The sequence below is a fragment of the Streptomyces sp. NPDC096079 genome, from assembly GCF_040303145.1.
Lineage (GTDB): Bacteria > Actinomycetota > Actinomycetes > Streptomycetales > Streptomycetaceae > Streptomyces.
In genome coordinates, this window is the sequence record NZ_JBEOST010000006.1 from 338588 (window position 1) to 394840 (window position 56253).

Sequence of the window (56253 nt, forward strand, 5' to 3'; positions counted from 1 at the left end):
CCGTGCCGATCCGCGCCGACCTGTCAGCCCGACGCGCCCCACTGCGCGCCAGGAGGAACCCTTCATGCAGACCCTCATCGACCACGCCCGCCGATTCGGACGGCGCCCCGAGGAGTTCGCCGCGCTCGCCGCCGGCCAGTCCCCGGACGTCCTGTTCATCACCTGCTCCGACTCCCGGGTCGTACCCGCCCTCATCACCGGCTCCCGGCCCGGTCAGCTCTTCGAACTGCGCACGGCGGGCGGCATCGTGCCGCCGTACGCCACGGGCAACCCCAGCGGGGAGGCCGCCACCGTCGAGTACGCCGTCGAGGTCCTCGGGGTCGAGGACGTCGTCGTCTGCGGCCACTCCCACTGCGGCGCGGTGGGCTCCCTCGTCCGCGGCGACGACCTGAGCGCCGTCCCCGCCGTCCGGGACTGGCTCGCCCACGCCGCGCCCGACGGCGCACCGGGCCGCGCCGACGACCCGGCCGTCGCCGAGGCCGTCCACGGCCACGTCCTCGCCCAACTGCTCCGCCTGCGCTCCTACCCGTGCGTGGACCGCCGACTGGCGGACGACCGGATCCGGCTGCACGGCTGGTACTACGAGGTGCACACCGGTGCCGTGCGGGCGTACCGCTCCGAGGCCGACTCCTTCGAGGCACTGTGATGAGGAACGTCCGGATGCCTCGCTCCCTTCCCTCGTTGCGGCAGGACTTCACCGCCTCGCTCGTCGTCTTCCTCGTCGCCCTGCCGCTCTGCATCGGCGTCGCCGTCGCCTCGGGCGTCCCCGCCGAGCTGGGTCTCATCACCGGCATCGTCGGTGGCCTCGTCACCGGCCTGATGCGGGGCAGCAGCCTCCAGGTGTCCGGTCCGGCCGCCGGCCTCACCGTCCTCGTCCTCGAAGCGGTACGCGCCTTCGGCCTCGCCGCGCTCGGCGTCATCGTGCTGATGGCCGGCCTGCTGCAGATCGCCATGGGCCTGCTCCGGTGGGGCCGCTGGTTCCGCGCCATCTCCCTCTCCGTCGTCGAGGGCATGCTCGCGGGCATCGGCCTGGTGATCATCGCCGGGCAGCTCTACGCCGCGGCGGGCACGCCCGCCCCCGACTCCGGTCTCGACAAGCTCACCGGCCTGCCGGGCGCCCTGGTGGAGGCAGCGGGCAGTCGCACCGCCCTCGTGTCGCTCGCCGTCGCCGCCGGCACGGTCCTCCTCATCGTCGGCTGGCGACGGGTCCCGGGCCGGGCCCGGGCGGTGCCCGGCGCCCTGGTGGCGGTCCTGCTGGCCGCCCTCGCGACCGCCGTCCTCGACCTTCCGGTGGCGACCGTGCGGGTCAGCGGCGTACTGGAGGCCGTCCAGCCGCCGGGTCCCGAGGCCCTCTCCTCCCTCGGCGACCCGGCCCTCCTCGGCACCGTCCTCGCCTTCGCCCTGATCGCCTCCGCCGAATCGCTCTTCAGCGCGGCGGCGGTCGACCGGCTCCACTCGGGACCGCGCACGGACTACGACAAGGAGCTCGTCGCACAGGGCGCGGGCAACACGCTGTGCGGTCTGCTCGGTGCCCTGCCGCTCACCGCCGTCATCGTGCGGAGCTCGGCCAACGTGGAGGCCGGCGCCCGGACGAAGGCGTCCCGCGTCCTGCACGGCGTCTGGCTGCTGCTCTTCGTCGCCCTGCTGCCCGCCGTCCTCGCGTACATCCCGCTGGCCGCGCTCGCCGGGATCCTCGTGCACGCCGGCTGGAAGCTCATCCCGTTCAAGGGCGTCCTGACGCTGTGGCGACGCCACCGGGGCGAAGCCCTCGTCCTCGTGGCGACGGCGGCGGCGATCGTCGCGGTCGGCATGTTCGAAGGCGTCCTGATCGGTCTGGTCCTGTCCGTCGGGAAGGCCGCGTGGGAGGCCTCGCAGCTGCGGATCGAGCAGAGCGACGACGGCCGCGGCGTGGTCCGCGTACGGCTCCACGGCACGGTCACCTTCCTCCGGCTGCCCCAGATACTCGACAGTCTGGAAGCCCTGCCGGGCGACCGCCGGGTGGTCCTGGACCTCACCGGCGTCCACCACCTCGACCACGCCTGCCGTGCCGCGCTGGAAGCGTGGGCCGAACGGCACGGCGGCGCCGACGCCGAGGCGGTCCGGGCCGCCACGGCCGCCGACCGCCGCGAGCGCGCGACCGCGGGCCCGGCGAGCGGTCCGGGCTGACGCCGGACGACCGACGGGGGCGCCGCCCGCGGCGTCGCCCCCGTCGGCGTACACCCGTCACCGCGGCCGGTCCTCGACGACGTCGGGGACGGCACGCCCGTCCCCGCCATGCCCTGGATGGCGCACCCGGCTCTCCCGGCCGGGTGACCTGAGTGGCGCGCGTCCCGCGACCACGCATGTCTGGACGGAGGGGGTGCCGGCGGGAAGCGGGAGAGCATGAAGAGGAAACACAAGCGCCTCGCGACGCCCTGGGCCGCGGGAGTGGCCGGAGTGGTGTTCGCGGTGCTGACGGCCACGGCGATCGTCCTGGTGCGCGTCGCCCTGCCCGGCGGCGTCGACGGGGACGACTCCGCCCTGGAACCAGGGCAGCGGAGTGCCGTACGGACGGCGCTGGAACTGATCCCGTTCGCCGGGATCGCGTTCCTCTGGTTCATGGGCGCCCTGCGCGAACAGGGAGGCGAGCGCGAGGAGAGGTTCGTCTCCACCGTGTTCCTGGGCAGCGGTCTGGTCTTCGTCGCCACGCTGTTCGCCGCCGCCGCGGCGGCCTGGAGCGTGCTCGACGAGGGCGGGCAGGGCTCTCCCTTCGGCCGCGACGTCGCGTACGCCCTGCTGACCACCTACGCCATGCGCATGGCCGCGGTGTTCGTCATCACGACCTCGACCATCGGCCACCGGCTCGGCGTCCTCCCCCGCCCGCTCGCCGTCGTCGGCTACCTCGCGGGCCTGACGCTGCTCGTGGTGGGAGCGAGCGTGCCCTGGTCGGAGCTGGTCTTCCCGGCCTGGGTGCTGGTGCTCAGTACGAACATCCTGTGGGGCCGGAACACCTCCGCGTCCAGACCCACAGCACCGGCCTGACCGGGGCGCCCCGCTCACCCCGTGGCCCCGCCGCCCCGTACTGACCGGGCCGTCCCGCTCACCCCGCCGGAACCGCCCCGCTCACCCGATCGGTCCGCTCCCCGTCGCTGTGGCCCTCCCGGACCACGAGAGTGGGCGCGGGGGGCCCGAACCGGCCCGTGGAGAGGACCGATCCCGTGGTGTCCATCGCCGTCGACCTGAACCGCTGCCAGGGGTACGCCCAGTGCGCCTTCCTCGCTCCCGAGATCTTCACCATGCACGGCGACGAGGCGCTGCTGTACGACCCCGACGCCGACGAGGCACTGCGCGAGAAGCTGGCCCAGGCCGCCGCGGCCTGCCCCGTGCAGGCCATCCTCGTCGACGCCGTGGACGAGCCGGCCGAGGCGGTGCCCGGTGCTCGGTGACGGAGCCTTGGAGCAGCTCAAACGCGAAGGCCGGATCGTCGTCGTCGGCGCCTCGCTGGCCGGCCTGCGGGCCGCCGAGACCCTGCGCGCCAAGGGCTTCGCCGGGACGCTGACCATGATCGGCGACGAGCCCTGCGCACCGTACGACCGGCCCCCGCTGTCCAAGGGGGTGCTGCTGGGCAGGGCGAGCGCCGACCGCACCGCCCTGCCCCGGCTCCGATCCGTCGACGCGACCTGGCGGCTCGGCGTCCCCGCCACCGGCCTGGACATGGCCACGAGGACGGTGCGGCTGGCCGACGGCGACGAAGTGCCGTACGACCGGCTGCTGATCGCCACCGGTGTCAGGGCGCGCCCCTGGCCGCACGAGGAGCAGGCGGAACTCGACGGCGTCTTCGTGCTGCGGACCCGCGCCGACGGCGCCGCGCTCGCCCGGCGACTCGACGAGGGACCCCGCCGCGTCCTCGTCATCGGGGGAGGGTTCGCCGGCTCGGAGGTCGCCTCCGCCTGCCGCGAACGCGGCCTCCCCGTCACCGTCGCCGAACGCGGCGCCGCACCCCTCGTCGGCGCTCTCGGCGGGGTGGTCGCCGCGGTGGCAGCCGGCCTCCACCGCGAGCACGGGGTGGACCTGCGGTGCGGCGTCATGGTGACCGCCCTGGAGGGCGACGCCTCGGGCCGCGTGCGCGCCGCGCACCTCTCGGACGGCTCCACCGTGGAGACCGACGTGGTGGTCGTCTCGCTCGGCGCCCTCCGCAACACCGAATGGCTGTACGGCTCCGGGCTCGGCGCCGGGCCCCGCGGCATCGCCTGCGACGCCGGCTGCCGGGCCTTCGACATCCGCGGGATCGTCACCGACGACATCTACGCGGCGGGCGACGTCGCCCGCTGCCCCCATCCCCTTTTCGGGTACCAGTTCCTGTCACTGGAGCACTGGGGCAACGCCGTCGCCCAGGCGGGGATCGCGGCGCACAACATGCTCAGCGAGAGCATCGACCGACTGCCGCACATGGACGTGCCGGCCTTCTGGTCCTCCCAGTTCGGCGTCAACATCAAGTCGGTCGGGGTGCCCTCGCTGGGGACGGAGATCGTGATCGCGCAGGGCTCGCTGGACAGCCGCCGGTTCGTCGGCGTCTACGGATACCAGGGGCGCGTCATCGGAGCCGTGTCCTTCGACCACGGCCGGTGGCTGCCGTTCTACCAGGAACTCATCGAGCGCACCGCGCCGTTCCCGCCGTCGTTCCCCACGGTCGACCGGCACGCGGACGGACAGCGTCCGCTGGACGCGGACTTCCCCGACCCCTCCGTCCCGAGCCACGGCCCCACCGTGACCCTCAGCGGATACTCGCCGGCCGACCGCCGGATGACGTTCACCCCCGCGCACTGACCCGCACGGCCACGAGGACCTGCCATGACGCACACCCTGCTGCACCAGATCCTGGACTACGCCAACCGGGCCGACCCGTACCCGATCTACGAGGAGCTGCGGAAGTCACCCGTCCACCACGACACCGACGGGCCGTACGTGATCAGCACGTACTACGAGATCCGCAGCCTCCTGCACGATCCCCGGATCAGCTCCGACCCCCGCAACCAGACGGCCGGGGGTGCCGATCCGCTGGCGGAGTCCTCCTCCGAGGAGAGCGCCCTGCCGCCGAGCTTCCTCCGGCTCGACCCGCCGGAACACGACCGGCTGCGCCGCATGACGAACCGGCACTTCGGCCCGCCGCACTCGCCGCGCCGGGTCGACGCCATGCGCCCGGAACTCCGGGACATCGTCACCGGCCTGATCGACGGCATCGCCGACCCGGGCGGCATCGACCTGGTGGAGGAGGTCTCCTACCCGTTCCCCGTGACGGTGATCTGCCGGCTGCTCGGTGTGCCGCGTGAGGACGAGGCACGCTTCCACACCTGGGCCGACACGCTCGCCGCCAGCCTGGACCCGGATCCGGACGCCGATCCCGCCGAGCGCGGCAAGGGCGCGCACGAGGCGCGGATGGAGCTGGGCATGTACCTGGCCGGCCTGATCGAGGAGCGCCGGAAGAACCCCGGCGACGACATGCTCTCCCAGCTGGCGACGGCCAAGGGCGAGGACGGTCCCATGACCACCATGGAACTGCTCAGCACGGCGGCCCTGCTCCTGATCGCGGGACACGAGACGACCGTCAACCTCATCACCAACGGCATGCTGACCCTGCTGCGCAATCCCGACGTCCTCCAGCGCCTGCGGGCCGAACCCCGCCTGGCCGTGCCCATCGTCGAGGAACTGCTCCGCTTCGAGCCGCCGGTGCAGCTGCTGCCCGGGCGCACCACGCTCGCCGACGTCGAGGTCCGCGGCGTCACCATCCCCAAGGGCTCCACCCTCTGGCTGATCCTGGCGTCGGGCAACCGCGACCCCCAGCGCTTCGAGAACCCGGACCGCTTCGACCCGGACCGCCCCGACATCCAGCACCTCGGCCTGGGCAGCGGCGTCCACAGCTGCTTCGGCGCACCGCTCGCCCGCCTGGAGGCCCAACTGGCCCTGTCCGAGCTGGCCCGGAGACTGGAGAACCCCCGCCTGCTGGACGACCCGCCCCCGTACCGCCAGAACGCCGTACTGCGAGGCCCGCGCCACCTGCGGATCGCCTGCGACGGGATCCGTCCCTAGTACGGAACGGGTGCGGGGACACCGACAGCCGGTGGCCGGTCGGTGTCCCCGGGGCCGCGCGGGGCTCCGTCCTCACGTCAGACCGGCGGCGATCGCCCGGCGGACTGCTTCGGCACGGTCCCGGATGTGGGCCTTGGCGAACAGGTTGTTGATGTGGGTCTTGACCGTGGCCTCGCTGACGAAGAGCCGTTCGGCGATCGCCCGGTTCGGGAGTCCCTGCCCGATCAGAGCCAGCACCTCGCGCTCACGCGGCGTCAGGTCCTCGGGCAGGGGCCGCGCCGGCGCGGCGCGTGGCGCACCGGTCACGGCGGCCAGGAGACGGTCGCGCACCTCCTGATCGAGTACCGACTGCCCGGCCGCGGCGGCGCGGATCGCGCGGGCGATGTCCTCTCGGCCGGCGTTCTTCGTCAGGTATCCGCGGGCGCCCGCGGCCATGGCGGCCATGATCGAGTCTTCGTCGGCGAACGTCGTGAGGACCACCACGGCCACGTCCGGGTGGTCCTCGCCCAGCCGACGCGTCGCCTCCGTCCCGTCCATCTCGGGCATTCTCAGGTCCATCAGCACGACGTCGACCGGCCGGTCGGCGACCGCCTCCAGGACTTCGCGGCCGTTGGCAGCGGTCGCGACGACGCTGATGTCCGCGGCGAGCGCCAGGACCATCGCCAGGGGCTCGCGGACGGCTGCCTGGTCGTCGGCGACGACCACGTTGATGGTGACCGGGGGAGTGTCCGCGGCTGACTCGGTCATGCCGGAACCACCACTTCGACCTTCCAGTTCCCTCGCTCGGGGCCGGACGGCACGAGACCCGTCGTCACCGTTCCGCCCATGAGGGCGACGCGCTCGCGGATCCCGATCAGCCCCATCCCGCTCCCCGTGTCCGCAGCGGACGCCGGCATCGTTCCCGGCCCGTTGAGGATGCTCAAGGTGGTCGTCCTCTCGTCGTACGACATGGTCACCCGCACCCTGCCCCCGGGCGCGTGGCGCGTGGCGTTGGTCAGGGCCTCCTGGGCGATCCGCAGAAGGTCGTGCGCGGTACGGGTCGGCAGCTCACGAACCGTTCCCGTGACCGTGAGCGCCGCGTGATGCCCGGAGGACTCGAGCATGGCGGTGAGGCTCTCCAGGAGGGGCAGCGCCTCCTCGCGCAGCGCGCGGACCGTCCACTGCGCCTGCTTCAGGCTTTCCTTCACCAGGCTCTGCGCCCGCGCGGTCGCTTCCCGCGCCTTCTCGGGTTCACCGACCTCGATCAGCGCGTCCGCCAGTTCGAGCTGCATGTTGATGCCCGCCAGGGAGTGCGCGAGCACGTCGTGCACGTCCCGCGCCACCCGGCTCCGCTCCGTGAGGACCAGCGTCCGGGCCTCGGCGCGCGCGGCCCGCTCGGCTGACTCGGCGGCGGCGATCGCGGCCTCGACGGCCTGGGTGCGGCTCCGCCCCGACATCCCCGCCAGGACGAGCGCGCCGGTCGACAGCCCGGCCATGAGCAGCACCCCCTCCTGCCCCGGCTCGGCGCGGAACACCAGAGCGGCACCGCACAGCAGACTCAACGCCACCGCGAGTACCGTGGCCGGCCGGGCGCTCAGCCGGTAGCCGATGAAGGCGGCGAGGAAGAAGGCGAAGAGCGACGCCGTCCCCGTGTCCGCGACCGCCGGCAGAGCCGCCGCCGCCCCGACGCCGACCACCATCACCGGCAGGAGCCGGCGCTCGGGAAGGAGGCTCCTGGGGACGAGCCGTAGCGCGAAGATCCCGAAGTTGACCACGAAGAGCAAGGTGACGGCGAGACCACGGCCACTGAGGCCCAGGGGCCGCAGCGTGAGCACCTCGGCGACGAAGAAGACCACGGCCCACGCCCACTGAGCGAGCCGTACACGCTCCGTGGCCCCAGGACCGGTTCCGTCGGCCAGCTCGGGAATCCCCCGGTTCCTCAGTGGCATGCTGTGACGATACGGCATGATCACCTCACGCGAACGGCGAGAGGCTCACTCGGAGCCCCGAGCCGCGTCGCCCGCGCCACCCTCTGACCGCGCACGTAGATCGTGGCCAGACGGGCGACGACCTCGGCGACGGCCATCAGCAGGAGAGCCGTGACCCACGCCTGCTCGCCGGTGATCCGATGGTCGACGCTGAACCGGCCGACGGTGGCGGCGCCGCCGTGGTCGACCCACAGCTGGAAGGCCAGCCGGGAGCCCATGCCGAGCACCCACAGGACCGCCGAGACCGCCCCGGCCTTGATCATCAGATCGCCGTTCAGCACGCGGATCCGTGTGAACACGCCACCGGCCACTCCGAGCGCCGCGCCCACGCCCGCCGTCACGCCGACGAGCCAGAGATCGTTGCCCTCCGTAGGTATGCCGTCGAGGTACTGGGAGGCGAAGAACGCCACGATCCCCAGCGGGATCAGATAGGACTTGGGCCCCAGTCGCCCTTCCCGCAGCTGCCGGAAGACGATGAGGACGAGTGCGATGTCGACGAGCCAGTCAGTGAAGGTCATGGCTCAAGCATCTGGAAACGTCCCTCCCGACACCTGCACCCACGGGTGGAGGTCCGGGTGGAGAAACCCTCCGCGACCGACAGCCTGGCGCCGTCAGCGCGGACGGGGGCGAGAGGCAGCGCCCGTGGCGGGCGAAGTCACCACTCCAAGCCCCTCTCACCTGCTGCTTTCGCCCGCTGCTCCGGCTGCTGAGTGGCTCGTTGAGTGTGCGGTGCCTGCTTACCGGGCGCCGCCCCCTCGTCGTCCTCGGCCAGAACCCAGTCATGCAATCCTTCCCCGCCCTCAGGGGTCGCGCCGGCGGTGGGTCCACCGGGACCCGGGCCACCACCACCGCCGCCTCCACCACCTCCGCCACCGCCTTGGTTGAGCAGCTGGGCGGTGTTGGACACCGCCTTGATGCCGAGGTACGCGGTGGTCATGGTGCTCACGGCACCGAAGGCAGCGGTGACGAGCGCGATGGCTTCGGGTGCCTTGAGTCCACCGAGTGTGTCCACACCCCAGATCGTGACCAGGACGATCGCGGAGTCGCTGACCAGGACGGCCAGGAGGCCCGCCAGCGTCCGGATCCGCTCCCGCGAGGCGAACGGTGCTCGGGAGGCGTTGCGGGGAAACACCAGCAGCGCGTAGACGACTCCTGATACCAGCACCAGGACGGCGAGACACAGGATGATCTGAACTACGAGAGGCATGGGAAGCCTCCTCTGGGGGCGGACACGTCACGCCCCAGTCGTGAAGTCCCCTACCTGTAAGTCTGATCCATCAGCCGCACTCGTGCACCTGCTGCCTCTCGACAACCACTTACGCGTCGGGATGCCGCGGCAGGGCGAGCCAGTCCGACCAGGAGATCTCACGGCCGAGGAAGCGCGGCTGCTCGAACGGCCAGTCGGCGGCGATCCACTGCGGCACCAGCTCGTCCAGGGCCTGCTCGACCTTGCTGCCCACCAGGTCGTCCACGACCCACCAGGCGATCTCGCCGTCCGCGCCGGCCCTCTCCGGCGGGTCGATGTAGACACAGCCGAGCAGAACGGTCTCCGCCGCGTCGAACAGCGCGTAGTTGAAGGACTGGTGCGCGGCGATCTCCTTCTCGTGCCGCAACAGGTCGGCCCGGTCGGCCTCGTAGGTCATGGTCTCCGCGGGCCAGCCCCAGGCCGGGCCGAAAAGGGTCCACAGCCGCTCGCGCGAACCCATCACAGCCGGATAGTCGAGCGGGGCGTCCGCCTCCCGGATCGGCCGCAGGTGATGACCACCGCCCGGCAGCGGCACCAGGACGGGATGGACGAAGTCGTCGGGAAGCCAGCTCATGGAGCCCGACCCTAGCAGCGCGCGGCCGTCCGCTCACCTGCACTTTTCCCGCAGACCGCAGGCTCTGCTCTCCCGCCGGGCAAGCCCCGCGGTGACACATGGATGGTGGCGTGCGAGGCGGCCGCTCAGTCCGCCGTCGGTCCTGTCGCTCCACCGGCGGGGGCAGGGGCCACGTAGACGGAGACCTGGGTCGGCCTGCCGCTGGTGTATCGGACTTCGGCGAGGGACTCGGCCACGCCGCGAAGGTTATCCAGCGCGATCCGGAAATCCCCCTCGGCGCCCGCGACGGGCCCGGCATCGGGCCAGACGATGACCACGCGGGGGGACTTCAGTTCGTGGAGCCCGCCCCAGACCGAATCAGACAGCGCGTCCCACACCATGCGGAAGGTCCCGAGCGGCGGGTCGAGGGGAAGCGTCTCCCGCACCGCTCCGAAGAACATTGATGGAAATGCTGACGCACTTCTGGCCCGCATCGCCTCCTCCGAGGCACGCCTCCGACGCGTGGCCCAATGGCCGGAATTCCCGGAAACGTGTACTAGGCTCCGCCGCTAGCGTCACTCGATCGAATTGCTCACCCCATCGACAGGAGGCCTGATGATCGGCGTGCTCGTGACCTTCGCGAAGTCCGAAAAGTTTGATCGTTCAACGCTTGAGAGGATTGCCGGCGAACTCCGTACACCGTTCGAAGGCATGGCCGGACTGCGCTTGAAGAGCTTCATGCTCGGCGAAGACGGCACGGCAAGGAACTTCTACGTGTGGGACGACGAGGGGAAGGGCCGCTCGTTCTTCACGGAAGAGCTGGTCGCAAAGGTGTCGGGAATTTACGGTGCGGCGCCCACCGTCCAGTATTTCGATGTCGTGGGGTTCGTCGACAACCCGGGCAACTGACTCCCAAAAGAGGCTGTCCCGCATGAGACGTCGTTTCTTATGGCTGCGGTGTGGAGTGAAGAGCTTCAGGGAACCCCAGCTCGTTCAGCAGCGCGTCGAACAGCTCCTCCACGAAGGTCTCCTGTGTGCGCAGCAGTTCCTCGATCCGAGGCTGCTGCGCCGCGGTTGGGACACCAGCTGCTGACGCCCGTCTGAGAGCGCCTTCGGCGTCGGCCGGTACGTCCGCATCGAGCTCTGCGCGCTTGTGTCCGATGGCCTCTTCGAACTCCGGGGTGGCCATCCACAGGCTCACGTCGTCCACGTCCTCGGGTTCCTCGACGAGGAGAGCAGCGGCGTTGTCCAGGTGAAGCCATGCCTGCCAGCGGTGCCCGTCGGTGTCCAGGCCGGTCACGGACCTCGTAGACGGAACTCCTGGTCGTTCCACACGCCGCCTGCTGCCGGATCGTCCGCTGCATCCCCGATGATCACAACAGCCGCAGCCCCGACCACGACCGTAGATCTGCCTCCATCGAACACCTCGGGCTCTGCGCCCGCGAGATCGAGTGTCGCCTGCTCGCCGACGCAGAGAAAGGCCTGATCGACTTCCTCCAGTCGGCCGCTGTCTGGGCCGCTCGGCACCTACCCGCTGACGCCGCCCCGGTCGCCTCCGCCCTCGGTCGTGCTCCAGACCTGCCCGCACCGGTGATCCCGACGAACCCTTAGCGCTGCATGCCGGCGCGCTGCCTCAGGTTCACCGGCAGCGGTCCAGACTGGAAGCGGCGAGTTGGATCTTTACGGGACAGCCCCTAGAGGCGCGTCGCGGTGCGGACGAGGTCGGCGACGGCCTTGGATCTGCTGTGTGGTGGCCAGGCGATGACGGTCGTGACGGCCGGTGCGTCCGGCACCGGCACCGTCGCGTGGCTGTCGCGCAGGTGGGCTCGGAGGGACTCGGGCACGAGCGCGCAGGCCCGTCCGAGCGCGATCAGCTGGAACAGCTGAGTGTGGTCGCGCACCTGCGGGCCGGGTCCGTCCGGATAGCCCCCGTCCCGTCGGGGCCAGCGGGGCAGGGGAAGGCCCGTCAGGGTGGTGACTTCGGCCATCGACACATGGGGTCGGGTGGCCAAGGGGTGACCCGAGGGCAGGACCACGACCTGCTGCTCGGTGTTCAGCTCCTCGGTGTCGAGTCCGGCCGTCGTGTCGAAGGGCCGGTGGAGCAGAGCGACGTCGGCACGCCCGGAGCGCAGTAGCCCTTCCTGCTCGCCGGGCCCGCACAGCATCACCTCGACGGCGACCGCGCCGGGTTCGGCGGCGTAGGCGTCCAGCAGCTTCGACAGCAGTTCGCTGGACGCTCCGGCTTTCGTGGCCAGCACCACACCGGGCGGTCCGGCAGCGGCACGGCGGGTGCGGCGCTCGGCGGCCTCGACCGCGTCGAGGGCGGTCCGGGCCTCCCGCAGAAGCACCGCCCCGGCCTCCGTCAAGGCGACTGCGCGTGCGGTGCGGTGCAGCAGAACCACTCCGAGCCGCCGCTCCAGCTGCTGGATTGCCCGCGACAGCGGCGGCTGCGCCATGGCGAGCCGCTGCGCCGCCCGCCCGAAGTGCAACTCCTCCGCCACGGCGACGAAATACCGTAGCTCCCGCGTCTCCACCGCGTCATCGTATCCGGCGCTCACCACGGCCGATATCCGTGCGGTATCACCCCCCACCCAGTCGGTCTTGGACGCGTCGGCCGCGTCGGCACCACGCTTGCCGACATGAGTGAACAGACGATCGCGCTGGTGACCGGTGCGAACAAGGGAATCGGATACGAGATCGCGGCGGGCCTGGGGTCCCTCGGCTGGCGCGTCGGCGTGGGCGCGCGGGATCAACAGCGCCGCGACATCGCGGTGGAGAAGCTGCGGGCAGCGGGGACGGACGCGTTCGGCGTTCCGCTCGACGTGACGGACGACACGAGTGTGGCCGCCGCGGCCGAGCTGGTCGCCGACCGCGCCGGAGGGCTCGACGTCCTGATCAACAACGCCGCGATCACCGGCGGCATGCCGCAGACGCCCACCACGGTCGAGCCCGCGACCGTACGCAGCGTGGTGGAAACCAACGTGATCGGGGTCATCCGCGTCACCAACGCGATGCTGCCCATGCTGCGCGGCTCGGCAGCACCGCGGATCGTGAACATGTCCAGCAGCGTCGGCTCGCTCGGCCTGCAGACCACGCCCGGCATCGACATGGGCCCGGTTCCCGCTGCGTACTTGGCGTCCAAGACCTTCCTCAACGCCGTCACCGTCCAGTACGCCAAGGAACTGAGCGACACCCACATCCTGATCAACTCCGGCTGCCCCGGCTTCACCGCCACCGACCTCAACGGCTTCCAGGGCGTCCGCACGGCCCACCAGGGCGCGGCGATCGCGATCCGCCTCGCGACCCTGCCCGACGACGGACCGACCGGTGGATTCTTCGACGACGGGGGAACAGTGCCCTGGTAGCGGGCTCATCGGCCCCTGCGTCGGCGCCGCCGGTCGGATCGAGAACACCCAGACAGTCGATCCGGGACGAGAGGGGGTCAGGCGGCCGCGCGCCGCAGGTGCAGATGCCCATCGAGGGGGTACGCGGGCGGGGACGACGGCAGGAGCCTGTCGAACACGTAGCCGCTCTTCTCGGCGACGCGGCAGGAGGCCGGGTTGTCCACCTGATGGAGAAGTTCTAGGCCTTCCCACCCATCGTCGCGGAAGGTGTCGAAGGCCCAGCCGGTGAGCGTCTCCAGGGCGCGCGGCGCCACGCCTCGCCCGCGCGCCCGTGCCGCCGTCCAGTAGCCGACCTCGGCGGAAGGGCGCCCGGAGTCGGTTCTCTTGAGCACGACGTTGCCCACCAACCGTGGCGCCACCGGGTCGAGGGTTTCCTCCAGCACCGCGAAGGCGAACCGGATGCCGGTCGCCCAGCCCCGTTCCTGCACTCCCACCCACCGCTGTCCGTCGTCCTCGCTCTCCAGGCGGGAGCCCGACCAACGCCGGAGTTCGGGGTCCTGGTACGCCTCGACCAGCGCGGTGACGTCCTCGGCGCACCAGGGGCGAAGGGTCAGAGCGGCTGCGGTCGGCGTCGCGGGGGCGTGGAGCGTGACGGAGGCGATCATGGTCGGATCGTATGCCGCACCGCGCTTGCCGAGGGCGGAAACGGTTCGTCACATCAGCCCGCGGGTGTACACCCGCGGACCAATGCGAGGGCGCCGCGATCAAACGGTGGGCCGATGCCGCCCGATCAGCCACGTGACAGCGTTGCTCTGTGCCCATGGGCGTCTCGCTCGGGCGCAGTTGACGACGCATCACATCGGGAGATGTCCATGACCACCACGCCGTTCGACGGACAGACGGCCATGACCCGCCGCCGCGCGCTGGGAGCGGGGCTGGCCGTCGGGGCCGCGGTGCCGCTCGCTGCCCTCGCCGCCCCCGCGTGGGCCGTCCCCGCCGGGAACGTCCCCGCCGCGAAGGCACCTGCGGCGAACGCCCCTGCCGCGGCGCGCTTCACGCTGCCCGCGCCGACAGGGCCGTACCCGGTGGGCACGGTCCGGCTGCACCTCGTCGACCGGTCACGTCCGGACGGCATCGCGGGCCCCGGCCACTTCCGCGAGCTGATGGCCACCGTCTGGTACCCCGCCCGAGGCGTCCGACGGTTCCCGGTGGCGCCGTGGATGCCGGACGGCGCGTTCCGGGCCTTCGTCGCCGACGTCGGGTTCAGCGAACTCGCCGACCTGGGGCCGCTCACCGCCGGCCACTTGGGTGCTCCGGTGGCGCGTATGGGCCGCCGGCTGCCGGTCGTGGTGTTCTCGCACGGCGCGCACAGCCACGAGGGCGATCACACCGTCGTGGTCCAGGAGCTCGCCAGCCACGGATACGCGGTGGTGACGGTGGCTCACCAGTACGACACGTTCACCGAGTTTCCCGACGGTCGGATCACCACTCCGCTCCGTGACCCGCAGGCACCCACCCGGCCCGGCGACTTCGCCGCCGACCTGCGCTTCGTCCTCGACTGTGCCGAGCGGCTCGCCGCCGGGCGCAATCCCGACGTCGACCGCAAGGAACTGCCCGCCGGGCTGCTGGGCTCCCTCGATCCGGGCCGCATGGGCGCGTTCGGCTGGTCGAAGGGCGGGACGGCGACGGCCTGCGCGATGCTCGCGGACCGGCGCATCCGGGCCGGCCTGAGCCTCGACGCGCCGATGCAGATGAACCCGCCGCTGGCCGGCGACCTGGACCGGCCGTTCCTGATGATGTCCGCCGAGTTCACCCGGGCCACGGACCCCGAGGCCGCCGCGTTCTGGTCGCTGCTGCGGGGCTGGCGGCGGAACATCCACGTCGACGGCGCGGTCCACATCTCGTACGGCGACAACGAGGCGCTGTTCCCGCAGGTGGCGAAGGAGCTGGGATGGAGCGGGCAGCAGCTCCGGGACGTGATCGGCACTCTCGACCCGGACCAGGCGGTGAGGATCCAGCAGGCGTATCCGCTCGCGTTCTTCGACGAGCACCTGCGCCACCGCCACCGCCCCGGACACCTCCTCGACGGCCCGTCCCGGGCTTTCCCGGCGGTGACGTTCCTGCCCTGAGGTCGCGGAGGGCTTTCCCGGCGGTGACGTTCCTGCCCTGAGGTCGCGGAAGGCTTTCCCGGCGGTGACGTTCCTGCCCCGAGGTCACCGAAGAGCGTCCGATTGCATGCTGCTCTGCGGCAAAAGAGCAGGTCAGGAAAGCTGATCTCCGGTTGACCAGAGTTCCGGTGCGAGTGATAGTGGCGCTCGCGGCCGCGTTCGACCGGCCTGCTGCACCAGGGGCGGGGACTCGTGAACGAAACCGATGACCACACGCGCCACGACGCGCGGGCACGCGTCGACGCGCTGATCGCCGTGGACCGGCCGGCCCAGGCGCGGGCCACCGCGCGTACCGCGCTGGACACCGGCGGGCCCGACGCCGGGCTCCTGCTCGCGCTGGCCCGCGCCCACATGGCCGAGGACGACGACGACCACGACGACGCCGCCGAGCGGGTCTTCCGTGAAGGCCTGGAAGCCTTCCCGGACGACACGGGCCTGCTCGCCGGGTACGCGGAACTCTGCGCCCGCACCGACCCGCTGGACCGCCCCGGTCGACACGCCCGGGGCCCCGCACTCCTCGCCCGTCTGCGAGAACTCGCGCCGAACGCGCCGGAGCTGTCGCGGGCCGAAGCGGCCAAGGGCTCCGTCTCCCTCACCAGCAAGAACCCGGTATCGGTTCGCCGGGTGCAGTCGTACGACACCGCCCGCGCCTTCACCGAAGCCCCCACGCCCCAAGCCGCCGCCGCTCAGGCGGCGCTCGCGGCCGCGGCGGCTCCGCACGACCGGCGACTCGCCGTGCTCGCCGAGACGACCGCCGCCCTCGCGGCCCCAGGCCGCACCTGGGCGCGGCTGCTGCTGCGCCGGGGACTCGAGTACCGGTTCGCCGTCGGGGTGGTGGTCGCCGCACTGGTCGTCGTACGCGTCACCGTCCTCCCGATGATCCCGTACGGCGTGGCCACCGGGGTCGGTCTGCTGCTGGGCCTCCCGTTCCTCGGTCTCCGCCGCGCGCTGCGGGCCGCCCGCGAGCGCGCTGCCGAGCGGATCGTCGCGGCGACCGTCGAGGACGTCCCCGGTGACGACGGGGCGGGGCCGGCCGAGCTGCCACCCGTACCGCGCGTCACGCGACGTGAGTACGCGTTCGCCGGAGCCGGACTCGCGCTCCTGCTGATCGTGGGCGGCACGGCGTACGCCTCCTCCCTCGCCTACCCCCGCTACGAGATCGTCGCCCACGACACCTTCCGGGGCCTGCAAGGCTTCGACCTCCGCGCGGAGTTCGACCCGTTCGGTTCCGTACCCGACGGCGACAAGGACGGTTCGACGGCCCGGGTGTACGTCGCCGGGGACGCGGCCCCGGACGCCGCCGCCGAGTACCTGGTGGCCGTGACGACCGGGGACTTCCACGAGATGCGGGAGTCGTCCGTGGACGACGGCAGAGGGCTCCTGCCCGACACGGCGGGGATCGGCACCGTCCACGACAGCTGGCGCGCCGGGCCCGGTCCGTACGGGGGCTGGATGCGCTGCCTGCGGTACACCGAAACGGCCACCGGAACCCTGCGGGCGATGTGCCTGTGGGCCGACAAGGGCAGCCTCGGCATGGCCCTGTTCACGGCCGCCGACAAGAACCGGGAAGCGGTCGAGGACACGGCCCGGTCCATCGGCACCGAGTTCCTCAGGCCCGCTGAGAACTGACGGACCGGATCGGACCGGACCGGACCGGGCCGGGCCGGACCCTCGGCATCTGGGCCACCCCCGTGACCGAGCCGCACGTGCCGGGCGGAATCGTGTGCGGGGGAGTGCGCACGATCGGCCGCGGGACGTTCGCGGGGCGTCCTCGGGTCTGTTCCACTGAGGGGGTGAAGTGGCTGCGGGCGGTCGGGGGTGGGACGAGCGGGGCGGCAGCGCGGTGGATGTTCCCCGAAGGCCACCCCTACGCACGACTTGCTCCGCTGCTCCTCGCGTTGACGTTCCTCAGTGGTCTGGTCGACGCGGCGAGCTTCCTGGGGCTCGGCCGGGTCTTCGTCGCCAACATGACCGGCAACGTGGTCTTCCTCGGGTTTGCGCTGTCCGGAGCCGCCGAGCTGTCGGCCCTCGCCGCCGCCGTGGCCTTGACGGGCTTCGTGACCGGGGCGGTCGCGGGCGGTGCGTGGCGGCGGGAGGCGGAAGCGGAGGCGCGAAGGTTCCTCGTACCGCTGCTCGCGACGCAGACGGTCCTGACGGCGGTCGCGCTGGTCGCTGAGATCGCGGGTGGGGGGCGATACGCGGTGCTCGTTCCCCTGGCCTGCGGCATGGGCCTGCAGAATGCCGTCGTGCACCGCCTGGGGGTGCCTGATCTGACCACCACAGTCATGACACGGACCCTCACGGGCATGGCGGCGGACCGCCCGGGGCGGGCGACCGTACGGCGCGGGGTGTCCGTGGCGGCGCTCGCCACGGGGGCGCTGACCGGCGGGCTTCTGCAGGCCCGTACCGGCGTGGAAGGGGTGCTCGTCGCGATCCTGGCACTGTCGACCGCGGTCGTACTGGCGGCGGGCAGGCGACGTTAGAGCGCGGCCGGGTCCGGTGCGCCCCGCCTTTCCCGGCTGATGTGCCGCGACTTCGCGGGGGCCGGGCACGGGGTGAACTATCTTGGGCGGCAGCGAGACGAGAAGGAGGCACCCCGTGGCATCCGGGCAGCAGGCGCGTGCACAGGCGGCTGCGATCACGCCGGGCAGGCGCGCGTCCGAGGCGCACGCCGAGGCGGTGGCTGCCTCTCCCGCCGAGCGGGTCCGGGCGTTGTTCGGCGGGCACCGGCTGTCTCCGGCACAGCGGCGCATCGCCCAGTTCCTCACCGATCACCTCACCGAGGCCGCGTTCCTCTCGATCACCGAGCTCGCGGAGCGCGTCGGGGTCAGCCAGCCGTCCGTGACCCGCTTCGCCTCCTCGCTGGGATTCAGCGGCTACCCCGCGCTCCGGGAGGCGCTCCAGCCCATCGCGCTCAGCGCCGTCGCCGGCGCGCCGGGCGAGGGGGAGGAGCAGCACCGCAACGAACTCCAGTCGGCGATCGACGCCGAGATCGAGAACCTGACGTCCCTGCGGCGTGCCCTGGCCGACCCCGACCGGATCGTCGGCATCGGCGGCGAGCTGGCCCGGTCCGTGCCGCTGACGGTCGTCGGCCTGCGGATCTCGGTCTCCCTCGCCGAGTACTTCGCGTACGCCGCACGGCGCATCCATCCTGACGTCCGGGTGGTGACGCGGGGTGGCAGCGTCGCCTTCGACGCGCTGCTCCAAGCGCGCGAAGCGGGCGGAACGTGGGTGCTCGCCTTCGCGATGCCCCGGCACGCCAAGGAGACGCTCGCCGTCGTGCGCGCGGCCCGCGGTGTCGGGCTGCGCGTCGCGCTGATCACGGATCTGGCGCTCGGGCCGCTGGCCGACGAGGCCGACGAGGTGTTCACCGCGGGCACGGGCTCGCGGCTCGTCTTCGACTCGTACGCGGCGCCGGGGCTGCTGTCGGCGGGCATCCTCCAGGCCATGGCGGACGCGGACCCGGAGCGCACGCAGACCCGGCTGGAGAAGTACGAGCACGCCGCGGACCAGCACGATTTCTTCCTGGACGACTGAGACCGGCTGAACCGAGCCCCCGACAGGGCCGTGCACCGGCTCTTCGCGCGGGCGCGGCGCGCACCCGAGCAGCATGAAAATTTTCATGCCCTTGCGTACTCGACGGTATATATATTTACTACAGGAGCCCCCACGGGCCCGAACAGAACATCGAAGGCCGCCACCCCCTCCTCCTCAGGCGGCTTCGGTGTTTCGACGGTCCGCGCCGCGTTTTCCGCGGCGCCTCTGGCGGCTCCGGCCAACCCCTGGGTCGGAGCCGCCACCCCACACGAAGGCCCTGCGCGGCCGGGTCCCGCGCCGGCTGACGGCCGTCACCGTGCGTGGTCTCCGGACCGGTCAGGATTCGAGAAGCGCCCGCGACCCCGCGGCCCCTAGCGTGAGGGTCATGGCAACCAAGACGTTCACCGCATCTGACATCTCCCTCGCGTCCGTCACCCTTGAGGTGGCCGACCTGGAGGCCGCTCGCCGCTTCTACAGCAGCTTCGGAGTGGACACGTACATCCGCCTGAGGGCTTCCGAGACGCACACCACGGGATTCCGCGGCTTCACCCTGGCCCTGACGGTGTCCCGTCCGGCCACCGTCGACGGCTTCTTCGGCGCCGCCGTGGAGGCCGGCGCGACGGTCCTGAAGCCCGCCGCGAGGTCGATGTGGGGCTACAGCGGCGTCGTCCAGGCCCCGGACGGGACGATCTGGAAGATCGCGACCTCGGAGAAGAAGGACACCGGCCCCGCCACCCGCGAGATCGACGCGATCGTCCTGCTGATCGGCGTCGAGGACGTGAAGGCCACCAAGGAGCTCTACGTCGGCCAGGGCATGACCGTGGCCAAGAGCTTCGGCGGCAAGTACGCCGAGTTCGCCGCCGGACAGTCCGGGGCCCTCACGCTGGCGCTGTACAAGCGTCGCGCCCTGGCCAAGGACCTCGGTGTCCCGGTCGACGGCACCGGCTCGCACCGCGTCGTCCTGGGCAGCACCGGCGGTGCCTTCACCGACCTGGACGGGTTCGCGTGGGAGGCCGCCGCGCCGCCCGCGCCCGCGCAGCCCTGACCACAGGTCCCACGACACCGACCCACGACACCGACCCACGACACCGACCCGCGATCCGACCGACCGGCAGTCCGACCGACCGACAGTCCGACCGGCCATTCGACCGGCGACCACGCACCGATGAGACCGCGAGGAGAAAGATCATGAAGTTCCGGGCAGAGGTCGAGCCGCCGGAGCCCATGCGGGGCCTGGAAGTTCCGCCCGAGGTGGTGGCCGCGCTCGGCGGGGGCGCGCGGCCACCGGTGACGATCACCGTCAACGGGCATTCCTGGAAGAGCCGGGTCGCCATCCTGCGCGGCCGTCACCTGCTCGGCCTCAGCAACGCCAACCGGCAGGCCGCGGATGTCGCGATCGGCGAGGAGGTCGAGGTCGAGGTCGAGCTGGACACCGAGCCGCGTGTCGTCGTCGAACCCCCGGATTTCGCCCGGGCGCTGGACGACGACCCCCTCGCCCGCACGGCGTACGACCGCCTTGCCCACGGCCGCAAGCGCGAGCACGTGCGGGCCATCGAGAGCGCCAAGAAGCCGGAGACGCGCCAACGGCGCATCGAGAAGGCCATCGCCACCCTGCGAGCACTCTGAAGGGCGGACGGGCTTCAGCGCCGCTGCCCAGGCGCGGTGCCGGTGCCCCCGGCGGTCGGGGGACGTCAGGCCGCCACGGCGTGCCTCCCTGCCGCAGGACGCGTGGATGGGCATCGTAGAGCCGATCCCCCCACGCTGGAGAAGTGAACCGTGAAGGCTCCGATCAGACGCATCGCCATTCCCCTTGCTGTCGCCCTCCTCCTCGGCGCTTGTGGCGACGAGGGAGAGTCGAGTTCGGAATCCCAGAGGAAGAATCTGCAGCAGGACGTCGACGCGGTTCTGGCCACCGAGGTCCCCGGCGTAGTGGTGGTGACCGCCGACAAGGGGGCCCAGGCCGCCAACGCCTGGGGGCTGGGTGACATCGCGTCCCGCACTCCCATGACGGTGGAGGACCGCTTCAGGATCGGCAGCCTGGCCAAGTCGTACGTGGCAGTCGTCATCCTCCAGTTGGTCGACGAGGGGAAGATGACGCTGGACGATTCCGTGCAGAAGTGGCTGCCCGGCCTGGTACCCGAAGCAGAGAAGATCACGGTCCGGCAGCTCCTGAACCATTCGAGCGGAATCCCCAACTACGAGGAGAACCCCCGCTACCTCGCCCCGTACCTCGCCGGTGACGTCACGCACGTCACGACGCCGCAGCAGCTCGTGAAGCTGGGAACCTCCCTGCCGAGGAAGTTCCAGCCAGGTACGGACGCCGCGTACTCGAACACGAACTACACGGTGGCCGGGCTCATCATCGAGAAGGTGGCCGGGACCTCTCTGGCCACCCAATTCGACGACCGCATCTTCACGCCGCTCAAGCTGGATTCCTCCTACTTGCCCACCGGGCCTGACATCACCGGTCCCCACGCCCACGGGTACTTCGTGCTCGGCAAGCCGCCGGCGACCGACGTGACGCGATTCAGCCCCTCCATCGCCTGGGCCGGCGGTGGAATCATCGCCTCCTCAACCGATGTCTCGTCGTTCTACCATGCTCTGCTGACGGGCCGCCTGCTCCCGCCTGACCTGCTGAAGGAGATGATGACGACGGTAACGGGCAGCAGCGGCGCGAAGTACGGTCTCGGGATCGTCCCCCGCACGTTCTCCTGCGGAACCTGGTGGGGGCACGGAGGGAACTTCCCCGGATACCTCGTCGAGTCGTATGCGACGACGAACGGTCAGCGTCAGGCGACCGTCGCGATGAACTACGACCCGAACTCCATGCAGCAGAAGACGAAGGAAGCGGTCGAGAAGCTCACCGATGCGGCCGCGTGCTCCGAGAAGCAATGAATGCCGCTGCGTCGTCCGTCATCCTCCACGCCGCCCCCCACATGCTCACCCACGGCCGGGCTGCGGACCTGCCAGTCGGGTGAGGGCCAGCGCGTGCGCATGGTCGAGGGATTCGGCGGCGGCGCAGGGGACGTCCGGCTGGACGCCGGTGCCCTCCCAGTTCGTACCGGAGACGGGGTTGACGGCGCGGCCGACGGGGATGGTGGCTTCCAGGTGCGGGTGCACCGTCCAGCCCCTGCACGGGTGTGCGCCGCCGAGGGTGGGCTCGCCGACGACCACGGCGCGGCCGAGCTGCTGGAGGTCGTACGACAGCTCCTCGGCGGCGGAGAAGGTGCTGCCGCTGGTCAGCACGTACAGCGGCTTGCTGCCGCCGAAGCGCGCGCCGGGAACGTGCGGCTGGCTCCAGGACTGCTCGACGCGCTGGTCGCTGCGCCAGTGCATGCTGTTGAGGTGGGTGCGCTCGTCGAGGAGGTGGCTGCAGACGAAGGCCACGGTGTCCGGGTCGCCGCCCCGGTTGGCGCGGAGGTCCAGGATCAGCGCACGGGCGCGGGCCGCCAGGGTGAGCGCGGCACTCAGCGGCTCGGCGGCCCACTCCAGCGGAAACAGCATCGGTGAGAGCTCGACCACGGCGACCCCTCCGTCGAGCAGCTGCACCCGGGGCGCACCGCCGAGCGTGGTGTCGAAGTCCCGGCGCATGGCGTCCAGGGTGGCGGCCCCCTGTTCCGGGGACACCGGGTCGGCGTGGTGCTTCAGTCTCAGGTGCCGGTCGCCGTTGACCGACTGCAGGTCCGTGGTGACCAGACGGGCGAGCTCGTCGGCTCCGTCGACGTCGTAGGCGCCCTCGGCGAGGCGTCGACGCAGGAGCACGGCGAGCTGCTCGGCTATCTCGGGAAACACGTAGTTCTCGGTCACGAGCCGGACTGTCTCGTCGACAACAGGGGCCGGTGCAAGCTTCGTTGAAGTCGTCATGGCAGGCAGTAGAGCACTGCCCTTGCGTAAGCGTCAAAGAATTTAGACACTTTCGGCATGCGTGATCAGACTCCCTGCCCGCCGCCTCCCGAGGACGTCCTGGAGATCGGTGCGCCCGAGCAGTTCGCGGCGCTCGCCCACCCGCTGCGTCAGCGGCTGCTCTTCGCCCTGGGGCACCGGCCCGCCACCACCAGCCAGCTCGCGGCGCAGCTCGACGCGAAGAAGGGCAACGTCGCCCACCACCTCAAGGTGCTCCGCGAGGCCGGGCTGATCCACGTCGCCGAGACCCGCCGGGTCCGCGGCGGCACCGAGCAGTACTACCAGCGCACGGCCCGCCGCATGCTCGTCGCCGAACCCCAGGCGGCGGGCACGGCCGCGATGCTCGCCGCGGTCGCCCACGAGCTGAGCCGCTCTCCCGCCCAGAGCCAGCTGACGCTGCGCCACCTCCGTCTCACCCCGGCGAAGGCGCGGGAACTCGGCGACACCCTCGCCCGACTGGTCGACGAGGCGGAGGAGAGCGCGGAGGACCAGCCCGTGCACGGCGTCCTGGTGGCGCTCTATGAGCAGGCTCCGCCCGCCGGCACCACCGACACCGCCCCCACCGCCGGTCCCGCCTAGTGCTGTGACCGCATGGGTTCACCGGGTTGCTCGTTGTGCTGGTGGCACAGCGACGTGAACGCGCTCGCATCCGCAGCGAGAAAGGCATCCGCTGGGGCGGCAGACCACTCCTGGGCGCAGCCTGACCAACCGCCCCACCTTGTTCCCGATTGTTTTCCTCAGTGGCTGACGTACTCGTAGACGCCCCCGTCCGGATGGCGCAGCGCGGCGCGGTGTCCGTTCGGGGTGGCCTGCGGAGGAGCAATCAGGGTGGCCCCGGCCGCCACGGCTCCCGATACGGCCTGGTTCAGGTCCGGCACCGACAACGTCGCAGCCACTCCCGCGAAGCGCCCTGCCGCCTCGTCGGACCCGCTGAAAAGGAGGAAGGCGCCGACAGCGGCCAGTTCCAGGCCTGCGAACCGAAACCTGTTGGCCGCTTCCCCGGTGAGCTGCTCGTAGAAGGGCACAGCAGCGTCGAGGTCATCCACGCGGCGGCGCAAAGTCACTGAAGTGATCGACATACACGCATACTTACACCCCTTCAGGATCCACGACACCACCCAAATCACCAGTGAACATTGCCGGTCACGGCACTAGCGGCACCCGGCCCCGCGCGAAGTGAAGCGTCCCCATCACGAGCCGTCCGCTCTTGCACGGACTGCGAACTCATGATCACATGTGCTGTCTTTCTCATGATCACGACTCTTGATCACGACTTTGGGGGAATGAAATGACCGGTCAGATGGACAGAAGATCCGTCATCCGTGGCCTGGCGACGGCCGGTGCGGGCGCGGCGGCCGGTTCGGTCGTCATGGGCGGCGGCACCCCGGCGTACGCCGCGGGTTCCGGCAACGACCCGCACAGCGTCTCCGTGATCAGCAAGCTCGCGGACCCCACGGGCGTCAACCCGAGCGACGACGCCTTCCGGGCCGCCGCCGCCGAGGTCCTCGCCTCGTACCAGCCCGACCCGATCTCCGGCGCGGTCCCGAAGAAGGTCCTGGTCATCCCGCCGGGCACGTACCGGCTGACCCGGCCCGACTCCCTGCTCCCCAACATCGACGGCACCAACGCCGGCGAGGGCAACGTCGGGGGCGTCATCGACGGCGTCACGATCACCGGCTACGGGAAGCGGCTCACCCGCATCATCTACGCGCCGGCCGAGAACGACACCACGCTCTGGACCAACAACCAGCGCTACAAGAACATCCGGATCTCCGGCGTCACCTTCGTCAGCGAGAACCCCACCTCCAGCTTCTGCTACGCGTACTCCTCGGCCTCGCACGGCGTCCAGGACACCTGGTACAGCGACGTCGAGTGGCAGGGCAGCTGGAAGCGCGGCATCGGCCTCGACGGCCCGGCCACCACCTCGAACCTCAACAGCGAGATGGGCTGGGACCACTGCCAGATCGGCGGCACCTACTCGGACGCCTTCCTCGTCATGGGGATGACGCCCACCGCGAGCCAGCAGGACCAGTTCCTGAACTACTGGTTCCGCGAGTGCAAGGTGGAGTACAAGGCCGGTGTGTTCGTGAAGAACAACCGCGGTGGCTCGATGAACTTCATCGGCGGCTCCTACATCCTCACGGACGCCGCCTCGACCGGCACCTTCTTCCAGCTCTCCTCGGCCGCGGCCAGCCGCGCGGACTCCGTGATGCGGCTCTACGCCCAGGGGATCCGCTTCGAGCTGCGCGGCACCGGCCACAAGGTGATCGACTCCCGCTGGTACAAGGGCAGCATCTCCTTCGTCTCGTGCGACGACACCGCCAACAGCTTCAAGTCGTGGGCGCCGGACGCCGTCACGCACGTCTACGCGTTCAACGCCAACGGCGACCGCGGCCCGACGGTCCGCTACACGGACTGCGCGCTGATGGGCTCGCACCAGGTGGCCACCGGAACGGCCGCGACCACCGCGGGCAAGCTCATCTACGACGGGTGCCGCTTCATCGACATGTCGAGCGCGACCGGCTCCACCGGGTTCCTCCGCTGGACGGGGACCGCGCCCCGCCACGAGATCCGCGACTGCCTGGGCGGCGCCGTGTACGTGGCGGACGTCAAGAACCCCGCGTAGCGGCACTCGGCGGCGGGAGAAGGCCGAGGAGCGGCGGGGCGAGGACCGAGCGGAGAGGGATAGTCCGAGCGGCGGGCTCGTGTGCCGGGGCATCATGACGGCATGTGCGATCAGTCTGTCGAATGGGTGACCCTCTTCCGCTTCGAGAACGTCGCCGGCAGCCCTCGGCCGGGCCGGCTGACGGCGGTTTGACTGCGGGACCGCGGCATCGACTGGCACCCGTTCGCCGACGACGAGGTCAGGGTCGATCTGATGTGCGGGGTCCGTGCGGACGGACACTGGCACGGCACGATCGCGGTCCGCTTCCGCGCGGATGCCCTGCGGCGCCTCGGACTCCATCCCGACCAGCCGACTTCGACACCGGCGGACCCGTTGCCGCCGAAGTGGTGGGGGCCGTGGGCTCGATGAGCCCCGGTCATCACCGGACGGGGACGCGGGCACCGCACGCGGGTACCGCGGCAAGGACCCGTCACCAGGTGGTGGCCAGTCCGCCGGCCACCACCGTGGTGATGGTCACGGCGATGTTGAGCGCGATCCGGCGGTCCCGACCGGTCAGGTGGACGGCGATCGCGCCCGCCTGCAGGAGTACGAGGCCGATGGCCGCGGCCGGAGCGAGCGGGAGCGCGATGCCGGTCAGCGGCGGCAGGACCAGGCCGGCCGCGCCGAGGATCTCGACTCCCCCCCGGGAGGGGCCCGTGGTGCGCGGTGTCCAGGAGTGCCTACAGGCCGTGCTGTGGAACGGCACGATCAGCCTGGCCCCCCTCGGCCACGAGCTGCCCGCGTCCTTCGTCGAGCGAGCGGCAGCCGCCTGCCGTGCCTGAACACCGCCAGGCCGCGCGACCGCCGCTCGCGAACAACGCGCGGGATCACTGCGCTGGTGCGGTGACGGGCCGGGGCGTGTCGGGCGTGTCGGTGGGACCGGGACAGGAGCCCGTCCGAAGGATGGTGGCGGCCGCACCGACGGCCGCGACCGAACGACGAGCGCCCGAGCGAAATGGACATGGTGTGACCGGAAGACACAGGCGGCAACGGGTTCTCGGTGCTGCGGGATTGGCGGCAGCCCTCATCTGGGGATGCGCCACTGCCGGGAACGCCCGGCCCTCCGACGCGACCCCCGGCGACTTCGAGCGGGCGGCCGAGCAAGCGGCGGCGGAATTCGGCGTGCCGAAGGAAGTACTTCTCGGCGTCAGCTACGAGTCCTCGTGGTGGGAGGCCAACGACGGCCGCCCGAGCACCAAGGGCGGCTACGGCCCGATGCACCTGACGGACACGACGTCCGGCGGACGGTACGCCCATCGGCCGGGCGAAGGGCCGGTGGACGCCACGGGCACCGACGATCCGTCCGAGCACACCTTGCAGGCCGCCGCCGCGATGATCGGCGTCGCGCCCGAGACCCTCAAGCGGGACGAACTGCAGAACCTTCGAGGCGGCGCTGCCCTGCTCGCCTCGTACCAACGGCGGATCACCCGTCGGATGCCGCTCGACCCGGGCGGCTGGTACGGAGCCGTGGCGCGCTACAGCCAGGCCCCCGACACCACCGTGGCGGGGCGGTTCGCCGACGGCGTGTTCGAAGCGATCCGCAGCGGCAGGCAGAGGGTACGCAAGGACGGCGAGAGCGTGTCGCTGCCCGAGACGCCGTCCGTCCGCCCGACGAGGTCACAGCTCGCGTCCCTGGGGCTGCGGACGCAGGCCGCGGCGGCGGTGCCGGAGTGTCCGAGCCAGCTGAACTGCCGGTTCGCCCCCGCCGCCGTCTCGAACTACCAGGTGTCCTCGCGGAACGCGAACGGCATGGACATCGACTTCATCGTCATCCATGACCTCGAAGGGTCGTACGACGGGGGAGTCAGCTGGTTCCAGGACCCCGCCAGCGGGGCCTCCGCGCACTACGTGATGAAGGCCGACGGCAGCGCGGCGACGCAGATGGTCGCCACCAAGGACATCGCGTTCCACGCCGGAAACTACTGGTTGAACCTGCACGGCATCGGCATCGAGATGGAGGGATACGCTGCCCAGGGTCCCACCTGGTTCACTCCGGCCCAGTACAAGGCGACGGCCGCGCTGGTGGTCTACCTGGCACGGCGCTTCGACGTCCCCCTGGACCGCAAGCACATCCTCGGGCACGACAACGTGCTTCCGCCGAGGCCGGCCCGTGCGCCGGACGCACACTGGGATCCCGGCCCCTATTGGGACTGGGAGAAGTTCATGGCGCTCGTCGGCGCCGAGGCACTCGGGAAGAGCGGCGCCGTCGCCATCGGACAGGCGATCACCATCGCCCCGACGTACGGCCAGAACGCCCAGAGGGTGACGGTCTGCAGCCCGACGTGCCGGACCCAGACACAGCCTTCGAACTTCCTCTACGTCCGCACGGAGCCCCGCGCCGACGCCCCGCTCGTCTCCGACCTCGCCCTGCGTCCGGACGGCTCGGCGGGGACCGAGCACATCGACGACTGGGGATCCACCGCGATGTGGGGGCAGGAATTCGTGGTCGCCGATGTGCGGGGCGACTGGACGGCCATCTGGTTCGGCGGGCGGAAGGGATGGATCCACAACCCGGCGGGCGCGAACACCCGCCCGGCCCCCCACGCGCGGATCGTCCGTCCCGCGAGCGGGACGAAGTCGGTCTCCGTCTACACGACGGCCTACCCTCGCGCCGAGGAGTACCCCGAGGGACTGCCCGCGTCGGCGCAGACGCGGTTCACCATGTACGCGTTCCCGCAGGGGCAGGCGTACGTGGCCGCCGGCGCGCCGTTCGACGCCGACGACTTCTTCCCCGCCACCCCCTCGCGCCGGGAGGTCGTGGTCTCCGGTGACCAGAAGTACGACGTGATCCAGTACAACCGGCGCCTGGCCACCGTGAACACCGCGGAGACAGCCCCGTAACCGTCACTGTGGAAGCGAGGCCGACACGTGCCCGGAGATCGTCCCTGACGGCCTTCGCGAACGCCTACCGTGACCACGCCCGCGCGCACCCGGGCCGCTACGAGGCGGCCCGGTACCGGCTCGACCCGCGGACCGGCATGTGGCCGGCGCCTGCGTCCGGCACGCGCAGACACCATCACCGACGACCAGCTGAGGCCCCACGAGCAGCTGAAGTCCCCTTTCCGAACGGGGGCTCGGCGCGTCGAAATCTCGTGATCAGTCCCGGCCCCGGATCGCTAACATCAGGCGATGCCGACGATCGACAGCCTGATACCGGAGCGCGGCGCGCCCGACACCGCCGCCCTGCACGCCCACGACCCCGACGCCCTCGCCCGCTACGTGCTGGACGTCCGCAACCCCTGGTGGCGCCGCCGGGTCTGTGTGCAGGCGCTTGCCGGTCGGGTCCCCGAAGCGCGGGTCCTCGCCCTGCTCGGCCGGATCCAGGACGACGAGGAGACGGGCGAGGTCCGCATCGCGCTCCTGGACCTCCTCGCAGACCGGGCGGAACTCCTGCCCTGGCTGCGCCACGATGCCCGGAGCGAGCAGTCCTCGTACGGCATGGGGGACGCGATCCTGAAGGCTCGGGGGCTGCTCGGCGACCGCGCGGCTGCCAGGGAGCTGGCCACGCTCGGCTTCTCGCCCTGGTGGCGCCGGCAGCAGCTCGCCGAGGCGGGTCTCATGGGCCTGGTCGAGCGGTACGGGGCCGAGGCGATCGTGGCCGACCTCGGCGAGGACAGGCCTGAGGACCGCGCGTTCGCGGTGTGGATGCGGTACCGAGGGGGAGGGGACGTCACCCCGTACCTCGCCGACCCCGACCAGGGTGTCGCGTACGCCGCCCACGAGCTCGCCACCGACGCGGACCGGCTCCGCGCCCACGTGGACGAGGCATCGACCGTCGAGGCGGCGGTCTGGGCCGTGCTCGCACTGCACCGGATCACCGAGGACTTGGAGAACACGCGCACGCTCGACGAGCACCTGGGCCGCCCCCGGGTGGAGGTCCACGGACTGGACGAGGAGCTGCGTCGGGCGATCGTCCACGAGTACGGCCCCGGCTGTGAGCGGTCGAGCGACCCCCGGTGGCGCCTTGAGGCCCTGTGCACCGAGCCGCCCGCCCGCCCGGACGTGACGGAACAGACGGCTCGGGCCTTCGCCGTGCTCGCCGCGGCCGGCGTCGCGCCGAAACCGCCGGTCTCGTGCGGGGAGCACGAGCGGCAGGGCGACGGCACGTACTACGTGATCGAGTGCGACGGCGAGGACGTCCTCGTGAGCACCCTCGGCCGCTTCGTCATGAGCCACGACCACGACCACACCGCCCGACTCCCACTGGAGGAGGCCGGCTTCCGCTGGATCGACGGTGAGACCGCGGACATCGAAGTGACCGACCTGGACGTCTACTACTTCGGCAGCCGCAGATTCCGTGACGTCGACACGCTGCTCTTCTACTGGCAGGACTGAAACCGGGTTCGGGGCGGCATGGGTCGAGGCAGCTCCACGTGGACCGGGTTGAGTGTCCAGCCCGTCCCGCGTGAGTACGAGTACTCACGCGCCGGGGACGGCTGGGCCGGAAGCTGTGCCCATGAGACGAGACACTTCCTCGACCAGCGTGTTCGCCCGTTCCTCGCGCCGGCCGCGGCTCACCCTGGCCCTTGTGGCCCTCGCCGTGCTGGCACTCGGTGCGTGCGGCACCGTGAAGACGAGCACCGGAGCAGAGCAGGTCGCGGGCGCGGAATCCGTGGGAAGTCGGCAGTCCGATCCGACCCTCGCGGAGATCGAGGAGTACATCGAGCAGTCGTGCCCTCCTCCGGGCGCCCCGCCCGTGCCGCCGCCGACACCCGCGCCCGCTCCGCCCGGCGCCGAGGTGCCGGTCGACACGGTCGTGCCGGACACACCGACGGCGGGACCGGAAGTGGAGCTGAACGCGCGTGACTGGTGCGCGGGCAACCATCACGAGCAGCGCATCGCCGAAGCCCTGTTGGGGCTGGTGGAGCCCACCCCCACGAAGGTCAACGAGATCCTGAACGACCTCGGTTACGGCGACGAGCGCATCCACGATCTGAAGCAGTCCGGTGCGACCACCCGGTTCTTCGTCGACCTGCGCGAGAAGGGCGGGCGGTTGTGCCTGGAGGGCGTGGCAGCCGGCCAGGAGACCGTCGTCGACAAGTGCGTAGCCTCCGCGACCGGTCCGTTCACTCCTGGAGGCCGTCAGGGAAGTGGAGCGGGGCGTTGAGCGCCGTTACCTCGGAGGTAAGCGCCTCGATCGGTCGTGGCTGGTGAGAATGCTGTTCTCGCCGCGTCAGGGGGACGCGGACGTCTGAAGGAGGGATTGGTCATGGCCATGGCCGCACCCGCGACCACCCGTGCTGACGCCGCCGCCCACTTCCGTGAGCTTGCCGCGCACCACGTTCCGGAGCGCGCGGCCACCGAGATCGAGCGCGTCCTCATCGACGGGAACGACGCGGTCGTGCTGGGTGAGATCCGCCAGACCGCCCGCTCCACCGGGCGCGCCTATCGTGCGCGGTTCGCTCTGCACGTCACCGTCGAAGACGGCCTTGTCACCCGACACCATGTCTACGAGGACAGCCTTGCTGGCGCCCAGGCTTTCGAGCCGGCCGGGTCGGCCGAGGATCGCTGAGTCGGGCGCGGAGCTGCCGACGCCGGGCACTCGTCGAGGACCGCACGGGGACCCTAGGAAACTCCCGAACAGGCCACCGCGACTGCGCGGACGCATGACACGGACGGTAAGGGGTCGTCGGCCGGCCGACTTCCCGGGCGTGGCCGCTTCCCCTTCTTTCGACGCAGGAACGATGCGGATGGCAAGACGTTCCTCGTGGCGAGACGCTGGTCCGGAGGGCGGCCGCGGTGCCGCCGGACACACGGGAGGCGTCATGGCTGCCGACAGGTCCGTACCACCCCAGGAGACTCCGCCCGCCGAAGGTTCGACGTCCTCCGCGCATCCTGAGCGGCCCGACGGCGGGATCTGGGAGCACCCCACAGTGTGGCTCTCTCTGATCGTGATCGGGTCGATCATGATCGCTCTGTTCTTCGGCCTCCGCGTCGCCGGTCTCGTATGACGCGCCCGACAGCGCCCGTACGCGGGACGCGGCCCCTGTCCTGTGTCGCTCAGCTCGCATCCGGCGCCTGCTCCGGTGCGTGGCCGGTGCTCATTCGGATTCGAGCACGTCGTCCAAGGTGACGAAGGGGTCGGTGAGCGTGGCCAGGACGTACGCGTTGTCGTAGGCGTCGCTGCCGATCCGTCGGCGTGCCGAGTGCTCGGCGCGTTCCCGGAGAGGGCCCAGCTCCGGGGTGCCCCGCTGCGGGTGTCCCACCATCTCCCAGAACGCCTGCCCCGCGCCGTACGCCGTGGCCGATTCCTCCGCCTGTCCCAGGGCGGCGAGAGCGGCTGCCAGGAGGTCGAGGCCGAGTCCCAGCCCGAACGCGTCGCCGATCGCTCGTTTGTCCCGCAGCATCGCCCTGGCGTGGGCCGCGGCGTCCGCCGACCGTTCCTCGCCGAGCGCTATCACCGCCAGCTGGTACTCGGCGTAGGACCGCGTCCAGTGCTCTCCCGCCGCCATGGAGTCCGCTCGGAGCGCCTCCGCCTCGGCACGCGCGCGCGTGAGGGAGCCCGTCGCCGTCAGCGCGAACACACGGACCAGCCGGCACCGGGCAGCCGAGGGCGTGAGACCGTGCAGGCCCGCGAGTGCCCGATCCGCAGCGTCGACGACCTTCAGCGGTTCGCCGCGGAGCAGCATGACCAGGCCCTGCAGGTAGGCGGCGTCGGCGAGCAGCTCCGGGTCCGCGGCCCGCAGCGCCTGCTCCCGCGTGCGCGCGCCGAGCCGGGCCGCCGACTCGTACTCCCCGCGAAGACAGCGCACCACCCCCAGGGCCCAGCACGCCCTCGCCAGGGTGTCGGAGGCTTCCGGGACCAGCAGCAGGCACTCCTCCAAATAGTGCCCGGCCTCGTGCAGCTGGCCGCAGCAGGCCCAGAAGAAGCCGAGCTTTCCCGCCATCGCCGCCGCCTGCGGGGGATCCGTGGCGAGCAGGTGGTCGAGCGCGGCGCACAGATCGCCTTGGCAGCCGGCCAGGCGTGCGTACGCCGCCGCTTGGAGCGGCCCCCACCAGTCACGGTCCGCCGTCGCGACGAGCTCGTGGAAGTACCGCGCGTGACGGTCGGCCGTCGCCCGCGTCTCCCCGAGCTCCGCGAGCCACATCGCGCCGTACTCGCGGACGGTGTCGAGCATGCGCAGCCGGCCGTCGTCCACGGTGACGATGCTCTTGCGCTGGAGTCCGGCGAGGGCCTCCGCCAGCACCGCGTCGGTCAACGGCCCGCCGCGGCAGACCCGTACGACGTCGTCCAGGGCCGCGTCCGAGCAGAACACCGACAGCCTGGCCCAGAGCAGCCGCTCAGGGGGCGTGCACAGTTCGTGGCTCCACCCGATCGTGGTACGCAGCGCCCGGTGCCGCCTGGGCCGCACGCCGCTCTCCTCGCGTGCCGCGAGCGCGAGCCTGCCCCGTAACAGCCTGGCCATGACGCGCACGGGCCGGTCGGGAAGCTGTGCGGCAGCCAGCTCCAAAGCCAGAGGAAGGCCCTCGAGCCAGTGGCACACCTCGCTCGCGGCCAGGCGGTCCTCGGGACTCTCCCACGTCACCCCGGCAGCGACGGCCCTCGCGGCGAACAGGTCCATCGCTTCGGAGTCCAGGGTGAGAGGGCCCAGGGAGAACAGGAGTTCGCCCACCGCGCCCAGCGGCTCCCGGCTGGTCGTGAGCACCACCAGCTCGGGGCATCGGGCGAGAAGCATCTCCACGAGCGGCGCGCAATCGGCGACCAGGTGCTCGCAGGAGTCGAGGACGAGCAGCACGCGGCGGTCGCCGAGCCATGCGACCAGTGCGTCCACGGGCTCACGTGCGGAATGGTCGGACAGACCGCACGCGTCCGCCACCAGCGGAGTGAGCAGAGCGCTGCCGCTCAGCGACCAGAGCGGGACCCAGTGCACGCTGTCGAAAGCGTCGCGCGGGACGAGGTGCGCGGTCCGCGCCGCCAGGCGGGACTTGCCGACCCCGCCCACCCCGACCACCGTCACCAGCCGGTGTCGCTCCAACCGGGCGCTGAGCGCGGTCAGTTCGTGGGTTCGTCCGATGAAAGGTCCGCGCTCCGGCGGCATCCAACTCTGCACCCCCGTATTGTGGCGCCCCCGAACCCCGGCGCGCCGCCAAGCGCCCGGCTCGACGGCGCGGGCGGCGATGGCCCCCGTCGGGACACCAGGACGACAGAAGGCACGCCACGGACCGAAGGGCCCGCCCGTCAGGCGACCTTCTGCCGCTCGGCCGACTTGCGCGTCTTCACCCCGCCGGCGATGAGGGCCAGCCCGATGGCGAGGACGCCGAGATACGCGGTCGACGGAAGGTCGACGACCTTGTGCAGCCACCCCCACTCCGTGCCGAAGAAGGTCTGCGAGGCGAAGCTGACAAGCCCTTGCGCTCCTATGACGTAGCCGATGCTTTCGAGGGTGTATCCGATGGTTGTTCGCACGGATCCATCCTGTCGCGGCGGTGCCGGGGGATCCTCCTCCGCAGGGCCGAGAGCGGGGTAGGCCGAAGGATGCAGTGGCGTACGGGGACCGGCAGCCTCCACCTCGTCATGTGCTGGTGGAACGGTGCTTGAAACGCCGAGGGCCGCTCCGCCTGCAACGGAGCCGCCGTCGACGGCGTTACCGCTCGATCCCGCGTTCTGGGCGTTCCTCAAGGTTCCCTCGTCGGATCTGGTCGTTGGATGTCGCATGCGTCTGTTTCTCTGGACTCTCGTGTGGGCCTTCGTGGTCGGAGGTCTGGTCCTCGCGTTCACCGGAAGTCTCGTGGTCACGGCGGCCTGTGCCGCGTACGTCGTGGTGGTGATCCCGCTGGCTGTGCTGGTGGGGCGTGCGCTGCGCGGGCGTTCCACCCCTCCGTCCTAGCGTGGGGCGTTCGCCGAACCGTCAGCGGCCGGGGCACGGATCCGGGGCGCCTCGGGGTCTCCGTCCCGGGAGCCGTAGGCTCACAGCCGACGACGACGGGAGACCGGCATGTGGAAGCGGGCGCTGGACCGGGCCGGGGTGCGGGAACCGCGGCTGCGGCGGGACTACACCGAGCAGCGGCGTGCGGTGCGGAGGTTCGCTGCGGCCGAGTACGCGGCGGCGCGGATCCTGCTACCCGCCGCGCTGCTCCCGCACGTCGTGGCCGCCGTCGCGTTCATGCACGAGACCGACGACCGGATCGACCGCGGCACGCCGGACGAGCGGCTGGCCGCGCTCGCCGAGTGGGACGGTCTCGTACGCAAGGCACTCGCCGGAGGCGACTCCACCCTGCCCGTCCTGCGCTGCCTGGCACGCACCGCTGAGCACCATCCCGAGGTGCGCGTCCACGTGGACGAATTCCTGCGAGGCTGCGATCGCGAGGTCGCCTGGCGGACCATCGCCGACGACGAGGAACTGGAGGAGTACGTAGGGGAGTACTCACTGCCCGCGCTGATGCTCACGGCCTGTCTCCTCGCACCCGAGGACGTGCCCGCACGGGCGGCGTTCACCGAGGGCTGCCACCTGCTCATCCGCGCCATGCAGCGCATCGACTTCCTGGAGGACCTCCCCGAGGACGTACGCGCGGGCCGCCCCGGCGTCCCCGCCGACGCGGTGACCCGCAACGGAGCGGACCTCACCCGGCCCGGAGCGGCACTCGGCCGGCTCGTCGAGGAGCAGGCCGGCCACGCCGCCGCCGACCTCGCGGCAGCCACGCCCCTCCCGGACCTCGTGGCCCCTCCGTACCGGCCCTTCGTCCGCGCCCTCGTCGGCGTCCAGCGACTCCGTCTCGACGCCGTGCGCCGAGCCGGCGCCTCCCTGGCAACCCGCTCCTCGGGCCCCTCGGCACCGGCGGCCGCGCTTCTGCTGCTCAGGGAGGCCGTGGGACGGGTGGCATGGTGGCGGCATGACCTTTGACATTCGCCCGGCGTCGGTGTTCGAGGACGTCAAGGCGGTGATCGGCCCGAAGTCCGCCGGGGCGAACGTCTGCTGGTGCCTGAGTCACCGGATCCCGTCCAAGCTGAACAGCGAACTTCGCGGGCCCGCCCGTGGGGAGTACGTCGACCGGCTGTGCCGTGCGCAGCCGGCTCCCGGGGTCCTGGCGTACGACGGGGACGAGCCGGTCGGCTGGGCCGCGGTGGCCCCGCGCTCGGAGACGTCGTACGCCCGCAGCCGGACCATCCCGCACGTCGACGGACTGCCCGTGTGGTCGCTGTGGTGCATCCGTGTGCGCCCCGGCCATCGCAAGCAGGGGGTCTCGCACGCCCTGATCGCCGGGGCGGTCGAGTTCGCGCGCTCCCACGGCGCACCGGCGATCGAGGCGTACCCGCTGGACAGCGGGGACGCACGGGTGGACATGACGATGGCGTACGCCGGGATCCGGAAGAACTTCGAGCGAGCGGGCTTCACCCACGCCGCCGACACGACCTCCGTACTGGCCGGTCATCCCCGCGTCGTGATGCGCCTCGACCTTCGCTGACAGCGGCGTCGGGGGTCTCGAACGACCGGCGGGCGGGAGCAGAATGCGCGATCGCTGACCGTTGTCGAGATCGCTGCCCCTCCGCGCAGTCGAGCGACGCCCGGGGTGCGGGTGAGTCAATCCGTGGTGGTGAATACGTGCTCGGTCGGCGGACCGATCAGCAGTCCCGGACCGGCGGCGAGTGCCTCGGTCAGGTGAGGGCTCGACAGGTGCGCCTCGAACGCGGCGTGGTCCTCCCACTCCTCGAACACCAGCCACGCACTGGGGTCCTGGGGGTGGACGTACGCCTGGTAGCTGATGTTGCCCGGCTCGGCCCGCGACGGCGCGACCAGGGACAGGGCCTGTTCACGGACCTTGTCCTCGGCGCCGGGGGCGGCCTTGAGCAGGGCGATCGCGGTGACCTTGGGCATGAGCGCGCTCCGTTCGACACGTACCGTCCGGGACGCGCGAGTCTATGTCTGCGCGCCACACGCCACAACGCGCCGCCGCCCGTCCCCCGCGCCCCAACAGCCCGCGCGTGCCCTGCGGTACGAGGACACCGTGGGGTCCAGAGCTTGTCGACCGAAGACTCCCCGCCCCCCACGGCCAAGCACTGGCAGGACTGCACGGATGTACACGACTTCCTCTTCCGTCTCTTCGACGCCTACCGGCGCGGCGCGGCGCAGAATCCGGAGCCAGGCGCCACGACCGTTTGACGAGCGTGGTGTCGACAGGGAGACGATCGCTCGGGTCAGAGGGTCCGCCGCAGCCGCCGGCCATCTGCGGCGGTCGATCCCTGATGTGTCAGTGCCTGTTGCGATGATCCTGCCCTGACGCCTTCAGCACCTTTCCTATCCTCTCAGGAGCCCCTGTGTCCGCTACGGTCCCGCCCCCGGCCGGTCTCATCCGCTACACCCGCTGGGTCGACGTACCGGACGGCCTGTACACCAAGACGCAGCTCGCCGAGATGGAGCCGCCCCTCAAGCCCGGCGCCGAGCCGGTCGCCCAGGTGCTGTATCACGGCAACTCCTACGCCGCTCTCTACGAGGTGGCCGCCGCCCGCCCGAAGCGTCCCGCGACGCCCCCGCAGCGGGCCGCGCTCGAACGTGCCCGGGAGCTGCGGTTCGTATGCCGGCGGTGCGGTGTGCGGGACGATGAGCCGCTGGGGAAGGGCCGATGGTGCATGCGTTGTTCGTGCGCCGTCACGATGTGGGAGAAGCACGCCCAGGCGCAGGCCACGGCCCGCGCGCTCGTCGCCGATCCGGCCGCCGTGCTCCTGGTCGTGGACACGGATCCCGGAGAGCTGCCGGGTGCCCAGGCCGTCGCCGTGGTCCGGATCCACGACCACCGCGTCCTCTACGCCTCCGAAGCCGGTGAGCACGGAACACCGGAGCGAACTGCTGTCCTCGACAGGCTCGACGTGCTGCTCGCCGACCGGCGCGTCGTACGCGAGTGCGACCCAGGGGGGCCGGCCACCCGCATCCCGTTCAGCCTGATCTCCCTGCCGCGCGAACCGCTGCCCTCCGCGGCCATCGCCGATCACGCGTGGATGAGCAGCGACGTGACGAGTGTGGCGGGTGTCTGGATGGCCTGGTACGCGTGGACGGACAACCCGTCCTCCACGCTTCCTGCCGCGCCGGGCTACGGCAGGCGGATCGCCTGGCAGCGCTCCCGTGACCTTGCCTCCGACGCACAGTCGATGACCGCGCTCCTGCACCGCGTCGCCGACGGGACCGAACCGGTGTGGGAGAAGGCCCGATGGGTGGCCGACGGCCACGGCGTCCCCAGGTCTTCCTGACCCGACCCGCGTGGGCGGGTCGTCGTGCCGGTCTCGGTGCGTACCCGCCTGCCGGAGGTTCCGATGGAGGGCCTGGTCGGCAGCTTGACGCCGAAGGCATCGACCTGTCGAAAAGCACGTCGTACGCCGTCCCGCGTTCGTTCGAAAACGCATTCCCACGCATCGACGTCTCCTGACAGACTCTCAGCCCGTGAAGATCAATATTCTGCGGGGCTCCCTCGTCGTGGGAGCCCTCGCCCTCCTCTGCTCGGTCCTGTTCGCCCTGCCCGCGAACGCCGTCTACGACAACTGCGAGAAGCCGTCCCTCTGTCTCTACCAGGGCGCCGGCGGCACCGGCGAAAGCCTGCGGCTCCCACTGGACGGCACCGCCACCGTCACCGGCTCGGGCTGGGACGACAAGGCCGTGTCCGTGTACAACAACACTCACTTCTGGGGCTGCGTGTACGCGAACACGTACCTGGGCGGCACCGTGGAGGCGATCCCGCCGGGCGCCCGCAGTGACCTGAGGACGCTCGGGCTGCAGGTGACCTCTCACAAACTGACCCCCTCGCAGGGCTCCTGCTTCACGGGATACGAGCGCTGCCCCGCCGGTCAGCTGTGCATCTTCAAGGAACCGAACGGCCGTGGCGGGATGTACGGCACCCCCAACGACCACGCCGGGTACCTGGCCGTGGTCTGGGCGGACAACGTGCGCTCGGTCATGAACCGCACCGAGAAGGTCGCGTGCTTCTTCAACGGGGCCTCCTGGACGGGCGAGTGGACGCAGACCGGGCAGCCCGCCGCCAAGGCGTACAAGGTCAACGCCGGCGACAGCACATCGCTCACGGTCCCGTTCGACCAGTCCTTCCAGTCGCACCGGCTCAGGACCCCGGACGCCGACCCCACCACGGACAAGGAATGCCTGTCATGACACCCCCCGCACCCCGTACCGCGCACCACGGCGGTGCGCGTCTGGTGGCTGCCGCCACCGCGCTCGGCTCGGTGCTCCTCTTCGCCGCCCCGGGCTCGACGAGCGCGGCCGAGGAGCCGCCGGCCGCCCCCGAGCTGGCGCGCTGGACGGCCCAGACCGCGGACAGCAGGCTGCTCGCGCCCGGTGTGGAGTACTTCCGGTACAAGGAGACCTCACCGATCGCGCAGCGCACGTACCCGCGTGAGCTGAACGTCGTCCGGATCGACCCCGCCATGGGCGCCCTGCGGATCGAGAGCACCTTCGGCAGGAAGGCCGGAACCAGGGAGACCGTCCGGGAGATGGTGGACGCCCTGCCCGAGGCCCCCCTCGCGGCGATCAACGGCGGCTACTTCATGAACGAGGGCACCGAGGCCACGACGGACGACGTACCGGAGTCCATCCAGACCTTCGGCGCCACCGTCCGCGACGGGGAGGTGATGGGAGCCTCGTGCCAGCTCGGCAAGAACCGCTACAGCGCGGTGCTCCAGTACGGCGTTCCGTACATCACCAAGCTGGAGACCGACATCACCGTGACCAGCAGCCTGTCGGTGGGGCAGCCGTACGATGAGGCCACCCAGCGCGTGGACGACGTCAACCGGAACCCCGGCGGCGCCCTGGGCTGCCCGCGCGACGCCGACGACGCCGCCGGCGAACTCGGCCCGTACTACGACGCCTACGACAAGAAGCTGTCCGCCTACACGGACCCGACCGAGTTCGTGCTGTTCAACTACTCCTACAAGACGACGACGCCCAAGCCGGACGTCAACAAGCACATCACGGCCGACGACCAGGCCGGGTACGAGGTGGTCCTGGACAGCACGACCGGCAAGATCATCGACGGCGGTCCGGGCCGGGGCGGACGCACCGTCGGCAAGGGCCAGTACGTCCTCCAGGCGATCGGGGACCACCAGGTCGACTGGCTGCGCCGGCAGGTGGAGAAGAACGCCGACCTGACGGTCACGCAGAAGCTCTGGGACCACCGCTTCGAGGCCGACGGCATCAAGCGGGAGATACCCCTGGACGAGACGGTGGACGTCGTCAACGCCGGATCCCTGCTCATGCGCGACGGCGTCAACAAGTACGGCAGCACGGGAGCCACGGGCTACGCCCACGGCAGCTGCGCCCGCCTCTACGACGAGAACGGCCAGGTCAAGGAGCTCTCGGGTGCGATCCTCCAGGCCAAGACCGACATCTGCCGGGACTCCCGCACCGTCATCGGCGTGGACGACCGGGGCCGCACCCTCCTGGTCACGCTGAGCGGTCCGCGCGACCAGTACTACCCCGACGGCGGGTTCCTCGCGGAGGTCACCGAACCGCTGAAGGCCCTCGGCGCCATGGACGCCCTCAACCAGGACGGCGGCGGCTCGACCACGATGCTGCTCGGCGGGGGCACACGTCCGGTCAACGGCCTGACCGACCTTCCGGCTCCCGGCGTCGAGCGCAGGATCTACGACTCGCTCTACGTCGCCACCGGCGGCGTCCCGGTCGTGGGCTAGACGGCCACGGCAGTACGGCACGAGGGTCTCGGCATCGGCCTGCCGAGGCCCTCTCGTCGATCTCGGCACTTCACGCCGGCCCGGCGAGTCCCCTCACCCGGTCCCGGGACTGGATCCACGACGGTGGGGCTCTCGTCACCCGGTGTCGTCAGCCCTGTGCGGTGGGACGCAGCTCGCGTTCGAGGGCGGCCAGGGCGAACGCGTGGGGAGAGGCGTGCCGCCAGCGGGACCGTCCGAACATCACGTCCTCGGAGAGCCCGCTCAGCATGGCCACGGCCCGCACGGTGAACTCGGGGAGGTCCACGTCGGCGAATTCTCCCAGGTCACGGCCCTCGTGAAGGATGGCTTCCAGACGCTCGTCCCAGCCGTCCAGCAGCTCCGTGAGGACGCGCCGGCCCGCCTCGTCGTGGCGCTGGGCCAGGACCTGCGTCCACAGCGCGTAGCGTTCGTCGCCCTGGTGGCGGGGCAGGTAGAAGCGGACGAACAGGTCGAGCTTCTCGCCGGGAGACGCGGCCTGGTCGACGGCCCTCTGGAACCGGTCCCAGAGGTCCGCCTGGCTCCAGGCGAGGACCTCCAGCAGCAGCCGGTCCTTCTTGCCGAAGTGGTAGAGGATGTGCCCGGTGCTCATGCCGGCCCGCTCGGCGATGTCCGACATCCGCAGGGCCGCCGTGCCCTTCTCGGCGATGACGCTGATGGCGGCCCGCATGGCCCGCCCCCGCGCCTCGTCCCCGCTGGGCTGACGCTTCCTGTCGATCGGGGCCCGGGCCGCGGATCGCCGGGCGGCGCCGGCCCCCACGCCCGCCGACTCGGCCGCGCCTGCTGGCGGGGGGAGGCTGTCGGGCTGCGCGGGCCCGGTCTCTGACGTCGGCATGAGCTCACTTCCAGGTCCGGAAATCCAGGTGCTCATTCTAGGTTCCAAGAATCTAGACCTTTAGTCTAGACTGAAAGTCTAGTCAGAGCGATGAGGTGTGTGACGGCCGGTTGCGCGCGGTCACCCCGACGGCCAGTGGCCCGCCTGTCCTACCCACCACCCAGGAGGCACCCATGACGAGCGGATTCGATGTCGTCGAGACCCGCATCGCCGATCTGCGCACGGCGCTGGAGAAGGGCGAGACGACCGCGGTCGGGCTGCTCGACGCCTACCTCGCGCGGATCGACGCGTACGACCGCCCCGGTACGGCCACCGCCCTGAACGCGATGGTCGTGATGAACCCGCGCGCCCGCGAGGAGGCGGAGGCCTCCGACGCCCGCCGTGCCCGCGGCGAGACGCTGGGCCCGCTGGACGGCATCCCGTACACCGCCAAGGACAGCTACCTCGCCGAGGGGCTCACGGCCGCGTCCGGCTCCCCGGCGTTCGAGCACCTCGTCGCCCAGCGCGACGCCTTCGCCATCGAGCGGCTGCGTGCGGGCGGCGCCGTCCTCATCGGCCTCACCAACATGCCGCCCATGGCGAACGGCGGCATGCAGCGCGGCGTGTACGGCCGCGCGGAGAGCCCGTACAGCGCCGACTGGCTCACCAGCGCCTACGGCTCCGGCTCCTCCAACGGCTCCGGCACGGCGACCGCGGCGTCCTTCGGGGCCTTCGGCCTCGGCGAGGAGACCTGGTCCTCGGGCCGCGCCCCCGCCTCGAACAACGCGCTGTGCGCCTACACCCCCAGCCGCGGCGTGATCTCGGTCCGCGGCAACTGGCCCCTCGTACCGACCATGGACGTCGTCGTCCCGCACACCCGCACCATGGCCGACCTGCTCGAACTGCTCGACGTCATCGTCGCCGACGACGCGGACACGCGCGGCGACCTGTGGCGCGCGCAGCCGTGGGTGGAGCTGCCCTCGCCGTCGCAGGTACGGCCCGCGTCCTACCCGGCCCTCGCGCCCGCCGACGCCGAGGCCGCCGCCTCCTCGCTCGCCGGGAAGCGCGTCGGCGTGCCCCGGATGTACGTCAACGCCGACCCCGCCGCCGGAACGAACCCCGACGGCGGCATCGGCGGTCAGACCGGGCAGCGCATCGACACGCGCGCCTCGGTGATCACTCTGTGGGAAGCCGCCCGCCGCGACCTCCGGGCCGCCGGCGCCGAGGTGGTCGAGGTCGACTTCCCCGTGGTCACCAACTACGAGTCCGACCGTCCCGGAGCGCCCTCGCTGCTCACCCGCGGACTGGTCAGCCGCGAGTACCTGACCTTCGAGATCGAGGACCTGTCCGCCTGGGCCTGGGACGACTTCCTGCGCGCCAACGGCGACCCGGCCCTCTCCACCCTGGCCGACGTCGACGGCGACCGCATCTGGCCCAAGCAGGAGGGCGAGCTGCCCGACCGCTACGAGGGCTTCGACGACACGATCGGCGACTACCCCCGCTTCGTACGCGAGCGCCCGTACGCCTCCCTCGCCGACATGCCGCTCCTGGAGGAGGGGCTGCGCGGGCTCGAGGAGACGCGCCGGGTCGACCTGGAGGAGTGGATGGACGGACTGGGCCTGGACGCGGTGATCTTCCCCGCGGTGGCGGACGTGGGCCCCGCGGACATGGACGTCGACGTGGCGTCCGCCGACCTCGGCTGGCGCAACGGCGTCTGGGTCGCCAACGGCAACCTGGTCCCTCGCCACCTCGGCATCCCGACCGTGACCGTGCCCATGGGCACCATGGCGGACACCGGCATGCCCGTCGGTCTGACCTTCGCGGGCCGTGCCTACGACGACAACGCCCTGCTGACCCTCGCGGCGGCCTTCGAGAAGACCGGCAGCCGGCGGACGGAGCCGCCGCGCACGCCGCGCCTGCCGGCGGAGTGACCTGACGGAGTATTCCGGGCGGATCGTACGGGTCGGCACGGCAGCGGGCCGAGCGGACGGCAGAACCGCCGTGGTGAGGGCGTGGCTTTCGGCCACGCCCTCACCGCGTGTGCGGGCACCCGGGGACGGGGTCGACGGCGTGTGCGGGGGCGAGGCGGGTGACCGGCAGGGCCTAGCGGGGCAGTTGGCGCGTGCGACGCGATATCGGCCGAAAGTCCCCTGGGCTGGGGTGAACTGGTGGCTACGTGCTGGTAACTTACGCGAGTTGATCAAGGTCGAGGCCCCGCCTGCGGCGCCGTCGACCGAGCCACCCCCCCCAAGCAAGGAACCGAACCACCTTGGCACGCACCTTCCGCGCGATGGCCCTGCCACTCGCGCTCTCCAGCCTCCTGCTGTCCGCCGCCCCCGCGCTCGCCGACTCGCCCACACCGCACCTCGACAGCGTCGAACAGTCCCTGCGCCAGGTCTCGCCCGGCCTGGAGGGCTCCGTCTGGGAGCGCACGGAGGGCAACCGGCTCGGCGCCTCCGCTCCCGGCGGCGCCGACTGGCTGCTCCAGACCCCCGGCTGCTGGGACGATGCCACGTGCGCCGACCGCCCCGGCTCCCGCCGTCTGCTGGAGAAGGTGCGCGAGGACATCGCCGCGGCCCGGCACAGCGTGGACATCTCCACACTGGCCCCGTTCCCCAACGGCGGCTTCCAGGACGCGATCGTCGCAGGCCTGAAGGAGGCGACGCAGAGGGGCAACCGACTCCAGGTCCGCGTCCTGGTCGGCGCCGCGCCCGTCTACCACGCCAACGTCATCCCGTCCTCGTACCGCGACGAGCTGGTGACCAAGCTCGGGCCCGCTGCTGCGAACGTCACCCTCAACGTCGCCTCGATGACGACCTCGAAGACCGGATTCTCCTGGAACCACTCCAAGCTGGTCGTCGTGGACGGCAGTTCGGTCATCACCGGCGGCATCAACAGCTGGAAGGACGACTACCTCGACACCGCCCACCCGGTGAACGACGTCGACCTCGCGCTGTCGGGACCGGCCGCCGGCTCCGCCGGCCGCTACCTGGACACGCTGTGGGACTGGACCTGCCGCAACAAGAGCAGCTGGACCAGCGTCTGGTTCGCCTCCTCCAACGGCGCGGCCTGTCTGCCCACCCTGCCCCGGCCCGCCGCCCCGCCGGCCGACGGTGACGTCCCGGCCCTCGCGGTGGGCGGCCTCGGTGTCGGGATCCGCCAGAGCGATCCGTCCTCGTCGTTCCGGCCCGTCCTTCCGACGGCCTCCGACACCACCTGCGGGTTCGGCGTGCACGACTACACCAATGCCGACCGCGACTACGACACGGTCAACCCGGAGGAGACCGCCCTGCGCGCTCTCGTGGCCAGCGCCACCGAGCACATCGAGATCTCTCAGCAGGACATGAACGCGACCTGCCCGCCGCTGCCCCGCTACGACATCCGCCTCTACGACACCCTCGCCGCGAAGCTCGCCGCCGGAGTGAAGGTGCGCATCGTGGTCAGCGACCCGGCCAACCGCGGCACCATCGGCAGCGGCGGCTACTCGCAGATCAAGTCGCTGTCCGAGGTGAGCGACGCCCTGCGCGGCCGTCTGAAGGTCCTGACCGGCGACGAGCCGAAGGCGCGGGCGGCGATGTGCCGGAACCTGCAGCTCGCGACCTTCCGCGCCTCGGACGAGCCGACCTGGGCGGACGGCAAGCCGTACGCGCAGCACCACAAGCTGGTCTCCGTGGACGACGCCGCCTTCTACATCGGCTCCAAGAACCTGTACCCCTCCTGGCTCCAGGACTTCGGCTACGTGATCGAGAGCCCCGCCGCCGCCCGCCAGCTGGCGGACAGGCTCCTCGCCCCGCAGTGGAAGTACTCGCAGACGACCGCCACGTACGACTACACGCGCGGCGTCTGCCAGGGCTGACACCCGCAGACAGAAACCGCGCGCGAGGGGGTGCGGCCCGTCACGGCGCGGGCGGCGGGGAGCCCTCCAGGCGGCGTGTGACCTCCTGTCCGAGGGCGTACGGGGGTGCGGTGGCGGCGGTGTCGATCCCCAGCCGGTCCGCGGCCTCGCGCAGGTGCAGCCGGCAGGTGGCCTCCAATGCCCTCGCCCAGGCGTCCGAAGCGGCACGGGTGCGGCGCCGGGCCGTGACCGCGATGCCCGCGGCGAGCGGCAGGGCGGGCCACCACCACACGAAGAGCGGCAGATACAGCAGGGCCCACCCGCCCAGCGCCGTGGCCCGGGCGAGGTCGTCGCGGACGGTGGTGAGCTGCGCGCGCTCGCCGTCGGAGACCAGCAGCCACAGGTAGGGCCAGCACACGGCGACGTCGAGCCCCAGGTCCCGTTCCAGGCGGACGGCGGTCGCGTTCAGCCGGTCTCCGCTCCAGGTGGGCCTGTCCGGACACTCCTCGGCGATGTCACGCATGGACCGGAGCGCCGCCAGCCGGGGCGCGGGATCGTGCACCTGCCGCGCCGCGGCGGCCGCTGCCGCCGCCTGCCGGAGCCGGTGCCATTCCCGGGCGGCGCTCCTCCACTCGTCCCGTCGGTGGTCGACGCGCCGCGCGACCCACCGGCGCGGCCAGGCGGGCAGCCGCCGCCACTCCGAAGCCAGCGCGAGGCGTTCGAGTGCGGTGCCCAGCCACTGGGCGGCCATGCCGGCGACAGCGGCTCCCACGAGCACGCCGAGCACGAGCACGGTCGCCCCGCCGATGCCCTCCTCGGCCTTCGTCCTGGCCAGGGAATCGAGCCAGGACACCAGTCGTGACAGGTCCAGTGCGTGCCCGTGACCCAGGGCGTGGCCGGCCGTCGCCACCGCCAGGTAGAGCGCGCCGGGCAGCACGAGGAGGGACATCCAGCGTTCGGCCAGCTTCTTCCCCAGCTCGGACGCGAAGGCCGTCAGCATCGCTACAGCTTCCTGCGCCGCAACGGCGCCTCGGAGAGCGCGCACCGCTCCGTCGGCGACACGTCGTCGGGCAGCCAGAAGCGGGAACAGCGGTCCGTGGGGCAGAGGTACACCGACTCTCCCGCCGTCGAGGGCTCGATGCCGGTGGCCGTGGAGGGATCATGCACACCGCGCAAGGCTCCGTAGAGGCCGTGGGGGTCTCCTGACGCCTGGAGCGCGGCGTCGAGTTCGTCGAGCGCGGCCACGGGATCGGCTCCGGTGCGCAGGGCGTCGATCGCGCGGTCCAACGGGTCCGCGTCGCCGATCCGCGACACCAGGAACGGCCGGTAGCGCTCCCCCCGTTCGCACACGGCCGTCGTCGCGGCCCTGGTCATCGCCTGGCGGACCTCAGCGGATTGCGGCACTTTACCCCCCTGTGTACAGCATGCACTCCATGGGAGATTATGGGGCAAGTTCGTTGCTGTGTACGAGAGTTGTGTCCATCGAAGGTGGCGGGGCGGCATGCACGGAGATTCCGGGGACGCGCTGCGGCAGGAACTGCTGTCCGCGGTACTGGACGAACTGCGGGTGATCGAGGAGACCAACGACATAGCGGGGCTCGGCCGACCGGAGGCCGAGGAGCGCGTGGCCAGGCTGGAATCCTGGCTCGACGAGAACGCATACGCCGATCTGTACGTGGGCCAGGTCCTCGGCTGGCTGACCTGGTACCGGGCCCACCTCGATCCCGCGGGGGCACGCGAGCCACGGATCCGCCGCGCCCTCGAACTCCTCGCCACCTGCTACGAGAACGGCGTGTCCCACCTGCCCGTGCCGCTGCTGCCCTACCTCGCCGACGGTGCCGAGGCCGAGGCCGAGGACGCGCTGCGACGCCTGCTGGTCGTCGACGACCCCGAGCGACTCGCGCACACGGTGACGCTCTGGCACCGCATCGTCGGCGACACGCCGCAGGAGTCGCCCGACCGCTCCACGCGGCTGTCCAACCTGGCCGTCGCCCTCCACCTCCGCGTCGTGCGCGCAGGCCCGGACCCCGACCTCTCGGATCTGGACTCGGCGGTCGAGCTGTTCACGGCCGCGGCCGCCGCCCGGCAGGAGCAGGCCTCCGGAGCGCGCGACCTCGCCGACGCGGGGCAGGTACTGCTGACCAGGTACGGGTTCACCGAGGACCGCGGCGACCTGGACGGTGCCGTCGTGAAGTTCCGGGAGGCCGTGGCCCTGTCACCCGACTCGCCCTCCTGTCTGCTCCAGCTGGGCCGCGCGCTGCGCGGACGGTTCGCCGTGGCCGCCGACCCCGCGGACCTCACCGAGGCCCTCGCCTCTCTGCGCACCGCCGACCGGGTCGCGCCACCGGACGACCCCGAGCGGGGCAGGATCCACGAGTACCTGGGCGCGGCGCTCCGGGACCTGGCCGCCCGGACGGACCGGATGGCGGACCTGGACGCTGCCGTGGCCCAGTTCGACCTGGCGCTCGCGCACGTGCCCGAGGGCCACGCGGACCGGGAACGGGTGGGCGCCCGGCGGGCGGAGGCCGTGGGACGGCGGGAATCGGTCCACGAGGCGCGGGACATCCTGCGGCTCATGACCGAAAGCGTGCCTCCCGTGCCCGGACCGATCCCGGGACAGGACGACGACGACCCCGCGATCACCCTCATGGGCATCGGCGGAATGTGCCGGCTGCGCGGCCGGACCGACGCCGAGCCCGAGGCGACGCACTGGCTGGATATGGCCATCGCCTACTACCGGGCCGCCCTGGCCACGGCGGAACCGGACCACCCCGACCGGGCCGACATGCTCTCACTCCTCGGCACCGCCCTCGCCGCGCGAGGGGCCTCCGGCTCTCCCGCGTCCCCCGAGGACGGCGCGGACGCGAGCGGAGCACCGTGACGGACGACTACGACGAGGCCGTGGCCTTGTTGGAGGAGGCGGTCCGGGCCACCGCTCCCGACCACCCCGCCCGCTCGGGCCGCCTCGCGCTCCTGAGCTCGGCCCTGCGGGCCCGCTACCAGGCCCACCGCGACCCGGACGACCTGAACGCAGCCGTCGCGCGCTGCGAGGAGGCACTGCGTCTGCCGCTGAAGGACGCGGCGGAGCGCACCGGGCTGCTGATCTCGCTCGGGAGCATGCTGGAGTCGCGCGCTTTCCGGACCGGCGGCGCGCAGGACGCCGAGGCCTCCGTGGCGGCCTTCACATCGGCCTCGGAGAACTGTCCCGTCGACAGCCCGGACCACGGACGGCTGCTCCACGGCCTCGGCACCGCCCTGCTCACGCGCTACGAGTGCGCCGGCCGCCTCCAGGACGTCGACGCAGCCGTCGAGAGGCTCTCGCAGGCCGTGGCGCACGAACCGGGCCGCGGGCCCGAACACGGAGAGCGGCTGGCACGGCTCGCCTGGGCCCTGCGGTTGCGCTACGGCCGCACGGAGGAGCGTGCGGACCTGGAGGCCGCGGGAGGATACGCGTACACCGCGTTCACCGTGACCCCGCCGGACCACCCGGCGCGCCCCGAACGGGCGAGCGACCTCGGCGGATTCATGGTCGACCACTACGAGCGCACCGGGGAGCCCGAGTTCCTGGAGCACGGTGTGAACCTGCTGGAGCAGGCCGCGGCGGCGGCCGGAACGCACCGGCCCGTCGCCCTCCATCACCTCGGAGCCGCCCTGCACCGCCGCTACGACGCCCGGGGCCTGCCGGAGGATCTGGACCGGGCGATCGCCGCGCTGACCGCCGCGGTCCAGACGGCGGACCCGGGCAGCATGAGCCTGCTCGCCTCGCTGTCGGGCCTGGCGAACGCCCTCCACGCACGGGCCCTGAGCCCCGGGGCGGCGGACGCCGCCACCGACCTGGACCGGGCGGCCGGCCACCTGGAGGCAGTCCTGGACGCCTTGCCCGCCGGGCGTCCCGCCGCCGCCGTCTCGGCATCGATCCTCGCCGGCGTCCTCAGCGACCGGCACGACCGCGGGGGCGCGGCGGACGACAGGGCCGGGGCGATCCTCTGGGGCGTCCGGGCGTGGGAGGAGGAGGAAGCGGACGCGGACGTCCGCATCACCGCCGCGTTCGTCGTCGCTCGCATGCTGGCGGCCGAGGACCCCGACCGAGCGGCCGACCTCGCCGAGGCCGCCATCGGTCTGCTGCCGCGGCTCGCCACCCTCTACGCGTTCCGGGCGGACCGCCAGGCCATGCTGTCCCGCCTCGGCGGGTCGACCGGAACGGCGGCCGCTCTCGTGCTGGCGGCCCGGCGCGGAACCGACCGGCAGCGGGCCGAACGTGCCTTCCGCGTCCTGGAATCGGGGCGGTCGGTGCTGCTCGGTCACGCCCTCGGCACCCGCGGCGACCTGGCGGAACTCGCCCGGACCGATCCCGAACTGGTCGCGCGATTCCGGGAGGTACGGGGCCTGGTCGAGCACCCGGTCCCCGAGGCGTCGCCTCCGGTGGGGGACTCGAAGATCGCGGCCGAGGCAGGCCGGCGGGCGCGCGCGGCAGCCGAACAGCGCCGCCGGGCCGCCGAGCTCGCCGACCTCACCCGGCAGGTCCGGGCGCGGCTGGGCGGTTTCGGGGAGGCGCCGACGCTCGACGAGGCGCGCGCCGAGGCCGCGGAGGGCGCCGTGGTGATGCTGAACGTCAGCGAGCTGCGCTGTGACGCGCTGCTGCTGACCCGGGACGACCTCACGTCCGTGCGGCTCACGGCCCTGGAGCCGGCGACCGTCGGCCGCCAGGTGTCGGTCTTCCGCACGGCCGTCGACACGGTGGCCACGACCGAGGACTTCGCTGAGGTCGCGACCGCACAGGACGCCATGGCTTCGGTGCTGGAATGGCTGTGGGACGGCGTGGCCGAGCCCGTGCTGACGGCACTGGGCCACACGGGGCCGCCCGGCGACGGCGAGCCGTGGCCGCGGCTGTGGTGGGCGCCCGGCGGGGTCATGGGGCTGCTGCCGCTGCACGCCGCCGGCCACCGCACCGGCCCTGCGGGCCGCCGGGTGCTGGACCGCGTGATCAGCTCGTACACCCCCACCCTGCGCGCGCTGCGCCACGCCCGCGAGCAGGCACGGCGGCAGGGGGCCGGGCCCGTCGCGCACCACGCGCTGCTGGTGGCCATGCCGCTCACTCCCGGGCTGCCGGGCGGCGCCCCCCTCTCCCAGGCCCTGGACGAGGTCGCCCGGGTCAGGACCCACGTCGGCGAGGTCACCTTCCTGTGCAACCCGGAGGTCGCCACCGATCCGCCCGCGGACGGCCCGGCCGTCCGCTCCGAGGTGCTGGACAGGCTCCCCGGCGCCACGATCGCGCACTTCGCGTGCCACGGCACGACACACAGCACCGACCCCTCGGAGAGCAGGCTCCTCCTGCACGACCATCAGCACAGCCCCCTCACCGTCCAGGACCTGCTGCCCGCCGAGCTGGACGGCGCCCGGCTGGCGTACCTGTCGGCGTGCGGCAGCGCTTCGGCGACGGCCGGCGGCGGACTCCGGGACGAGGCCGTGCACCTCGCGTCCGCCTTCCAGCTCGTCGGCTTCCCCCATGTGATCGGTTCCCTGTGGGACATCGACGACCGGACGGCCGCCACCCTTGCCGACGCCTTCTACACGGCCTTGCGCACCGGCTCGGAACCACCCGACACCGACCGCGCGGCGTGGGCGCTCCATCAGGCGGTCCGGGGCATCCGCGACGGCACGGACCTGCCAGGCCCGTACGACCGTAGCCGCAACCCGTACCTCTGGGCGGCGTACCTGCACGCCGGTGCCTGAGCGACAGGCCGGACCAGGTGGGCATGCCCGCTGTTCTCCTCAGGCCTCGAAGACGAACAGCTGGGTCGTGTCGGTGAGGTCGAACAGGTGGCGCAGGTGGGTGGGCAGGGGCCCCGCCAGGATGAGCGTGCCAGGGCTCCTGATGGCGCGGATGAGGGCGTGGAGGAAGAAGGAGTCGCCGAAGGTGACCGCGGTCAGGTCGAGCCGGATGAGGGTGGCGCCGTCGTTGCGGGCGTCGGCCAGGGCACGGTGCAGGCAGGCGACGCTGTCCATGTCGAACTCTCCGGTCGCGTGGACGAGCGCGGTGCCGTCGTACCGGGTCGCCTGCCGGTACACGCTGGCTCCGTCGGGGCCGCTGTAGATGTGACCGCTGATGGCGGGCGCGTACGGGTCTTCGCAGTCGGCGCGGTCGTCGCTCTTCATGAGCGCTGCACCTCCGGTTCGGGGACGGCAGTGCCGCCAGGTGTGACCGTCTGGACAGGCGGGGTGTGCGCGGTCCGGGGACGGACCGTGAGGGTCAGGGCGATACCGAGCCCCTCGCACAGCCGGCGCACCCGTGGGAGCACGGGGAGTGACGCCCCGGTGGCCGGGCCCGAGGGCTCCAGGAGCATGGCGCGCGCCTTTCCGCGGGCACACGGCACCCCTGGCACTGACGCGGGGGATTCCTGGTGCGGCGCAGTCAGGTCGTCGGATTCACGGGTGACGGGGCCGTCACGAGGGCGTCAACGACCTGAGCCGGGGAAGAGGTCCCCGGCCGTTCGGCCGGCGGAAGAACCAACCCTCCGGGTTGGAAGGAGGTGCACGGGTGCACGTCCACCGGCCTTCTTGCGGTTTCCTACGCTCTGCACATACCCGCACCGCACCTTGATCACCCGGTGGCAGCCGGCGCCCGGTGGCTGCGGGCCCGGTCGGCGCCGTCGAGGGGAGGCGGGTCGGCTGGATCCCGTGTTCATCGCACAGGGGCCGATCGAACCGTCGGCCCCGTACCGGCGGAACGCGCAGAAGGTCACCCGCTGTTCACGGCCACGTTCCGATGCCTTCGGCACGTCCCCATAGCCTCCCGGGCGTTCACCTTCCTACCAAGGAGTAGCATGAGTGCTTTCGCCCTCAGCGCCCTGACCGCGCTGGCCACCGCGTTCGCCTTGACGACCGGTCCCGCCGCCCCGGTGACCGTCACAGCCGCCGTGGAGACTCCGGCGGTGTACGACGACGAGGCGGGCGGCAACGCCGACGCCGATGACCCGGCCGTCTGGGTCGACCCCCGAAATCCGGGCCGCAGCATCGTCGTCGGCACGCTGAAGGAGGCCGGCCTCGACGTGTACGGGCTCGACGGACGACGGCTGCAGCACATCGCGGCGCCCGCGGCCCCGGACGAGGACGCCAAGCCCGGCCGCTTCAACAACGTCGACATCGTCTACGGGTTCGAGCTGCGCGGCCGGAAGACGGACCTGGCGCTCGTGAGTGACCGGGGCCGTGACCGCGTCCGCGCGTACGCCATCGACCCGGCCGCCGTCGCGGCCGGCAGGCCGCCCCTGAGGGACGTCACCGCTCCCGGCGTGGCACCGGTCTTCGCCGCCGACGAGAGCGAGGTCGAGAACCAGCGGACCTCCTACGGCCTCGCCGCCTTCAGCGAGGACGACGACGCCTACGTGGTGGTGTCGCAGCGCGAGGAGACCCGTCTGCGGCTCCTGCGACTGGAGGACCGCGGCGGGCGCGTCGGCTACCGGACCGAGGACACCCTCGACCTGCCCGCCACCTTCACCCTGCCCGACGGCAGGGCGTGGACCCCGTGCGCGGACCCCGGCGAGCGCCCTCAGGTCGAGGGCATGGCCGTCGACCTGGAGGAGCACGTCCTGTACGCCGCCCAGGAACGCGTGGGCCTGTGGCGGATCGACCTGGACGACGAGAAGTTCGAGGAACCGAAGCTGGTCGATCGCGTCCGGGAGTACGGCACGCCGTGGACGTACGACGCGACACAGGAGGAGTGCGCCCTCGACGCGGCGCACGACCCCGGCTACGGCGGTGAGCACCTGAGCGCCGACGCGGAGGGCATCACCGTGTACCACGCCGCGGACGGTACGGGGTACGTGCTCGCCTCCAGCCAGGGAGACAACGCCTTCGCCGTCTACGAGCGCGAGGGCGACAACGCGTACGTCGGCTCGTTCCGCATCGGCGACGGCGCGGTCGACGGCGTGCAGCACTCCGACGGCTCCACCGTGGTCAACGTACCCCTGGGCCGGAACTTCCCCAAGGGCATGCTGATCACCCACGACGGCGAAGCGACCCCTGCCGACGGGGACCGGGCGGGCACCGGATTCAAGTTCGTCCGCTGGGATGCCGTGGCCGGCGCCTTCCCCGAACCGCTGACGGTCGACACCCGCTCCTTCGACCCGCGCGACGCGGACTGACGCCACGCCCCGTTCGCGCGCCCGGCCCCAGCCGACTTTCCTCGCGCACCGTGACCTGCCCGGGTTTCACCGAGCGGCACGTCACCGAGGCCCGGCCGGGGTCGGGCCTGACGCGGCCCGCCGCTGCGGAAGGGCTCCAGCCATGGGTCCGGCGACGAGATCGTACAAGCGCGGGACGAGGAGGAGAAGCGTGAGCGCTCCCGCGCGGCACGCGGGTGGACAGGGCGCGAGGCCTCTGGTGGGGTAGCGGAGTCTTCGGAAGCCGGTACCAGCGGGGGCGCCCGGAAGGGCGCGGGGAGTGGAGACGGCATCGCTCGGGGGGCGCGGGATCTCCTCGCGTGGCCCGCCCACGTCTGCCCGCGACCCTGGGGAACCGGCCGTGAACGTTTCCTCTAGCTCGATTGTCGAGGCTGAACCATGGCAACGGCCCGCTTGAGCGTGACCGTCATGACCCACCCGGCCCGCTCCGCGATGGCGAGCGGTCTGGTCGCCCTGCTCGGCGGCGAGGTCACGGTGGTCACGGATCCGGAGCCCGGTGGAGCGCCCAACCCTCTGCGGACGAGCGTCGAGGCGTGGGCGGCGTTCGAGGAGGGCGCGACGCACCATCTGGTGCTTCAGGACGATGTCGTGCCGTCGGAGGATCTGCTGACCGTCGCGCGTGCGGCAGCGGTGAGGTTTCCTCGTTCGGCCGTGGCCTTCTATGCGAATTGGGACGGACCCGACGGCTCTGCGGTCCGGCTGGGCGCACTCGCCGGGGCCGGGTGGGTGGAGGCGATAGACGAGATCTATACGCCGACCCTGGCTCTGATGCTTCCTGTGGAGCATGCGGCCCGTTTCTCGGAAGAGGCGCGTCCCATTGTTCCGAAGCGGCGTGAGGACGACGCGGTGATGCTGGATTATCTGGAGCGTCATCACGTACCCGTCGTCGTGTCGATCCCGAATCTGATCGAGCATCAGGGAACGGAGAGCATCGCCGGAAATTCCGCCGAGAGATGGCGGTCCGCGTGCAGCCATCGGAATCTCGGTGTACCGGGTTCCGACGTGCTCGACGGGCTGAACGCCGTTCCTCACTATCGGGAAGGCGCGACGTACGCCCTTGTGCTCGAAGGCGAACGTGCCGGCCGCCGGGTCTGGCGGCGGACGCCCTGGCGCCAGGCGGAGCAGGCACTCGGTGTGGACGCCGCCCGGGTCGACTCCAGTTGGGGCGCCTGGTCAAGGAGAGATCAGGCGGCCCGGTACGTCGAGGGGGCCATCGGCCCTGCCGCGGCGCGCGAGCTCTGGGCCGCGGCGTATCTGATCGGTCTCGCGAGCGAACGACTGCGCCCCGGCGGATGGACTCCCGATGACAAGGTCCGATCGGCGGCATTGAGCACGCTCGGGGTCGGCGGCCTCATTCCGGTGGTCACATGGCACGAGCTTGAGGAAGCCAGGTTCGTGATGCACCATCTGGCAATGGCCGGGGCGGATCACGGCGCATCGGCTGCGGCAGACGCGACCGCATAGCGCCGGGTTTCGCGGTGAAATCTCCTGGAGGAAGCGCGCAGAATGACGATGAGTACGGAATCGACGGCGAAGCAGTTATCCCCGGTGTTCCACCGGGTTCCGGCCGCCCACTCGCCCGCTCCCGGGTTCGGTGATGCCGCATGCCGACGTTGATCAGAGCAGAGGGACTGACCAAGTACTACCGGCGCCCACGCCGTCACGAGGGTGCGTTCGGCGGCCTGAGGACCCTGTTCACCCGGCAGTACGACGAGGTCCGGGCCGTCGACGGCGTCGACTTCACCGTGTCGGAGGGCGAGCTCGTCGGGTATCTCGGGCCCAACGGGGCGGGGAAGAGCACCACCATCAAGATGATGACCGGGGTGCTCGTCCCGACCGGCGGTGTGATCGAGGTTCAGGGCCACGCCCCCTGGCGGGACCGTGAGAAGAACGCGATGCACATCGGCGTCGTGTTCGGGCAGCGCAGCCAGCTCTGGTGGGACCTGCCGCTGGTGGACTCCTTCACCCTGCTGGGAAAGATGTACCGGATGCCCGAGGCGGCGTACCGCCGCAGACTGGACGGGTTCGTCGAGCTGCTCGACCTGGGCCCTTTCCTGGACCGCCCGGTCCGCCAGCTGAGCCTCGGCCAACGCATGCGGGGCGACCTCGCCGCGGCCATGCTCCACGAACCGTCCATCCTCTACCTGGACGAGCCGACCATCGGGTTGGACGCCGTGGCGCGCGACCGGATGCGCGACTTCATCGCCGAGATGAACAGGGAGAGCGGCACCACCATCGTTCTCACCACGCACGACCTCATGGACGTCGAGGCGCTGTGCAAGCGCGTCGTGTTCATCGACCAGGGGCGGGTCCTCTACGACGGCGGTGTCGCCGACCTGAAGGCCGCGTACGCGCCCCACCGCACGCTGGTCGTGCAGCTCGCGACGGGGCTGACAGCGGCCCGGGCCGCGGAACTGCTCGGCCCCGAAGTCCCGGGCGACGTGACCGCGGAGGAGGGACCGACGCTGAGGATACGTTTCGAGGCGAACCGGATCTCGGCCCACGAGATCATCGCGGCGGTGACGAGCCGCTGTCCCGTGACCGACCTCTCGATCGTGGAGCCCGAGCTCGAAGACGTCATGCACACCCTGTACGGCAACCGTCCGATCGCCGTATGAGCGCCGGCCAGGCCACGCGTCCCGCTGGGCCCCTCCGCAACCTGCCCGTCTACCTGCAGATCGTCCGCGCCAGGCTGCGCATCGCGATGACCTACCGTCAGAACGCGCTGTTCATGCTGGCCGTCGTCATCCTCCAGATCTTCATCCTCCGCAAGGTCTGGACGGCGTTGTACGGCGACGCGGCCGTGGTCGACGGCGTCGCGCTGGCCGACGTCCTGGTCTACCTGACGATCGCCAACCTCCAGAACTGGGCGATGCAGGACTCGGCGGTCGGCTCCCACCTGTACGCGCAGGTCCGGGAAGGACGCATCGCCTTCGACATCCTGCGGCCCGCCGGCTTCGTACCGCAGATGCTGGCCCATCTCGCGGGGGGAACCCTCTCCATGGTGCTGTTCGCGCTGGCGGCGCTTCCCCTCGTCGCGCTCGTCGGGACGCTCGGGCCACCCGCCTCCCCGGCGGCCTTCGGGTACTGGCTGCTCAGCCTCCTCGTCGCGTTCGGCATCGCCATGCTGCTCAACCTGATCGTCAGCCTCGGGGCCTTCTGGACGACCGAACTCGGAGCCTTCAGCATGCTCTTCACCCTCGTCAGCCAGTTCCTGGCGGGAGTACTCGTCCCGTTGTACTTCTTCCCGGACTGGCTGCGGACGGTCGCCGAACTCCTGCCGTTCCAGGCGATGACGTTCACCCCCGTCGCC

Annotated in this window: 54 protein-coding genes and 2 pseudogenes (1 of these 56 running past the window's edge); 37 read left to right on the forward strand and 19 right to left on the reverse strand. The window is 71.6% G+C overall.

The genetic code is table 11. The features are described 5' to 3' along the window. Nucleotides 1-64 precede the first annotated feature (64 nt). The 6 genes from ABTY59_RS15875 to ABTY59_RS15900 all read left to right on the forward strand — a co-directional run bounded on the left by ABTY59_RS15875 (nucleotide 65) and on the right by ABTY59_RS15900 (nucleotide 6066). Nucleotides 65-646 carry a carbonic anhydrase gene (locus ABTY59_RS15875; protein WP_352019511.1) on the forward strand — a complete coding sequence of 194 codons (582 nt, stop codon included), beginning with the start codon at nucleotides 65-67 and terminating at the stop codon, nucleotides 644-646. A 14-nt stretch (nucleotides 647-660) separates the two neighbouring features. After that, nucleotides 661-2166, forward strand: coding sequence for a SulP family inorganic anion transporter (locus tag ABTY59_RS15880; RefSeq protein WP_352019512.1), 1506 nt, complete (start codon nucleotides 661-663; stop codon nucleotides 2164-2166). A 216-nt stretch (nucleotides 2167-2382) separates the two neighbouring features. Continuing rightward, a complete protein-coding gene (locus ABTY59_RS15885; protein WP_352019513.1) occupies nucleotides 2383-3021 on the forward strand; it encodes a hypothetical protein in 639 nt (212 codons plus the stop codon). 179 nt (nucleotides 3022-3200) lie between these two features. Next, nucleotides 3201-3425 carry a ferredoxin gene (locus ABTY59_RS15890; protein ID WP_352019607.1) on the forward strand — a complete coding sequence of 75 codons (225 nt, stop codon included), beginning with the start codon at nucleotides 3201-3203 and terminating at the stop codon, nucleotides 3423-3425. 7 nt (nucleotides 3426-3432) lie between these two features. Beyond that, entirely contained in the window at nucleotides 3433-4806 is a 1374-nt protein-coding gene (locus ABTY59_RS15895) for an NAD(P)/FAD-dependent oxidoreductase (RefSeq protein ID WP_403534609.1), read from the forward strand. A gap of 24 nt (nucleotides 4807-4830) precedes the next feature. Beyond that, nucleotides 4831-6066 carry a cytochrome P450 gene (locus ABTY59_RS15900; protein WP_352019515.1) on the forward strand — a complete coding sequence of 412 codons (1236 nt, stop codon included), beginning with the start codon at nucleotides 4831-4833 and terminating at the stop codon, nucleotides 6064-6066. Between the two features lie 72 nt (nucleotides 6067-6138). Here the strand turns inward: ABTY59_RS15900 and ABTY59_RS15905 are convergent, their stop codons facing one another. The 6 genes from ABTY59_RS15905 to ABTY59_RS15930 form a co-directional block, all read right to left on the reverse strand. Then, nucleotides 6139-6813: a response regulator gene (locus ABTY59_RS15905; RefSeq protein ID WP_352019516.1), complete on the reverse strand. Its 675-nt coding sequence runs from the start codon at nucleotides 6811-6813 to the stop codon at nucleotides 6139-6141. Continuing rightward, the gene (locus tag ABTY59_RS15910; protein ID WP_352019517.1) at nucleotides 6810-7994 is read right to left on the reverse strand and encodes a sensor histidine kinase; all 1185 of its coding nucleotides are present in this window, start codon (nucleotides 7992-7994) and stop codon (nucleotides 6810-6812) included. Before ABTY59_RS15910 ends, ABTY59_RS15905 begins: the two co-directional genes overlap by 4 nt. Before the next feature lie 20 nt (nucleotides 7995-8014). Then, nucleotides 8015-8551 carry a hypothetical protein gene (locus ABTY59_RS15915; protein WP_352019518.1) on the reverse strand — a complete coding sequence of 179 codons (537 nt, stop codon included), beginning with the start codon at nucleotides 8549-8551 and terminating at the stop codon, nucleotides 8015-8017. A gap of 137 nt (nucleotides 8552-8688) precedes the next feature. Beyond that, complete coding sequence (locus tag ABTY59_RS15920; RefSeq protein ID WP_352019519.1) at nucleotides 8689-9240, reverse strand: hypothetical protein; 552 nt, start codon at nucleotides 9238-9240, stop codon at nucleotides 8689-8691. A gap of 109 nt (nucleotides 9241-9349) precedes the next feature. Further along, nucleotides 9350-9853, reverse strand: a complete 504-nt coding sequence (locus tag ABTY59_RS15925; protein ID WP_352019520.1) for a GNAT family N-acetyltransferase — start codon at nucleotides 9851-9853, stop codon at nucleotides 9350-9352. A gap of 125 nt (nucleotides 9854-9978) precedes the next feature. Next, on the reverse strand, nucleotides 9979-10293 hold the full coding sequence (locus tag ABTY59_RS15930) for a hypothetical protein (protein WP_352019521.1): 315 nt from the start codon (nucleotides 10291-10293) through the stop codon (nucleotides 9979-9981). 154 nt (nucleotides 10294-10447) lie between these two features. On the opposite strand from ABTY59_RS15930, the gene ABTY59_RS15935 reads away from it, so the two are divergent. Then, nucleotides 10448-10741: a hypothetical protein gene (locus ABTY59_RS15935; RefSeq protein ID WP_352019522.1), complete on the forward strand. Its 294-nt coding sequence runs from the start codon at nucleotides 10448-10450 to the stop codon at nucleotides 10739-10741. Nucleotides 10742-10778: 37 nt separating this feature from the next. Here ABTY59_RS15935 and ABTY59_RS15940 read toward each other — a convergent pair whose 3' ends face one another. Both ABTY59_RS15940 and ABTY59_RS15945 read right to left on the reverse strand, forming a co-directional pair. Then, on the reverse strand, nucleotides 10779-11132 hold the full coding sequence (locus ABTY59_RS15940) for a hypothetical protein (protein WP_352019523.1): 354 nt from the start codon (nucleotides 11130-11132) through the stop codon (nucleotides 10779-10781). 394 nt (nucleotides 11133-11526) lie between these two features. Further along, nucleotides 11527-12366 (reverse strand): LysR family transcriptional regulator, encoded by an 840-nt coding sequence (locus tag ABTY59_RS15945; protein WP_352019524.1) that lies wholly within the window; start codon nucleotides 12364-12366, stop codon nucleotides 11527-11529. Nucleotides 12367-12471: 105 nt separating this feature from the next. On the opposite strand from ABTY59_RS15945, the gene ABTY59_RS15950 reads away from it, so the two are divergent. After that, nucleotides 12472-13197 carry an SDR family NAD(P)-dependent oxidoreductase gene (locus tag ABTY59_RS15950; RefSeq protein WP_352019525.1) on the forward strand — a complete coding sequence of 242 codons (726 nt, stop codon included), beginning with the start codon at nucleotides 12472-12474 and terminating at the stop codon, nucleotides 13195-13197. Nucleotides 13198-13274: 77 nt separating this feature from the next. Here ABTY59_RS15950 and ABTY59_RS15955 read toward each other — a convergent pair whose 3' ends face one another. Then, nucleotides 13275-13841 carry a GNAT family N-acetyltransferase gene (locus ABTY59_RS15955; RefSeq protein ID WP_352019526.1) on the reverse strand — a complete coding sequence of 189 codons (567 nt, stop codon included), beginning with the start codon at nucleotides 13839-13841 and terminating at the stop codon, nucleotides 13275-13277. Between the two features lie 207 nt (nucleotides 13842-14048). Here ABTY59_RS15955 and ABTY59_RS15960 point away from each other — a divergent pair, with 207 nt between their 5' ends. The 7 genes from ABTY59_RS15960 to ABTY59_RS15990 all read left to right on the forward strand — a co-directional run bounded on the left by ABTY59_RS15960 (nucleotide 14049) and on the right by ABTY59_RS15990 (nucleotide 21776). After that, entirely contained in the window at nucleotides 14049-15305 is a 1257-nt protein-coding gene (locus ABTY59_RS15960; RefSeq protein WP_352019527.1) for an alpha/beta hydrolase family protein, read from the forward strand. Nucleotides 15306-15536: 231 nt separating this feature from the next. Next, nucleotides 15537-16973 carry a hypothetical protein gene (locus ABTY59_RS15965; protein WP_352019528.1) on the forward strand — a complete coding sequence of 479 codons (1437 nt, stop codon included), beginning with the start codon at nucleotides 15537-15539 and terminating at the stop codon, nucleotides 16971-16973. A 218-nt stretch (nucleotides 16974-17191) separates the two neighbouring features. Beyond that, on the forward strand, nucleotides 17192-17827 hold the full coding sequence (locus tag ABTY59_RS15970; protein WP_352019529.1) for a YoaK family protein: 636 nt from the start codon (nucleotides 17192-17194) through the stop codon (nucleotides 17825-17827). Between the two features lie 115 nt (nucleotides 17828-17942). Next, complete coding sequence (locus ABTY59_RS15975) at nucleotides 17943-18881, forward strand: MurR/RpiR family transcriptional regulator (RefSeq protein WP_352019530.1); 939 nt, start codon at nucleotides 17943-17945, stop codon at nucleotides 18879-18881. A gap of 385 nt (nucleotides 18882-19266) precedes the next feature. Then, nucleotides 19267-19926, forward strand: coding sequence for a glyoxalase (locus ABTY59_RS15980; protein WP_352019531.1), 660 nt, complete (start codon nucleotides 19267-19269; stop codon nucleotides 19924-19926). Nucleotides 19927-20069: 143 nt separating this feature from the next. After that, on the forward strand, nucleotides 20070-20507 hold the full coding sequence (locus tag ABTY59_RS15985; protein ID WP_352019532.1) for a YdeI/OmpD-associated family protein: 438 nt from the start codon (nucleotides 20070-20072) through the stop codon (nucleotides 20505-20507). A 150-nt stretch (nucleotides 20508-20657) separates the two neighbouring features. Continuing rightward, complete coding sequence (locus tag ABTY59_RS15990) at nucleotides 20658-21776, forward strand: serine hydrolase domain-containing protein (RefSeq protein WP_352019533.1); 1119 nt, start codon at nucleotides 20658-20660, stop codon at nucleotides 21774-21776. Between the two features lie 45 nt (nucleotides 21777-21821). On the opposite strand, the gene ABTY59_RS15995 is transcribed toward ABTY59_RS15990, so the two are convergent. Then, the gene (locus tag ABTY59_RS15995; RefSeq protein ID WP_352019534.1) at nucleotides 21822-22745 is read right to left on the reverse strand and encodes a S41 family peptidase; all 924 of its coding nucleotides are present in this window, start codon (nucleotides 22743-22745) and stop codon (nucleotides 21822-21824) included. Between the two features lie 57 nt (nucleotides 22746-22802). Between ABTY59_RS15995 and ABTY59_RS16000 the strand changes: the two genes are divergently transcribed. Further along, nucleotides 22803-23363 carry an ArsR/SmtB family transcription factor gene (locus tag ABTY59_RS16000; protein WP_352019535.1) on the forward strand — a complete coding sequence of 187 codons (561 nt, stop codon included), beginning with the start codon at nucleotides 22803-22805 and terminating at the stop codon, nucleotides 23361-23363. A gap of 158 nt (nucleotides 23364-23521) precedes the next feature. Here the strand turns inward: ABTY59_RS16000 and ABTY59_RS16005 are convergent, their stop codons facing one another. After that, a complete protein-coding gene (locus ABTY59_RS16005; protein ID WP_352019536.1) occupies nucleotides 23522-23863 on the reverse strand; it encodes a VOC family protein in 342 nt (113 codons plus the stop codon). A 221-nt stretch (nucleotides 23864-24084) separates the two neighbouring features. Here ABTY59_RS16005 and ABTY59_RS16010 point away from each other — a divergent pair, with 221 nt between their 5' ends. Then, nucleotides 24085-25410, forward strand: a complete 1326-nt coding sequence (locus ABTY59_RS16010; protein WP_352019537.1) for a right-handed parallel beta-helix repeat-containing protein — start codon at nucleotides 24085-24087, stop codon at nucleotides 25408-25410. Nucleotides 25411-25879: 469 nt separating this feature from the next. Here the strand turns inward: ABTY59_RS16010 and ABTY59_RS16015 are convergent, their stop codons facing one another. After that, nucleotides 25880-26080, reverse strand: coding sequence for a DoxX family protein (locus ABTY59_RS16015; RefSeq protein ID WP_502995375.1), 201 nt, complete (start codon nucleotides 26078-26080; stop codon nucleotides 25880-25882). Nucleotides 26081-26090: 10 nt separating this feature from the next. Here ABTY59_RS16015 and ABTY59_RS16020 point away from each other — a divergent pair. The 6 genes and pseudogenes from ABTY59_RS16020 to ABTY59_RS16045 all read left to right on the forward strand — a co-directional run. Further along, nucleotides 26091-26192: pseudogene (locus ABTY59_RS16020) on the forward strand (LysR family transcriptional regulator); the annotation flags it as partial. Nucleotides 26193-26571: 379 nt separating this feature from the next. Next, nucleotides 26572-28290 (forward strand): N-acetylmuramoyl-L-alanine amidase, encoded by a 1719-nt coding sequence (locus ABTY59_RS16025; RefSeq protein WP_352019538.1) that lies wholly within the window; start codon nucleotides 26572-26574, stop codon nucleotides 28288-28290. Between the two features lie 288 nt (nucleotides 28291-28578). Beyond that, complete coding sequence (locus ABTY59_RS16030; RefSeq protein ID WP_352019539.1) at nucleotides 28579-29784, forward strand: hypothetical protein; 1206 nt, start codon at nucleotides 28579-28581, stop codon at nucleotides 29782-29784. 121 nt (nucleotides 29785-29905) lie between these two features. Continuing rightward, nucleotides 29906-30556, forward strand: a complete 651-nt coding sequence (locus tag ABTY59_RS16035; RefSeq protein ID WP_352019540.1) for a hypothetical protein — start codon at nucleotides 29906-29908, stop codon at nucleotides 30554-30556. Between the two features lie 123 nt (nucleotides 30557-30679). Beyond that, a pseudogene (locus ABTY59_RS16040) lies at nucleotides 30680-30961 on the forward strand (nuclear transport factor 2 family protein); the annotation flags it as partial. A gap of 253 nt (nucleotides 30962-31214) precedes the next feature. After that, entirely contained in the window at nucleotides 31215-31400 is a 186-nt protein-coding gene (locus ABTY59_RS16045) for a DUF6480 family protein (protein ID WP_352019541.1), read from the forward strand. A gap of 90 nt (nucleotides 31401-31490) precedes the next feature. Here the strand turns inward: ABTY59_RS16045 and ABTY59_RS16050 are convergent, their stop codons facing one another. After that, a complete protein-coding gene (locus ABTY59_RS16050) occupies nucleotides 31491-33500 on the reverse strand; it encodes an ATP-binding protein (RefSeq protein WP_352019542.1) in 2010 nt (669 codons plus the stop codon). 128 nt (nucleotides 33501-33628) lie between these two features. After that, nucleotides 33629-33856, reverse strand: coding sequence for a hypothetical protein (locus tag ABTY59_RS16055; protein WP_352019543.1), 228 nt, complete (start codon nucleotides 33854-33856; stop codon nucleotides 33629-33631). A gap of 247 nt (nucleotides 33857-34103) precedes the next feature. On the opposite strand from ABTY59_RS16055, the gene ABTY59_RS16060 reads away from it, so the two are divergent. From ABTY59_RS16060 to ABTY59_RS16070, 3 genes are all read left to right on the forward strand, one after another. Continuing rightward, entirely contained in the window at nucleotides 34104-34277 is a 174-nt protein-coding gene (locus ABTY59_RS16060) for a hypothetical protein (RefSeq protein WP_352019544.1), read from the forward strand. Nucleotides 34278-34385: 108 nt separating this feature from the next. Further along, entirely contained in the window at nucleotides 34386-35291 is a 906-nt protein-coding gene (locus ABTY59_RS16065) for a squalene/phytoene synthase family protein (protein ID WP_352019545.1), read from the forward strand. Continuing rightward, nucleotides 35281-35853, forward strand: a complete 573-nt coding sequence (locus tag ABTY59_RS16070; RefSeq protein WP_352019546.1) for a GNAT family N-acetyltransferase — start codon at nucleotides 35281-35283, stop codon at nucleotides 35851-35853. Before ABTY59_RS16065 ends, ABTY59_RS16070 begins: the two co-directional genes overlap by 11 nt. A 116-nt stretch (nucleotides 35854-35969) precedes the next feature. On the opposite strand, the gene ABTY59_RS16075 is transcribed toward ABTY59_RS16070, so the two are convergent. Beyond that, a complete protein-coding gene (locus tag ABTY59_RS16075) occupies nucleotides 35970-36263 on the reverse strand; it encodes a putative quinol monooxygenase (RefSeq protein ID WP_352019547.1) in 294 nt (97 codons plus the stop codon). A gap of 440 nt (nucleotides 36264-36703) precedes the next feature. Between ABTY59_RS16075 and ABTY59_RS16080 the strand changes: the two genes are divergently transcribed. The 3 genes from ABTY59_RS16080 to ABTY59_RS16090 all read left to right on the forward strand — a co-directional run bounded on the left by ABTY59_RS16080 (nucleotide 36704) and on the right by ABTY59_RS16090 (nucleotide 40075). Next, a complete protein-coding gene (locus tag ABTY59_RS16080) occupies nucleotides 36704-37630 on the forward strand; it encodes a hypothetical protein (protein WP_352019548.1) in 927 nt (308 codons plus the stop codon). Nucleotides 37631-37820: 190 nt separating this feature from the next. Beyond that, nucleotides 37821-38540, forward strand: a complete 720-nt coding sequence (locus ABTY59_RS16085) for a peptidase inhibitor family I36 protein (protein WP_352019549.1) — start codon at nucleotides 37821-37823, stop codon at nucleotides 38538-38540. Then, nucleotides 38537-40075, forward strand: a complete 1539-nt coding sequence (locus ABTY59_RS16090; RefSeq protein WP_352019550.1) for a phosphodiester glycosidase family protein — start codon at nucleotides 38537-38539, stop codon at nucleotides 40073-40075. The genes ABTY59_RS16085 and ABTY59_RS16090 overlap by 4 nt, the downstream gene beginning before the upstream one ends. A gap of 148 nt (nucleotides 40076-40223) precedes the next feature. Here the strand turns inward: ABTY59_RS16090 and ABTY59_RS16095 are convergent, their stop codons facing one another. Then, nucleotides 40224-40946 carry a TetR/AcrR family transcriptional regulator gene (locus ABTY59_RS16095; protein ID WP_352019551.1) on the reverse strand — a complete coding sequence of 241 codons (723 nt, stop codon included), beginning with the start codon at nucleotides 40944-40946 and terminating at the stop codon, nucleotides 40224-40226. 173 nt (nucleotides 40947-41119) lie between these two features. On the opposite strand from ABTY59_RS16095, the gene ABTY59_RS16100 reads away from it, so the two are divergent. Both ABTY59_RS16100 and ABTY59_RS16105 read left to right on the forward strand, forming a co-directional pair. Then, entirely contained in the window at nucleotides 41120-42856 is a 1737-nt protein-coding gene (locus tag ABTY59_RS16100) for an amidase (protein ID WP_352019552.1), read from the forward strand. Nucleotides 42857-43194: 338 nt separating this feature from the next. Further along, the gene (locus ABTY59_RS16105; protein WP_352019553.1) at nucleotides 43195-44781 is read left to right on the forward strand and encodes a phospholipase D-like domain-containing protein; all 1587 of its coding nucleotides are present in this window, start codon (nucleotides 43195-43197) and stop codon (nucleotides 44779-44781) included. A 40-nt stretch (nucleotides 44782-44821) separates the two neighbouring features. On the opposite strand, the gene ABTY59_RS16110 is transcribed toward ABTY59_RS16105, so the two are convergent. Together ABTY59_RS16110 and ABTY59_RS16115 are read right to left on the reverse strand one after the other, a co-directional pair. Beyond that, the gene (locus tag ABTY59_RS16110; RefSeq protein ID WP_352019554.1) at nucleotides 44822-45760 is read right to left on the reverse strand and encodes a hypothetical protein; all 939 of its coding nucleotides are present in this window, start codon (nucleotides 45758-45760) and stop codon (nucleotides 44822-44824) included. A gap of 2 nt (nucleotides 45761-45762) precedes the next feature. Beyond that, nucleotides 45763-46164 (reverse strand): hypothetical protein, encoded by a 402-nt coding sequence (locus tag ABTY59_RS16115; protein ID WP_352019555.1) that lies wholly within the window; start codon nucleotides 46162-46164, stop codon nucleotides 45763-45765. Nucleotides 46165-46261: 97 nt separating this feature from the next. Here ABTY59_RS16115 and ABTY59_RS16120 point away from each other — a divergent pair, with 97 nt between their 5' ends. After that, nucleotides 46262-47641, forward strand: coding sequence for a tetratricopeptide repeat protein (locus ABTY59_RS16120; protein WP_352019556.1), 1380 nt, complete (start codon nucleotides 46262-46264; stop codon nucleotides 47639-47641). Next, the gene (locus ABTY59_RS16125) at nucleotides 47638-50493 is read left to right on the forward strand and encodes a CHAT domain-containing protein (protein WP_352019557.1); all 2856 of its coding nucleotides are present in this window, start codon (nucleotides 47638-47640) and stop codon (nucleotides 50491-50493) included. The genes ABTY59_RS16120 and ABTY59_RS16125 overlap by 4 nt, the downstream gene beginning before the upstream one ends. Nucleotides 50494-50532: 39 nt before the next feature. On the opposite strand, the gene ABTY59_RS16130 is transcribed toward ABTY59_RS16125, so the two are convergent. Then, nucleotides 50533-50916 carry an STAS domain-containing protein gene (locus ABTY59_RS16130; protein ID WP_352019558.1) on the reverse strand — a complete coding sequence of 128 codons (384 nt, stop codon included), beginning with the start codon at nucleotides 50914-50916 and terminating at the stop codon, nucleotides 50533-50535. A 668-nt stretch (nucleotides 50917-51584) separates the two neighbouring features. Between ABTY59_RS16130 and ABTY59_RS16135 the strand changes: the two genes are divergently transcribed. The 4 genes from ABTY59_RS16135 to ABTY59_RS16150 form a co-directional block, all read left to right on the forward strand. Next, nucleotides 51585-52901 carry a phytase gene (locus ABTY59_RS16135; protein WP_352019559.1) on the forward strand — a complete coding sequence of 439 codons (1317 nt, stop codon included), beginning with the start codon at nucleotides 51585-51587 and terminating at the stop codon, nucleotides 52899-52901. A gap of 417 nt (nucleotides 52902-53318) precedes the next feature. After that, entirely contained in the window at nucleotides 53319-54404 is a 1086-nt protein-coding gene (locus ABTY59_RS16140; RefSeq protein WP_352019560.1) for a hypothetical protein, read from the forward strand. Nucleotides 54405-54544: 140 nt separating this feature from the next. Beyond that, a complete protein-coding gene (locus ABTY59_RS16145) occupies nucleotides 54545-55558 on the forward strand; it encodes an ABC transporter ATP-binding protein (RefSeq protein ID WP_352019561.1) in 1014 nt (337 codons plus the stop codon). After that, a protein-coding gene (locus tag ABTY59_RS16150; RefSeq protein ID WP_352019562.1) for an ABC transporter permease crosses the window boundary here: on the forward strand, nucleotides 55555-56253 show its 5' portion. The gene runs 138 nt beyond the window's last position; the window shows 699 of its 837 coding nt (coding positions 1-699); the start codon lies at nucleotides 55555-55557; its stop codon lies off the right edge, out of view. Before ABTY59_RS16145 ends, ABTY59_RS16150 begins: the two co-directional genes overlap by 4 nt.

Bases quoted from the DNA above. Each gene is read 5' to 3' on its own strand.
- ABTY59_RS15875 (WP_352019511.1), top strand. From the start codon at position 65: ATGCAGACCCTCATCGACCACGCCCGCCGATTCGGACGGCGCCCCGAG.
- ABTY59_RS15880 (WP_352019512.1), top strand. From the start codon at position 661: ATGCCTCGCTCCCTTCCCTCGTTGCGGCAGGACTTCACCGCCTCGCTC.
- ABTY59_RS15885 (WP_352019513.1), top strand. From the start codon at position 2,383: ATGAAGAGGAAACACAAGCGCCTCGCGACGCCCTGGGCCGCGGGAGTG.
- ABTY59_RS15900 (WP_352019515.1), top strand. From the start codon at position 4,831: ATGACGCACACCCTGCTGCACCAGATCCTGGACTACGCCAACCGGGCC.
- ABTY59_RS15905 (WP_352019516.1), bottom strand. From the start codon at position 6,813: ATGACCGAGTCAGCCGCGGACACTCCCCCGGTCACCATCAACGTGGTC.
- ABTY59_RS15910 (WP_352019517.1), bottom strand. From the start codon at position 7,994: ATGCCACTGAGGAACCGGGGGATTCCCGAGCTGGCCGACGGAACCGGT.
- ABTY59_RS15915 (WP_352019518.1), bottom strand. From the start codon at position 8,551: ATGACCTTCACTGACTGGCTCGTCGACATCGCACTCGTCCTCATCGTC.
- ABTY59_RS15920 (WP_352019519.1), bottom strand. From the start codon at position 9,240: ATGCCTCTCGTAGTTCAGATCATCCTGTGTCTCGCCGTCCTGGTGCTG.
- ABTY59_RS15925 (WP_352019520.1), bottom strand. From the start codon at position 9,853: ATGAGCTGGCTTCCCGACGACTTCGTCCATCCCGTCCTGGTGCCGCTG.
- ABTY59_RS15930 (WP_352019521.1), bottom strand. From the start codon at position 10,293: ATGTTCTTCGGAGCGGTGCGGGAGACGCTTCCCCTCGACCCGCCGCTC.
- ABTY59_RS15935 (WP_352019522.1), top strand. From the start codon at position 10,448: ATGATCGGCGTGCTCGTGACCTTCGCGAAGTCCGAAAAGTTTGATCGT.
- ABTY59_RS15950 (WP_352019525.1), top strand. From the start codon at position 12,472: ATGAGTGAACAGACGATCGCGCTGGTGACCGGTGCGAACAAGGGAATC.
- ABTY59_RS15955 (WP_352019526.1), bottom strand. From the start codon at position 13,841: ATGATCGCCTCCGTCACGCTCCACGCCCCCGCGACGCCGACCGCAGCC.
- ABTY59_RS15960 (WP_352019527.1), top strand. From the start codon at position 14,049: ATGACCACCACGCCGTTCGACGGACAGACGGCCATGACCCGCCGCCGC.
- ABTY59_RS15970 (WP_352019529.1), top strand. From the start codon at position 17,192: ATGTTCCCCGAAGGCCACCCCTACGCACGACTTGCTCCGCTGCTCCTC.
- ABTY59_RS15980 (WP_352019531.1), top strand. From the start codon at position 19,267: ATGGCAACCAAGACGTTCACCGCATCTGACATCTCCCTCGCGTCCGTC.
- ABTY59_RS15985 (WP_352019532.1), top strand. From the start codon at position 20,070: ATGAAGTTCCGGGCAGAGGTCGAGCCGCCGGAGCCCATGCGGGGCCTG.
- ABTY59_RS15995 (WP_352019534.1), bottom strand. From the start codon at position 22,745: ATGACGACTTCAACGAAGCTTGCACCGGCCCCTGTTGTCGACGAGACA.
- ABTY59_RS16000 (WP_352019535.1), top strand. From the start codon at position 22,803: ATGCGTGATCAGACTCCCTGCCCGCCGCCTCCCGAGGACGTCCTGGAG.
- ABTY59_RS16005 (WP_352019536.1), bottom strand. From the start codon at position 23,863: ATGTCGATCACTTCAGTGACTTTGCGCCGCCGCGTGGATGACCTCGAC.
- ABTY59_RS16010 (WP_352019537.1), top strand. From the start codon at position 24,085: ATGGACAGAAGATCCGTCATCCGTGGCCTGGCGACGGCCGGTGCGGGC.
- ABTY59_RS16030 (WP_352019539.1), top strand. From the start codon at position 28,579: ATGCCGACGATCGACAGCCTGATACCGGAGCGCGGCGCGCCCGACACC.
- ABTY59_RS16035 (WP_352019540.1), top strand. From the start codon at position 29,906: ATGAGACGAGACACTTCCTCGACCAGCGTGTTCGCCCGTTCCTCGCGC.
- ABTY59_RS16045 (WP_352019541.1), top strand. From the start codon at position 31,215: ATGGCTGCCGACAGGTCCGTACCACCCCAGGAGACTCCGCCCGCCGAA.
- ABTY59_RS16060 (WP_352019544.1), top strand. From the start codon at position 34,104: ATGCGTCTGTTTCTCTGGACTCTCGTGTGGGCCTTCGTGGTCGGAGGT.
- ABTY59_RS16065 (WP_352019545.1), top strand. From the start codon at position 34,386: ATGTGGAAGCGGGCGCTGGACCGGGCCGGGGTGCGGGAACCGCGGCTG.
- ABTY59_RS16070 (WP_352019546.1), top strand. From the start codon at position 35,281: ATGACCTTTGACATTCGCCCGGCGTCGGTGTTCGAGGACGTCAAGGCG.
- ABTY59_RS16075 (WP_352019547.1), bottom strand. From the start codon at position 36,263: ATGCCCAAGGTCACCGCGATCGCCCTGCTCAAGGCCGCCCCCGGCGCC.
- ABTY59_RS16090 (WP_352019550.1), top strand. From the start codon at position 38,537: ATGACACCCCCCGCACCCCGTACCGCGCACCACGGCGGTGCGCGTCTG.
- ABTY59_RS16095 (WP_352019551.1), bottom strand. From the start codon at position 40,946: ATGCCGACGTCAGAGACCGGGCCCGCGCAGCCCGACAGCCTCCCCCCG.
- ABTY59_RS16100 (WP_352019552.1), top strand. From the start codon at position 41,120: ATGACGAGCGGATTCGATGTCGTCGAGACCCGCATCGCCGATCTGCGC.
- ABTY59_RS16110 (WP_352019554.1), bottom strand. From the start codon at position 45,760: ATGCTGACGGCCTTCGCGTCCGAGCTGGGGAAGAAGCTGGCCGAACGC.
- ABTY59_RS16120 (WP_352019556.1), top strand. From the start codon at position 46,262: ATGCACGGAGATTCCGGGGACGCGCTGCGGCAGGAACTGCTGTCCGCG.
- ABTY59_RS16130 (WP_352019558.1), bottom strand. From the start codon at position 50,916: ATGAAGAGCGACGACCGCGCCGACTGCGAAGACCCGTACGCGCCCGCC.
- ABTY59_RS16135 (WP_352019559.1), top strand. From the start codon at position 51,585: ATGAGTGCTTTCGCCCTCAGCGCCCTGACCGCGCTGGCCACCGCGTTC.
- ABTY59_RS16140 (WP_352019560.1), top strand. From the start codon at position 53,319: ATGGCAACGGCCCGCTTGAGCGTGACCGTCATGACCCACCCGGCCCGC.
- ABTY59_RS16145 (WP_352019561.1), top strand. From the start codon at position 54,545: ATGCCGACGTTGATCAGAGCAGAGGGACTGACCAAGTACTACCGGCGC.